Below are 56,635 nucleotides of genomic sequence, written 5' to 3' on the forward strand. Positions count from 1 at the left end.
TCCCTATGCCGAGGCGCACGCCAGTGGCGATGCGCAGGCCGCGCTGGAGTTGTTTGCCGATGCCGCACGTCGTGCACGGGCCGCCGGGCTGGGCGTCAACGCCGGCCATGACCTTTCGCAGGCCAACCTGCGTGATTTCCTCGATGCCGTGCCCGACGTGCTTGAGGTCTCGATCGGCCACGCCCTGATCGGTGAAGCCCTGTACGAAGGGCTGGATGCCACCGTGCGGCGTTACCTCGCCCTGGTTGCCTGAGCACTCTGCGCGGGAATTGCCTGATGACGCGAGGGCAGGGCGGCCCGTGCCACTGCGCGGGTTTGGCGGCTGCATCAAAGCCGCAACCTCCGGTGCCTGTCGTTCCTGCGAGCGCCGATATACGCCGGTAACCGTATCGGCTGATTGCCCATCGGCCTTGCCCCCACTCCCCAGCTGGTCTACCTGCTCGGAAATCGCGGAGTGGCGGGTGCGGCTGTGACATTGCCCGGCAGCGGACGCGATCAATTCAACCCATGCCTACGGGACCGGCCCCTGTGATGGCCGGCAACCCGGTCGCGACCACACCATCCGGGTACTGAAGCCGCGCAATCGAACCCGTGGAGCACACGGCTGTGCATGACGCCGGGGCACACGACATCCAGGCCCGGGCAAAAAAATGCCCCCGGGTCTCCGGGGGCATTTCCAGTCGCGTCATGACTGAGGTGTTGCGTATTACTGGATGAAACCGATCTTCTTCATCTGAGCATTCTTGGCGGCGGCCAGGATCTTGGCCATCACCTCGTACTCGGAATCCGGGTTTGCATCGATGCGCAGTTCCGGCTGGTTGGTCGGATCGCGCTGCACTTCCTCTTCCATCCGCTGCTGCAGCTCACCCACGGCGACCGGGCTGTTGTTCCAGAACACCTGGTTGCTGGAATCAACACGCAGTTCGATCGGCGGCGGCGGCTCCACCAGCTGCGGCGGCGGGTTGATCACCCGCTGCGGCAGGTCCACGGCGATCGGGTAGGTCATGATCGGCGCGGTCACGATGAAGATGATCAGCAGCACCAGCATCACGTCCACGAGGGGCGTGACGTTGATGTCGGCCATTGGGCCCTTGTTACCACCACTACTGAATGCCATGGCTTATTGCCCCTTTTCTTTGGTGGCAACGAAACCGACGTCCAGCATGCCCTGGCTCTGCGCGATCTTCGTGACTTCATTGATCACGCGCATCTTGGTGGTGCGGTCGCCGCGCAGGTTGAGCGGCGGCTGCGGGGTCTGCTGGGCCGCAGTGGCAAAGCGCGATTCCAGGGTTTCCTTGGAAACCGGCTCGTCGTTCCAGTAGAGCGACCCGTCTTCCTTGACTGCCACCGTGATCGGACCGGAACGCTTTTCGGCATCTTCCGGACTCTGCACCAGGTTGGCCTCGGGCAATTCCACCTGGACCTTGTGCGACATCAGGGGCGCCGTGATGATGAAGATGATCAGCAGCACCAGCATCACGTCCACGAGGGGCGTGACGTTGATGTCGGCCATGGGGCCGCCGCTGTTACCACTACTGAAAGCCATAACGGGCTCCGTCTAGATCGTTGCGAGGACTGCTTGGCTTTGCGGATCAGCGAACGCGCGAACCGGTGGCGAAGAAGTCGTGCAGATCGTGAGCGAACGTATCGAACTTGCTGATCGTGGCGCTGTTGATCTTGCTGAAGAAGTTGAAGGCGAACACGGCCGGGATAGCGACGAACAGACCAATGGCGGTCATGATCAGCGCTTCACCCACCGGGCCGGCAACGGCGTCGATCGAGGCCGAACCGGTGGCACCGATCTTGATCAGCGCGCCGTAGATGCCCCACACGGTACCCAGCAGACCGACGAACGGAGCGGTCGCGCCGACGGTAGCCAGCAGGGTCATGCCCGACTGCAGCCTGTTGCTTTCGCGGGTCACGGCCTGGCGCAGGGCGCGGTCGACGAACTCCGAACGGCTCAGGCTCTCACCGGCACCGCTGGCTTCAGCACGCTGGTGGTGGGCGGCAGCCTGGGCGGCGTCCAGGGCGATCTTGGAGAACGGCTCGGAAGCCGGCTGTTCTTCCATGGCGCGGATGGCGTCCTGGGCGTTCGGGGTGTCCCAGAACAGGGTGGTCACGCGGTCGGCCGCGCTCTTCAGGCGGGTGGCGCGGAAGATGTTGATGACGGTCCAGTACCAGGACAGGGCGGACATCACGACCAGGGTGATCAGCACGACCCAGGAAACGGCGAACTCGCCCGGCTGGCTGACCATTTCGGTGATGAGGTGTTCGAAGCCCATCTGCGAGAGGGCGTTGTTCGCGTTGCCCCCGGCAGCAGCGGCGATGAAGAGTTCCTGCAGCATGACGCTTACCTTTGTTGTGTGTGGTGATAAAGGGTGGAGCTAAGACAGAAGACTGTTCCGGGGGGCGACGACTCAGCCGCCCCGATGGATCAGTTCAGCGCGAAGTTGACCGGGACGCGGACTCGACCAGCGGCCTTCTGTCCATTCACGATCGACGGGTTGAAACGCCACTTGCGTGCCGCCTCCATCGCTGCGCGGTCGAGGTCACGGTTACGGCTGGACTTTTCGACCGACACATTGGTGACGTTGCCACTGGCATCGACATCAATGATCAGGATGACTTCGCCCTGGATACCGGCACGGAAAGCTGCCGGCGGGTAGCGGGGCGGATTCATGTTCTTGGACGAGATATCGACGCTGGCGCTGACGTCAGTCGGCGGCTGCGGCGGGGCCGGCGGCGACGGCGGCGTCACGATGTCGCTCGGACGCGGTTCCGGCACGTCGACCACTGGCGCTTCCGGCGGCGGCGGAACCGGCGACGGCTTCGGCGGCGCCAGGTTCTTCACCGGCGGCGGCGGAGTGTCCTGCGGCGGCGGCGGCGGCGGCGGCGGCGGCGGGGGCGGCGGAGCGTCCACCAGGGTCACCATGATGTTGCGTTCCTTTTCCGCGGCTGCCTTCGGGGCAACGGCCGGGATCAGGAGCATCATCAGGGCAGCAAGATGAAGTGCGATTACAAAGGCGATACCAATAATGCGCGGCCAGCTCAGGCCTTTGTCATCATTGCTGTCATACCTGTGGTGGAAGACCAATTGTTCCGTCATGCGCCAAGAACTCTGTAGTGGGGCCGGGTTCGCTGCTGGAAGCCTGCAAACCCTGATTCAGCGGTGCATGACACCGCAGGAACCTCCAAGCTTATACCAATCCTGAGTGCCTGCGCACCCTTGGCGCAGGCATTCAGGCGTTATTACCTGTTACTTCAGGTTGATGATTTTCTTGGCGTCATCGGCGCGCTTCACACCCTTGGCGAGCGCCTGACGGGCCGCTTCCTTCGCTTCGGGGATCCGGTCCTCGGAATGCAGCACCTTGGCCAGATTGAGGTAGGTCTCGCCATCCTTGGAGAGCGGGGCCGCCTTCTGCCAGGCTTCGATGGCCTGCGGAATCTGGTCGGAGTAGTAGTAGGACTGGGCCAGCGCCAGATAGGTCTGGTAATCCGGCTTGAGGATGCCCTTGGACAGGCCCTCGTTGATCACCGCGATGGTGTCCTTTTCCTTGTTCTCGGTGTTGGCGTAGATCGAGTAGAGCTGCTTGTACTCACGCTCCTCGGTCAGCTGGCCGGCGGCGCGCAGCTTGTCCATCACCGCAGCGGCCTTGGCCATGTCATCGGCCTGCATGTACATGCTGGCCAGATTTAGCTGGGCCTTCTTGTCCGCCGGGTTCTTGGCGGCCAGCGCCTCGGCTTCCTTCACCGCGTCGCCGGTCTGGCCGGCCTCGGCCAGGGCGGCCATCAGCAGCTGGTTCCAGCTGTCCTTCGGCTCGGCGGCGGCAGCGATGGCCTGGCGCAGCACCGGCACGGCCTCGGCATAGCGCTCGGTCTGGTACAGGGCCTGGCCCTTGATCACCATGTCCTCGGCCTTCTTGGAACCGGATTCGGCCAGGTACTTGTCCAGCGTAGCCAGGCCTTCGGCGTATTCCTCGTCCTGCAGCTGCAGCCGGGCCAGCATCAGCATGGCCTGGTAGTGGCCGTTGTTGTCCAGCGAGTTGAACTGCAGCGCCTGCTGCAGGTACTGCTTGGCAGCCGGCATGTCGTCCAGGTTGTAGGCAGCCTGCGAACCCAGCTGGGCGGCGACCGAACGGTCGTAATCGTTGGCGGCATCGGCAGCCAGGATCTCATCGGCCAGCGTACGCGTGGTCTCGAAGTCGTCCTTGTTGTAGGCGTTGAACAGCTTCTGCAGCTTGCCGCCGACCTTGGCCGAGGGCTTGCCCTTGGGTTCTTCGCGGGTGGCTTCCGGGAACAGCACTTCGGCCTTGGCCGCGCCACGGGACTTGCTCGAACGTTCGGACGAACGGGCCTGGGCCATGGCATCGGTGACCACGGCGCCGCCGAGCAGGGTGGCGACTAGGACGGAAAGCACCGCTTTTTTCGGGCTACGGATAAGCATGGTTCACCTCGATCGGACCGCTCTCGGCGGTGCTGTAGACAACGGCTGCACAAAACTGAGCCAGCAACCGTACCAGAAAGAAGTTATCCGTTGAAACCGTTTTCGATGCTGCGCCACAACAAACGGTCAGCCACAACGAGGCGCGCGGCCGGCCGCACGGGCCTGCTGGTAGACCGGGGCAAGGGCCGGCGCGTCGCGCTGCAGGTCGCGGATGCGGTTGGCGGGATCCGGGTGCGTCGACATCCATTGCGGGGCACGGCTGCCGCTGGCGGCCTGCATGTTCTGCCACAGGCTGATGGCCTGGGCCGGATCGAAACCGGCCTGCGCCATGAGCCGCTGGCCAACGATATCGGCCTCGCCTTCCTGCTCGCGCGAGTTGGGAAGCAGGAAACCGGTCTGGGCGAGGATGCTGCCGCCCTGGGTGACCAGCTGGCCATAGTCCCCGGCCAGAGCGCCCGCCACCTGCAGAACGCTGGAAGCCACCATCTGCCGGGTGAGGCGCTCCTCGTGATGGCGCGAGATGACATGGGAGATCTCGTGGCCGATGACCGCGGCGAGCTGGTCCTGGTTCTTGGCCACGGTGAAGATGCCGGTATGCACGCCAACCTTGCCCCCGGGCAGGGCAAAGGCGTTGGGTTCGTTGTCCACGAATACCGCCGTCTCCCACCGTACGCCCTCGTACTGGCTGGGCAGCTGGGCGACAAGTGCGTTGACCACGCACTGCACATAGGCGTTCTGCGTGGCATCGGTGCTGACCTTCTGCTTGCTCTTGGCCTCGGCGAACGCCTGGGCGCCAAGCTGGTCAAGCTCGGCCTGCGACACGCCGCCCACCACCTGGCGCCGCCCGGTGGGCGAGGTCGTGGTGGCGCAGGCTGCGGCCAGGACCGTAATGGCGACACCCAGGAGCAAGGCCTTCTTCATCTGCATTCCCTTCATTGGTCCTGCGCTGATTTGTACACAGGCGGGCTTAAGGGCCCGTCAAGCCGCCGGTTCAGGTCCCCAGGAACGCAAGTGCACCCAGGGCGATCGCGTTGTTCAATGCATGCGCTACGAACGGTGCCCACAGCGTGCCGGTGCGCCAGTACAGCCAGGCAAAGGCCGCACCCATGCCGCCGTAGACCAGCCACAGCTGGGCGATTTCCGCCGCCCCGTTTGGCGTGGTACCCGGGATCTCGTGCACCAGGGCAAAAGCCGCGCTGCTGAGCACGATGCCCAGCACCGGCCGGCCCGCCGCCCACAGGCGTCCGAACAGCACCCGGCGGAACAGCAGCTCCTCGTAGGCCGGCGCCAGCAGCACGGCAAAGATCACCAGGAACACGGGGAACTGGGCCAATGCCTGCTGCATCAGGGCCATGTTGGTGGGCACCGGCTCGATCCCGGCCTGGCCGGCAGCCCAGCTGATCAGGCTGCTGCCGGCGAACACGCCCGCTGCCACCAGCAGGGTCCAGCCCCAGGTGGAGGGCCGCAGCGCGGCGCGATGCGAAGCCTGGCGCTCGGTCTTGCTGGCCCGGCGCCGCCAGAAGTACAGCAGCAGTGCGGCCGAGCCGGTGGCCATGATCGCCATCAGCATCTGCGCCAGCGCACCGGGCTGGCCCATCTGGGCTGCGAGAGCACCCGGATCCGGGGCCGCTCCCGAACGGGCAGCTTCCATGCCCAGCACCACGCCGCGATACACGCCCCAGGCGATACCGCACGCCAGGCTGACTGTCAGCAGGGTTGCGACGGCAATGCCAACGTCGATCCAGAAACCCATCACCGGCGAACCCGGGCGGGGCACAGGGGGAACGGCGGTGGACGGGGACGAGGGCGAGGTAGCCGGCGGCGGGGTCGGGACGGACATTGCGATCCTTGCGATGGGTTGGGATACCGGGCGGCACCCTTCCTGCGGGTGCCGCGGTCCGGCGGACGACTCAGACGTCGAGGTTGGCGACCTTCAGCGCGTTGTCCTCGATGAAGTCGCGGCGCGGTTCAACCACGTCGCCCATCAGGGTGCTGAAGATCTGGTCGGCGGCCACGGCATCCTCGATGCGTACCTGCAGCAGGCGGCGGGTGTCCGGGTTGACCGTGGTATCCCACAGCTGTTCCGGGTTCATTTCACCCAGGCCCTTGAAGCGCTGGATCTGCCGGCCCTTCTTGGCCTCTTCCATCAACCAGGCCTGGACCTGGGCGAAGTTGCCGACCTCGATCGACTTCTGCCCGCGCACGGCACGGGCGCCGTCGCGGATCAGCCCGTGCAGCAGCAGCTGGGCCTCGCGGATGGCGCGCAGTTCGCCGCCTTCGAACGCTGCCAGCGGCAGCTCCTGGCGCTGCAGTTCACCCATGTGGCTGCGCTTGATGATGATCGCCGGCTTGCGATGCTCGTCGCCCTCGAACAACTCCAGGGCAAAACGCGGCGAACCCAGCGAGCCCTGGTTGAGCTGGCTGGCCAGCGCCTCCAGGCCTTCGCCCGGGCCGGCATTGCGCAGATGCTCCAGGTCCATCGGGGTGAACTCGAGCAGGGCCTCGAGCAGGTGGCGGTCGTAGCGGTGGGCGTTGCGCTCGATCGCCTCGCGTGCGCCGGCATAGGCCAGCAGCAGCTTCTCCAGCGCCACGCCCTCGATGCCGGGCTCGCCATCGGCCGGGATCAGCGAGGCGTTTTCCACCGCGTTGGACGCCAGGTAGGCATCCAGCGCCGGATCGTCCTTCAGGTACAGCTCGCTCTTGCCCTGCTTGATCTTGTACAGCGGCGGCAGGCCGATATAGACGTGGCCGCGCTCGATCAGCTCCGGCATCTGCCGGTAGAAGAACGTCAGCAGCAGGGTGCGGATGTGCGCGCCGTCCACGTCGGCGTCGGTCATGATGATGATCTTGTGGTAACGCAGCTTGTCCGGGTTGTACTCGTCCCGGCCGATGCCCGTGCCCAGCGCGGTGATCAGGGTGCCGACCTGGTCGGAGGACAGCATGCGGTCAAAGCGCGCGCGTTCCACGTTGAGGATCTTGCCGCGCAGCGGCAACACGGCCTGGTTCTTGCGGTTGCGGCCCTGCTTGGCCGAGCCACCTGCCGAGTCACCCTCGACGATGAACAGTTCCGACAGCGCCGGATCCTTTTCCTGGCAGTCGGCCAGCTTGCCGGGCAGGCCGGCGATGTCCAGCGCGCCCTTGCGACGGGTCAGGTCGCGGGCACGACGGGCGGCCTCGCGGGCACGCGCGGCGTCGACGATCTTGCCGGCAATGGCCTTGGCTTCGTTCGGATTCTCCTGCAGGAACTCCTCCAGGCGGGCGCCGAAGGCGTTTTCCACCGCCGGGCGGACTTCGGAGCTGACCAGCTTTTCCTTGGTCTGCGAGGAGAAGCTCGGGTCGGGCACCTTGACCGAGAGCACGGCGATCATGCCTTCGCGCATGTCATCGCCGGTCAGGCTGATCTTGGCCTGCTTGGCGATGCCGCTCTGCTCTATGTAGTTGTTGAGCACGCGGGTCAGCGCGCCACGGAAGCCGGCCAGGTGGGTACCACCATCCTTCTGCGGGATGTTGTTGGTGAAGCAGTACATCGTCTCCTGGTAGGAGTCGGTCCACTGCAGCGCCACTTCCACGGTGATGCCGTTGTGTTCGCCGGTGACGGCGATGACGTTGGGGTGCAGGGGGGTCTTCAGCTGGGCCAGATGCTCGACGAAGCTCTTGATGCCGCCTTCGTAATGGAAGTCATCCATGCGGCCATCGCCGCGCTCGTCGGCCAGGACGATCTTGACCCCGGAATTGAGGAAGGACAGCTCGCGCAGGCGGCGGGCCAGGATCTCGTAATGGAATTCCACGTTGTCGTGGAAGGCCACCGCCGAGGGCCAGAAGCGAACGGTGGTGCCGCGCTTGCTGGTGTCGCCGAGCTTCTGCAGCGGGCCAACCGCCGCGCCATTGCTGAATTCCTGCTGGTAGTGGAAGCCACCCTGGAACACGTCCAGCAGCAGCTTCTCCGACAGGGCATTGACCACCGACACGCCAACGCCGTGCAGGCCGCCGGAAACCTTGTAGCTGTTGTCGTCGAACTTGCCGCCGGCGTGCAGCACGGTCATCACCACCTCGGCGGCGGAGACCTCGCGGCCGAGCTTGGCGCTCATCTGCTCGTGCTTGCCGACCGGGATGCCGCGGCCGTTGTCCGACACCGACACCGACCCGTCGGCGTGGATGGTCACCGCGACATGGTCCGCATGGCCGGCGAGGGCTTCGTCGATGGAGTTGTCGACCACCTCGAACACCATGTGGTGCAGACCGGTGCCGTCGTGGACGTCACCGATGTACATGCCGGGGCGTTTGCGGACGGCCTCCAGACCCTCGAGGGCGGTGATGCTGTTGGCGTCGTAATTGCCGTTGCTCGGCGGGGTGTTCTGATGTTCGGTCATGCGCTTGCCATCGGCTCCGCAGGCGGGGGCAGGGCACCAGGAAGGCGCCTTGCACCGGAGATAGGGGAATACCGCGAAATTATACCAGCCGGGGTCAAGAGGGCCCCGGACGGTCAGCCCGCGTGGCGGATGGACCCGTGTTCCACGTGGAACCTGGTCAGATTGAACGGTGCATTGGACAGGGCGGTCGGGGTTTCGGTGGCGGTAATGAACACCTGGGCCGGACTGGCGCCCAATCGGGCCAGCACGCGTGCCTGGTGCGGCCGGTCTAGCTCGGAACCCAGGTCATCCAGGGCGATCACTGGAAAATCCGACCGCTCGGCAGCGTAATCCTCTGCCTGGCCCAGCAGACAGGCCAGCGCGGTGAGTTTTGCCTGGCCACGGGAGAGTCCCTCCCGGCCGGGGATGGCGTGGAACCGCGGGGTCCAGTCTGCCCGGTGGGGGCCGACGGAGGTATAGCCGGCCGTCCGGTCCCGCTCCCTGGATACCAGCAGGGCGTCTGCCAGCGACAGTTCGGCCCGCTTCCAGCCGGGCTGGAAACCAAGCTCCTGCAGACCCAGCGCAGGGGAAAGCTCTCCGGCCAGTTCCACGGCCCGGTCCTGCAGGCGTTCGAGATAAAGCTGGCGGCGGGAAGACAGCGGTTCCCCCGCCTCCGCCAGTTCCCGGTCCCAGGCATCAAGCACACTGGCCGAGCCTCCGGCCTTCAAAAGCGCATTCCGCTGTTTGAGTGCCCGGCTATAACGGCGCCACAGGGCAAGGAAATCAGGTTCCACGTGGAACAATCCCCAGTCCAGGAACCGCCGGCGTGACTCGCCGCCACCGTGGATCAGGGCGTGGCTACCCGGCTCGAAGGTCACCACGGCCAACGCCGCACACAGGGTGCCAAGCTGGTTCACGTCCTCCCCATCGAGCCGTCCTTTCCAGTCCTGCCCGGTATGTCGCAGTCCAGCCCGGCGAACCTTGGGGCCGACGGCGCCCGTTTCCTCCCACTCCACGAAGACTTCCAGCGCTTCGGCTCCCTGCCGCACCAGCCCGTCGCGGACGCGGCCACGGAAGCTTCGGCCATACGCCATCAGGTGCAGCGCTTCGAGCAGGGTGGACTTGCCCGCGCCGTTCTCCCCGGTGATCAGGTTGATTCCGGGGCGCGGTGAGAACTCGGCGGTTTCGAAGCGGCGGACGTGGTGCAGGGCGAGGCGATTGATGCGCATGGGGGTCCAGGAACGGGCGACCGGCCCTGGCAGGACCGGTGGTGCAGCTTAAATCATGCCGCCCGTCGTGCCGGGTGAGCGCTGGGGGCGCTCAGTGGGCAAGCTGTGGGTAAAAATTGGCCCTCTCCAACCGGTTGAAGTTACCCACAGGTTTTCCCAACGCTCACCCTCGGTTGTACCGGGGGTTTCATACCGATATTTCCCTTTAGAAACAGTGACATGAGCCATTTTTCCGCGAAATCTGGGCCTACCATCACCACATAGCTTTTGATTTATCCACTTTATAGAAGCTTGGGAAGGGATGAAAAAAGCAGGATCAAGGGCTCCGCCGGACTCTGGCATACCGTAGCCGGGAAGACCTGCAAGATCACCTGATTCCACGCGCCCTCTTCCCCTGTGGTGCATCCGTTCCTGATTCTTCCCGCGGCTTGGACCGCTGGGATACACGTCGGGGGAATTGCATGTCGGCGGAGCATAAAAAGCCTGGCGACCAAGCCGGGCTTTTTGTGTTCCACGTGGAACCTGTCAGAGTCGCAGCGGCATGACCACGTGGCGCGACTTCGCACCGGCAGCCTCACGCACCAGCGCGGACGAGTTCGAGTCACGCAGCTGGATGACCACGTGCTCGTCGCGCAGGGCGGACAGCGCGTCCAGCAGGTAGTTCACGTTGAAGCCGATGGCCAGGTCGGAAACCTGGGTCTGGGCCTCGATTTCCTCCTGCGCTTCTTCCTGCTCGGGGTTGTGCGCGGAGATCTTGAGTTGGCCCGGGGTGACCTCGACGCGGACGCCGCGGTACTTCTCGTTGGACAGGATCGCCGCACGCTGCAGGGCAGCGCGCAGGACTTCGCGATCCACCTGTACTTCGCGGTCGGCACCGATCGGAATAACGGCTTCGTAGTCGGGGAAGCGACCGTCGATCAGCTTTGAGGTAAAGGTCACATCGTCGCGCTTGACCCGCACGTGGCTGCGGCCAATTTCCAACTCGACCTCGCGATCGCCGCCTTCCAGCAGGCGCTGCAGCTCGGTCACGCCCTTGCGCGGCACGATGATCTGGCGTTTTGCGCCGGCAGCCGCTTCCAGCTCGGTTTCGCACAACGCCAGGCGATGGCCGTCGGTGGCCACGCAGCGCAGGGTCTTGTCGCGCAGGTCGAACAGCAGGCCGTTGAGGTAGTAGCGCACGTCCTGCTGGGCCATCGCGAACGCGGTGCGTTCGATCAGTTCCTTCAGGCCGGCTTCCGGCACGGCGACCCGTTCGGTGGCTTCAACCTCGTCGACCGACGGGAAATCGTTGGCGGGCAGGGTTGCCAGGGTGAAACGGCTACGCCCCGCCTGCACGGTGACCTTGTCGGCGGTCTGCGAGACGGTGATCCGGCTGCCATCGGGCAGGGCGCGGATGATCTCGAACAGCTTGCGCGCCGGAATCGTGGTTTCGCCGTTCTCGGCGTCTTCCACCGCGATGCGCGAGACCATTTCCACTTCCAGGTCGGTACCGGTCAGCGACAGCTGGCCGTCCTGTACCTGGACCAGGAAGTTGGCCAGGACCGGCAGGGTTTGGCGGCGCTCGACGACATTGACGACCTGGGCCAACGGCTTGAGGAAGGCTTCGCGCTGCAGTGTGAAACGCATGTGGTTTCGTGCCCCTATGCTTTTAAAAGATGTGGGTTAAATCAAAAGCTTGGTGGTGATGGTAGCGCCAGATTTGGTGCAAAACACATTCAACTCTTTGTTTCACAAGGGTTTTTGTGACTCGAAACCCTATGGAACAACTGCCCCCAAGCGGTGGGAAAAGCTGTGGATAGATTTTGCCGGCAAGCGCCGCTGGATCTTATCCACAGATTCTCCCGGATTTCTTCCGGAATGATGCACGGTTTTATCCGATGACGCCCGTGCAGCGCGCAGGCATCATTCGCTCAGCTTGCGGATCAGCTTGTCCCAGTCCTCTCGCAGCTTCCCATCGGCTTCCATCAACGTCCTGATCTGGCGGCAGGCGTGCAGGACCGTGGTGTGGTCGCGACCGGCAAAGGCATCGCCGATTTCCGGCAGGCTGTGCTCGGTCAGCTCCTTGGTCAGGGCCATGGCGACCTGGCGCGGGCGGGCCAGCGAACGGGTGCGGCGCTTGGACAACAGGTCCTTGATCTGCAGGCCGTAGTAGTCGGCAACGATCTTCTGGATGTTGGGAATGGAAATGGCTTGCTGCTGGGCACGCAACAGATCGCGCAGGGTTTCCTGGGCGAACTCGGTGGTGATCGCGCGGCCGGTGAAGTTGGCGCGGGCGGTCAGCGTATTCAGGGCGCCCTCGAGGTCGCGCACGTTGGAGCGCATCTTCTTGGCGATCAGGAAGGCCACGTCGTCCGGGATCTCGGCGCCGCGTTCGCGGGCCTTGGCCAGCACGATGGCGGCGCGGGTCTCGAAGTCCGGCGGGTCGATCGCCACCGACAGGCCCCAGGCCAGGCGCGACTTGAGGCGGGCTTCCAGGCCTTCGACCTCGCGCGGGTAGCGGTCGCAGGTCAGGATGATCTGCTGCTTGCCGTCGAACAGCGCATTGAAGGTGTGGAAGAACTCTTCCTGGGTGCGGTCCTTGCCGGCAAAGAACTGGATGTCATCGATCAGCAGCGCGTCCACCTGCTGGAACTGGCGCTTGAACTGGTCCATGGTCTTTTCCTGCAGCGCACGGATCATCGCGCTGAAGAACTGCTCCGAGCGCAGGTACAGCACCTTGGCGTTCGGATTGGCCTGGCGCATCGCATTGCCGGCGGCAAACATCAGGTGGGTCTTGCCCAGGCCGGTACCTCCGTACAGCAGCAACGGGTTGTGCGCACGGTCGCCCGGCTTCTGCGCCGCCTGGAACGCGGCGGCCAGGCCCAGCTGGTTGCTGCGGCCTTCGACGAAGTTGGCAAAGGTGTAGTGCGAGTCCATGTTGCCGTTGAACGGCACCACCGGGGCGGCCGGAGCCGCTGCGGCCATGCTCGGGGCGACCGGTTCCGGCGCGCGCGGGCGCGAACCGATCTCCAGCGACACCTCGGACGTACCGGCGAAATGCGCCAGCAGTTCGCCGATCCGCGGCAGGTAACGCTCGCGCACCTGGTCGACGATGAAGGCGTTGGGCGCGTACAGCACCAGGCTGTCGGCGCGTTGGTCGGCCTGCAGCGGTTTCAGCCAGGTATGTACGTCCTCGGGGGGGAATTCCGCCTCGAGGCGCTCAAGACAGCGGGGCCATGCATCCATCGTAGATATCATCAAAGGCTGGCGGCAGGGCGCACGAAACCGCCGGGCCGCAAGCCGGAAAGTGGAAAAAGTGGAGGCCCCAGCCTACCATCGCCGGCCGGGACCGGGAATGCTTTGTCCAGTATTTATTCACAGGATGATCCACAGGCCGGAGAGGCCATCCAGCAGGCCAAAGCACATTCAAGTTGACGAAGTGCCTGTCGCCTCTATAGAATTTCCGGTTCTTTCCGTCCAATTCATACAGGTGCCCCCATGGCCACCAAGCGCACGTTCCAGCCCAGCAACCTCAAGCGCAAGCGCGACCACGGCTTCCGCGCCCGTATGGCTACCGCCGACGGCCGCAAGATCCTGTCGCGTCGCCGCGCCAAGGGCCGCAAGACCCTGAGCGCTTGATTGCCGTGCCGCCCCTGGCGGCAACTGCAATCGCGATGGTGAACACGACCGACCCGCGCAAGCGATTTCCTCGCTCTGCGCGGGTTCGTACGCGTGCCGAATACAAAACGGTATTCGACGGCGCCCGCCGTGTGTCCGACCCCCTGATGACACTGCACTGGCTCAAGGGCGACAACCCCGCGAGGCTGGGTCTTGCCGTGTCCAGGAAAGTCGATGCGCGGGCGGTGGGTCGCAACCGTATCAAGCGTGTGCTGCGCAATGCAGTACGCCATGTCCGGCCGTGGATGGCTGGAGGCAACTATGTCGTCGTGGTGCGGGCCGCCGCCCGCACTGCCAGCAACGAGCAGATCCACCAGGCATTCGAACGCCTGCTGCGCCGCATGGGCGCATTGCTCCCGCCGGGTGCGGACGGCACAATGCCGCCGCCTGATGGCACCGCCTTATCCTCTTTGACCGAGCCGGCACCGCGTTCCGGCCCCGCCGAGCCTGCCTGCTGATGAACCAGACCCGCGTATTCCTTGTTTTCGCCTGGCTGATGGTGGCTGTGCTGCTGTGGATGGAGTGGAACCGCGAGAAGACCGCGCCGCCCGCCGCCGAAGTTGCCGCGCAGACCACCGTTCCGGCCGCCAATGACGCCGATCTGGTGCCCAACGCTGGCCAGGTGCCGCAGGCCAGCGCCCCGGGCCAGGCTGTGGCGGCCCCCGCGGAAGCCAGCAGCGGCACCGCCCAGCGCGTGACCGTCACCACCGACGTGCTGCGCCTGGTGCTTGATGGCCGCAGCGTGGTCCATGCCGAACTGCTGCAGTTCCCGCAGAGCAAGGACGCCGGCAGCCCGCCGGTGCAGCTGCTGACCGAGAACAGCGCCCATCCGTACAGCGCCACCACCGGCTGGGCCAGCAGCGCCGGTTCGGCCGTGCCGGGCGTTGGTGGTTTCCGCCTCGAACAGCCGGTCACCGAACTGGCCCTGGCCGAGGGCCAGGACGAGCTGCAGATTCCCTTCGTGTGGAACGGGCCCGATGGCGTGACCATCCGCCGCACCTTCGTGGTGAGCCGCGGCCGCTACGCCGTGCGCATCCGCGACGAGGTCAGCAACGCCGGCGCCGCGCCGTGGAACGGCTATGTGTTCCGCAAGCTGGACCGCGTGCCGCCGACGATCAAGCGCGGCATGACCAACCCCGATTCCTTCAGCTTCAACGGTGCCACCTGGTACAGCCCGGCCGAGGGTTACGAGCGTCGTGCGTTCGATGACTTCCTCGACGACGGCAACCTCAACCGCACCATCACCGGCGGCTGGCTGGCGATGCTGCAGCACCACTTCTTCACCGCGTGGATCCCGCAGGCCGACCAGGCCTCGCTGTACGTGCTGGCGCAGAACGGCCCGCGCAACGTCATCGAGGCGCGCGGCCCGGCCTTCACCGTGGCCCCGGGCCAGAGCGTGAGCACCGAAGCGCGCCTGTGGGTCGGCCCGAAGCTGGTCGACCAGATCGCCAAGGAAGACGTGAAGGGTCTGGACCGCGTCGTGGACTACAGCCGCTTCTCGTTGATGGCGGTGATTGGCCAGGGCCTGTTCTGGGTGCTGGACCAGGTGCACAAGGTCGTCAACAACTGGGGCTGGGCGATTGTCGGCCTGGTGATCCTGCTCAAGCTGGCGCTGTTCCCGCTGGCCAACGCGCAGTACAAGTCGCAGGCCAAGATGCGCAAGTTCCAGCCGCGCATCGCGCAGCTGAAGGAACGCTATGGCGATGACCGCCAGAAGTTCCAGGTCGCGATGATGGAGCTGTACAAGAAGGAGAAGATCAATCCGCTGGGTGGCTGCCTGCCGCTGCTGATCCAGATGCCGATCTTCTTTGCCCTGTACTGGGTGCTGGTGGAGTCGGTGGAACTGCGCCAGGCGCCGTGGTTTGGCTGGATCCAGGACCTGACCGCGCGCGACCCGTACTTCATCCTGCCGGTGATCAACGTGGCGGTGATGTGGGCCACGCAGAAGCTGACCCCGGCCGTGGGCATGGACCCGATGCAGCAGCGCATGATGCAGCTGATGCCGCTTGTGTTCGGCGTCATGATGGCCTTCATGCCCTCGGGTCTGGTGCTGTACTGGGTGGTCAACGGCGGCTTGAGCCTCCTCCAGCAGTGGTGGATGGTGCAGAAGCACGGCCAGGACCTCCCGGCCAAGGCCGACGCCAAGTAAGCCTCCAGGGCCCGCCGCAAGGCGGGCCTTTCCACATCCGGCGATAGACTTCCCCGGCTAACCTTGCCGCTGCGGTACGGTCATCGTCCCATCGCAGTGCCATTGCCTCCATGAGCATGTCCGCCGAGACCGACACCATCGTTGCCATCGCCACCGGCCCGGCTGCCGGCGGCGTGGGCATCCTGCGCATCTCCGGCCCGCAGGCGGCGGCCATCGCCGCTCGCCTGGGCTGCAGCGCGCTGGCGCCGCGGCATGCGCGCTATGCACGCTTCCGCGATGGCGCCGGCGAGGTCATCGACGACGGCATCGCGCTGTATTTCCCGGGACCGAACAGTTTCACCGGGCAGGACGTCGTCGAGCTGCAGGGCCACGGAAGTCCGGTGGTGCTGCGCCAGCTGCTGGCCCGGTGCATCGAGCTGGGCGCACGCCAGGCCCGGGCCGGCGAGTTCAGCGAACGGGCGTTCCTCAACGGCAAGCTCGACCTGGCCCAGGCCGAGGCGATCGCCGACCTGATTTCCGCCGGTGACGTGCGCGCCGCGCGCGCGGCGCGGCGCTCGCTGGACGGCGTGTTCTCGCGCCGGGTCGAGGACGTGGCCGAACAACTGGTGCGGTTGCGCATCCATGTCGAGGCCGCGATCGATTTTGCCGACGAACCGCTGGACACCTTGGGGGGCGAGCAGGTGCGTCAGGGCCTGGTGCAGGCGCGCACCGGCCTGGAGCAGTTGCGACGCGACGCCGAGCGCGGGCGCAAGCTGCGCGATGGCCTGCATGCGGTGCTGATCGGGCCGCCCAACGCCGGCAAGAGCTCGCTGCTCAATGCGCTGGCCGGCAGCGAGCGGGCCATCGTCACCGACGTGCCCGGCACCACCCGCGACACCCTGCGCGAGACCATCCGCATCGACGGGCTGGAACTGGAACTGGTCGACACTGCCGGCCTGCGCGAAGGGGGTGATGCGATCGAGCGCGAGGGCATGCGCCGCGCAAGGGCGGAAATGCAGCGCGCGGACCTGGCCATCGTCGTGGTTGACGCGCGCGATCCGCAGGCCGGGCGCGACGCGGTCGGCGATGCCGCGGCGATGGCCGGCCGCCAGCTGTGGATCCACAACAAGTGCGACCTGCTGCTGCAGTGGCCCACCTCACTTGGCGAGGATGCGGTCGCGCTCTCCGCCGCCAGTGGCCAGGGCATGGCCGAGCTGCATGCGCGCCTGCGCGCGATCGCAGGAGCGGGCCTGGGCGATGGCAACCAGGGTGAGTTCTCCGCACGCCTGCGCCATGTGCAGGCAATCGAGCTGGCCGCCGATCACCTGGCCGCTGCCGAGGACCAGCTGCGGCACGACCAGCTGGAACTGGCGGCCGAGGAACTGCGCCTGGCCCACGACGCGCTGGGCGGGATCACCGGACGCATGACCGCCGACGACCTGCTGGGCCGGATCTTCTCCAGCTTCTGTATCGGCAAGTAAGCCGGCGATCGTTTACTCCTCGCCGGGCATCCGCGGCGGGCGCAACTGCACCACCACCTGGCGGTGCTCCTGGCGCGGCTGCCACAGCACGGGCACTTCCCGCGGCGAGGGCGGCTCCAGCACGTCGTCGCCGCCGGCATCGACCAGCTCGTCCTCCTCGTCTTCCCAGCTGTAGCGCTTGCGCGGGGCCAGCGGGTCGGCGTTGCGGAACATCAGCGCGGCGATCACGCCCGCGGCGGCCCCGCCCATGTGCGACTGCCAGGATACCCCCGGCTCGTAGGGCAGGATTGTCAGCAGCATCGAGCCGTAGAACAGGAAGGCAATCATGCCCGCGGCAATGGCCGGGCGGTCACGCCGCAGCAGGCCGAGCACGAACACCAGGAACATCAGCCCATGGGTCAGCCCGCTGGCGCCGAGGTGGCGGCTGCCAGGCTCGCCCAGCAGCCACGCGCCCAGTCCCGAACCGATCCACAGCAGCGGCAGCGAGCGCAGCGTGGCTTTCGGATACACGCTGCCGGCCAGCGTGCCCAGGATCAGCAACGCGACCGCGTTGGCGGCCAGGTGCTGGACCGAGCCGTGCAGCAGCGGCGCGCCGGGCAGGCCCCACAGGCCGGCCGTTTCCAGCGGGGCCACTGCCCACGGTCGCCAGTCGAAACTGCCCTGGGCGGCAAACACGCCCACCAGCAGCAGCACGAAGCCCAGGCTCAGGTTGAAGGCACGCAGCACGCGGCGGCGGTCCTGATGTGCCGGGGCGGAAGCCTGCCCGGCGTCGGCGGGGGTCTGTCGGTCCATGAACCCTGGGATTGCGTCGGCGGACGCGTTTGCAAGGGCGGGATTACGGGAACCGTCGTGCCGCCAGCGGGACAATCCCGCCGGCGACGCCGGCTCAGTGTGGCTGGCGCGGCGGCAGCTTCAGGCTCAGCACCATGGTCACCGCCAGGATCAGCGCGACCACACCCAGCGACACCACCACCGGGATCTTGAAGATGTCCATCAGCAGCATCTTGGCGCCGATGAAGGCCAGCACCACCGCCAGGCCGTAGGGCAGCAGGTGGAAGCGATCGGCCATGCCGGCCAGCAGGAAGAACATCGCGCGCAGTCCCAGCACCGCAAACACATTGGAGGTCAGCACGATGAACGGGTCGGTGGTGATGGCGAAGATCGCCGGGATCGAGTCCACCGCGAAGATCACGTCGGTCACCGCGATCAGCACCAGCACCACGAACATCGGGGTGAACCAGCGCACGCCATCCTTCTCGGTCATCAGCCGGTTGCCGTTGTAGGCATGGGTGATGCGCAGGTGCCGGCGCATGAACTTCAGCGCCGGGTTGTCATCCAGCGAGGGCTCCTGGCCGGCGGCGAACCACATCTTCCAGCCGGTGAACAGCAGGAAGGCGCCGAACACGTACAGGATCCAGTGGAACTCATTGACCAGCGCGGCACCGGCAAAAATCATGATCGTGCGCAGGAAGATTGCGCCGATGATGCCGATGATCAGTACCCGCTGACGCTGGATTTCCGGCACCGAGAAATAGCTCATGATCAGCAGGAAGACAAAGATGTTGTCCACTGCCAGCGCTTTTTCAATCAGGTAACCGGTCAGGAACTCCAGGCCCAGGGTGTTGGCCGTGGCAATGTCGACAGTTTCCTTCAGGTAGAACCACAGGCCGGCATTGAAGGCCAGGGCCAGCGCGATCCAGCCCAGCGACCACCCCAGGGCTTCCTTGAAGGTGACCTTGTGCGGGCCACCGTGGCGCATCAGCACCAGGTCAACGAGCAAGGCGACGATGACGACGACTGCAAAGCCGCCCCAGAGCCATGGATTACCGATTGTATGCATGGGAAAATTCCGTTCGAAAATAGGGTCTTGGAGCCGCTCTGGCCAAGAACTGGACACGGAATCGAAGGAGACCGGGAACAGAGCTTCGCCACAACGGCGAAGGTCTCGCTCACAGTTTCGCCGCAGCGAAACTGCCGTTGCACCGGAGCCGGCTGGCTCGAATTGACGGCGACAACGTCTGGGAGCTACTCCCCTTCTGGGCGATGATTTTGCCACAGTTGCGTGCAAGATCAATGAACACCTGACGCACGGGCTGCGGTGGCAGGGGCGTGGCGCCGTTACAATGGCCCGATGAATACCGCCTACCCCATCGTACGCCTCAAGAACGCGTGGCGCTCCAGCCACCCGTGGATCTTCCAGAAACTGGTCGAGAAGCCGACCGTGCGCCCCAAGCCGGGCAGCATCGTCGACGTGGTCGGCGTGGACGGCGAATGGATCGGCCGCGGTTTCTACAATGGCCATTCGCGCATTGCGCTGCGCATTCTGGAAACCCGCCAGGACGTGGACGTGGACCAGGCCTGGTTCGCACGCAAGATTGCCCAGGCGGTCGAACTGCGCCGCGACGTGCTCAAGCTCGATGCGGTGTCCAACGCCTGGCGCGTGGTGCACAGCGAAGGCGACGGCATCTCCGGGCTGGTGGTGGACCGCTATGACGACCTGATCGTGGTCGAGTTCTTCTCCGCCGGTGCGTTCCGCCACCGCGAGTGGATCTACGAGGCGCTGCGCGCCCAGTTCCCGGGCTGCCGTTTCCACAGCTTCGCCGACGAGCACGTGCAGAAGCAGGAAAGCTTCGACTTCCACGGCAACACCACCACCGAGCCGGCGATCATCACCGAGTACGGGGTGAAGTTCCGTGCCGACCCGGCCAGCGCACACAAGACCGGTTTCTTCGCCGACCAGCGCGAGAACCGCCAGTGGCTGAGCCAGCAGGTCGAAGGCAAGACCGTGCTCGACCTGTGCTGCAACACCGGTGGCTTTGCGGTGTATGCCGCAGCGCGCGGTGCGGCCGAGGTGATCGGCGTGGACATCGACCAGGACGTGATCCAGATCGCCAAGGGCAATGCGCGCCTGAACAACGTCAAGCCCAGGTTCGTGCAGGCCGACATCTTCCCGTGGCTGCGCGATGCCGCCAACCGCGGCGACCAGTACGACGTGGTGATCCTGGACCCGGCCAAGATGACCCGCGATCGCGAGCAGGTGATCAATGCGCTGAAGAAGTACCTGGACATGAACAAGCTGGCGCTGGGCGTGGTCAAGCCGGGCGGCCTGTTCGCCACGTTCTCGTGCACCGGTCTGGTGGCCGAGGACCAGTTCCTGGACATGCTGCGTCGCGCGGCCTACTTCTCCGGCCGCACCATCCAGGTGCTGAAGGTGGCCGGCGCCGGCGCCGACCATCCGTTCATGGCGCACGTGCAGGAATCGCGTTACCTCAAGGCCGTGTTCTGCCGCGTGGTCGACTGACCACCGCGCCAGCACTGGCTGCAACGGCCGCCGCAACGCGGCCGTTGTCGTTCTGGCGCCTACCCCGCGCATGTCTTCTGGCAGTGCGCGGCGCTGGAGCGGCGCGGCATACTCGGGCCTTCGTCACCCGACGTCTTTCCCTGCCGGAGATCCCATGGTCGTTCGCCGCCTGCCCCTGCTGCTCAGCCTCGCCCTTGCCCTGCCCACGGCCCACGCTGCTGATTTCAGCGCCAGGGAACTGGAGGCCGCGCGCGCGCTGCAGGCCCGGCTGGTCACGCTGGACAGCCACCTGGATACGCCGGCCAATTTCCCGCGCCCGGACTTCGACATCACCCGCAACCACGCCGGCAACGGTCTGTCGCAGGTGGACCTGCCGCGCATGCGCGAAGGCCTGCTCGACGGTGGCTTCTTCGCCATCTACACCGGCCAGGGTGACCGCCAGCCGGCCACGCTGATTGCCGACCGCGATGCCGGCCTGGTCCGCCTGCTGGATATCCACCAGAGGCTCGCCGCCCACCGCGACCAGTTCGAACTGGCGACCACCGCCGCCGATGCGGCGCGGATCAAGGCCGCCGGCAAGCGCGTGGCCTACATCTCGATGGAGAACTCCAGCCCGCTGGAACACGACCCGAGCCTGCTTTCCTATTACCACCAGGCCGGCCTGCGGATGCTCTCGGTCACCCATACCAGGAACAACGGCTTTGGTGATTCCAGCACCGCCGCGCCCGAATGGAAGGGACTGAGCCCGACCGGCCGAAAGCTGGTCGACGAGGCGGTGCGGCTGGGCATCGTGCTCGACCAGTCGCACGCTTCGGATGAACTGTTCGATGACCTGGTCCAGGTGCTGCCTGTGCCGTTCGTGCTCTCGCACTCCTCGTCCAAGGCGGTGTTCGACCATCCGCGCAACATCGACGATGCGCGCCTGCGCAAGCTTGCCGCCAAGGGCGGGGTGATCCAGGTCAACGCCTATGGCGGCTACCTGATCGACACCGCGGCCAGCGACGAGCGCAAGGCGGCCGAGGAAGCGGTGGAGCGCAAGTTCAGTGGCTGGGACCAGATGACCATCGCCGAGGGTGCCGAACTGACGAAGGCCATGGCCGAACTCGATGCCAGGTACCCGGTGCGCAAGGCTACCGAGGACGACTACTTCGCCCACCTCGAGCACATCCTCAAGGTCGTCGGCCCTGAGCATGTCGGTATCGGCATGGACTGGGACGGCGGCGGTGGCGTGGTCGGCATCAACGACGTGGCCGCGCTGCCGCGCATCACCGCTTGGCTGCTGCGCAAGGGCTACAGCGAGCAGCAGATCGCCGGCATCTGGGGTGGCAACCTGCTGCGGGTGATGGAGCAGGTGCAGGCCCACGCCGCGACCGCGGCGAAGAAGTAATCGGGCAGGCCCGCGGCCGTGCCCGGCCTAGGTGTGTAAACCCAGGACGTTGTTCAGTGGAAGCTGGATGCGGCTGATCGGGGGTTGGTAGCCAAGGCTGGCGTGCGGCCGGTGCCAGTTGTACTGGTGCAGCCAGCGAGGAAGAGCGTGCCGACGCTGCTCCGAGCTGTCGTAGGAGCGGGCATAGGCCCATTCGCGCAAAGCGGTCTGGACCAGGCGTTCGGCCTTGCCGTTGGTACGCGGGGTGTAGGGTCGCGTGCGCAGATGGCGCAGGCCCAAGCGGCGCAGGAGCCGGCGGAAGCGCCGGGACTTGTAGCAGGCACCGTTGTCGGTCATCACCCGGGTGAAGGTGACGCCCAGGCCGCGGTAGTAGCGCAGGGCTTGAAGCAGTGCGCGGCAGGCGCTGGATCCGCGCTCATCATCTTCGATGGTGCCGAAGGCGACTCGTGAGTGATCGTCGATGGCGAGGTGGACGAACTCCCAGCCTGCGCCATCGGAGGCGCCCTGGCGATCGCCCGTGACCCGATGGCCAGGGCGCCAGAAGCGACCCAGCATCTTGATATCAAGATGCAGCAGGTCCCCGGCCTGGTGATACTCGTAGCGATTGTCCGGGGGCGCAGGATCCAGCTCGGCCAACCGGTGCAGCCCGGCACGGCGCATCAGTCGGGCAATGGTGCTCAGGCCGACCGGCAGGGCCAATGCGATCTGGCGGTAGGTCTGGCGTTGACGGCGCAGCGCGGTCACCTCGGCGGCCACCGATGGTGGGGTGGCATGCGGACAGCGGTGCGGGCGCGATGACCGGTCATCCAGGCCTGCCCAGCCTTCCTCGCGAAAGCGGCGCAGCCACTTGTAAGCGGTTCTGACGCTCACGCCCGCGGCATGCGCTGCCTCCTCGACCCGCAGGCCATGGTTGATCACTCGCTCCACAAGCAAGGCTCGACCGCGAGGCGTAAGACGGGCATGTTTATGCAGGTTCATCCGGGGCTCCTGGAGGGGTGGCTGATTCGCACCTCCAGTCTTCCGGGATCACCCCGGATGAACAACCTACTGAGAGATCACACCTAGGTCGGCAGCTGAGTCCCCGCAGCCGGCTTCATTCACTCGTCATTTAACGAAAATTTGACACACGGAAGTGAAACCCGGAACGTGCGCCCCGCCCATCCGGGCACTCTTTTACGGATGAATGAATGAACAAGACCCTGATCCTGGCTGGCACCCTTGCGCTGGCGGCGTTCTCTTCCCAGGCCATGGCGGGCCAGGCCTTCGTGCGTGCCGAGGCGGGCTTCAGCGACATCGATGTCAGCTATGGCGGCTACCGCGAGAGCGAAGACGATTCCTCCGGCGTGATCGGCGGCGGCTACTGGTTCAACCCGAACTTCGCCGTCGAGGGCCACGTCGGCTCGCTGTACAACAAGTACCTCGGCTATGACGAGGAGCTGGACCTGGTGACCGTGGGCGTTGGCGTGGTCGGCAAGAAGCACTTCGGCAACGGCTCCACCGGCTTGTTCGTCGGTGGCCGCGCTGGCATTGCGCGGCTGACCGCGCAGGTCCGCGAGGACACCTTCGACGTGGTCGAGGACGAAACCTCGGTCAAGCCGTACTACGGCGTGTTCGGCGGCTACGACTTCAACCGCAACTGGGGCCTGAGCCTGAACTACGACCGTCGCAAGGCCAACTTCGACGGCATCGACGTCAAGGTCGACACCTTCAGCGTCGGCGGCGAATACCGCTTCTGATCTTCTGATCCGCTGGTCGATGGTTCGAATCCATCACGGCCCACCAGTACAATCAGTGACTTGCGTGTAGTCTCGGGATTCGAGAAACGCCATCGGTGCAGTTTCGGTACACCACCGAGGCGCGGCGACCGATGGCGACCATCCGCAAGACCCCTTCCGGCACCTGGAAAGCGCTCATCCGCAAGAAGGGTTGGCCGGCCAGCGCCAAGACCTTCCGCACCAAGCGTGACGCCGAGGACTGGGCGCGCCGCGCCGAGGACGAGATGGTCCGCGGCGTGTACATCGACCGCTCGCGCTCGGAGCGCATGAGCCTCGCCGATGCGCTCGACCGCTACCTGCGGGAAGTCCTGCCGACCAAGAAGCCAAGCACGCAGCGGTCGGAGGCGCCCCGCGCCGAGCGGCTGCGCGAATTCTTCGGCGCCTACTCGCTGGCGGCGATCACGCCCGACCTGGTGGCGCGCTACCGTGACGAGCGTCTGGCCACGCCCGGGCAGCGCGTGCACCGGCTGGCCGGCAAAGTGACGCCGTTGAGCCCCAGTACCGTGCGGCTGGAGCTGGCGCTGTTGAGCCACCTGTTCAACACCGCCATCCGCGAATGGCGGCTCGGGCTGGTCCACAACCCCGTGGTCGGTATTCGCAAGCCGCCGCCCGGAGAGGGGCGGTCCCGGCGCCTGCTGCCGGGCGAGGAAGCCCGGCTGCAGGCAGCCGTCAGCGCGCACTCCAATCCCATGCTGGGCTGGATTTTCAACGTGGCGCTGGAAACCGGCATGCGTTCGGGCGAAATCCTCGGCCTGCGGCTGCATCAGGTGGACCTGGCGCGGCGTGTGGTGCGGCTGTCCGTCACCAAGAACGACAGCGCCCGGACCGTTCCGCTGACGCAGCGCGCAACGCAGGTGCTCTGCGAGGCGCTGGCCAATCCGACGCGGCCGAAGGAGTGCGACCTGGTGTTCTTCGGCGAGCCGGGGAAGGACGGCAAGCGGGGACCCTATGCATTCACCAAGGTCTGGAACGACACCAAGCTGGCCTTGGGTATGGCCGACCTGCGCTTCCACGACCTGAGGCACGAGGCGGTCAGCCGGCTGGTGGAGGCTGGTTTCAGCGACCAGGAGGTCTCGGCGATCAGCGGCCACAAGTCCATGCAGATGCTCAAGCGCTATACGCACCTACGCGCGGAGGACCTGGTAGGCCGCCTGGACCGCGTGCAGCGGAAGCTGCCGGGCGGAGGTGGCAGCGACCACCTCCTCCAGCTCGGGCCACAGGTCCACGCTGGCGAAGTCGAAGCTGATCGCGCCGGGGCGCATCCGGACATGGGCCCAGAGGTCGGGAATGTCGAGCAGCAAGCGGTCCGCAGGCGCGTCAGTACGGTTGCCCGTAGTGACCTGCGCGGCAAGCGCCACGCCGGCCTGCAGCCAGGGCGCGCCCGGCGCGGCGGGGCCTGACCAGTCCTCGCCCTGCGAACTGCGCAGCGCGATGCGGTCCTGGTCGATGTCCACGGCAAGCAGCGACTCGGGGCGGGTGACTGCCACCGCGGGCACGCACAGGCATTCCAGCAGCGACAACCGTGCTGGCGTGGTGGCTTTGATGGCCTCGCTTCGTCGGCGGCCATACATCCTTGCGACGCTTTGGCTGGTCGCCAGCGCCTTCGCCCGCTCGAACCCCTGCGGCTGGCGCAGCTCGGGATACTTGATCGACAGGGCCCGCAAAAGAGCATCCCGGCCCGCTGCCTGGCGGCGGCGGAGCTGCTGCAGCGTCGCGTAATCGTTCTGCTTGCGGTTGCGGCTGACGTGCGCTTTGCAGAACCGCTGGCTGGCTCCCTCCACACGGATGCGAAGCCCGTCCTGCAGTGGCCAGTGGTGCAGAAGGGCACGCAGGCCGACCAGATCGACGCTCAGCACCTGCGCCGCAAAAGCTTCCGTGAATTCTCCGCAGAGCTTGCAGTACAGGCGATTGAAGTCCGGCCCGACATGGCAGCCGGGCGCGACGCCTTCTTCGTCCGGGCCGCTGCGCCGCGAGGTGGGGCAGGTGAACTTCGCCAATCGCGTGATGGTGGAACTGACCACGCTCACCACCAGGAACCTGTTCCAGCGGCTGCCATCGCCCACCGAGGAATCACGCGCGGCCGGCAACGGCTTCTACAATGCGCTGATTGCCAGCGTCGAGAAGGTGCTGGTCCAGGACCGGCCGCTGCTCGACAAGCTGGCCGCATCGATGATCGGCGGTGACGCCGAATTTGACGCGGTCGATGACGCGCACGGGTCGGCTTCCGATCCACAGGCGTGACCAGGTTTCGGCAGCGATCGAGGGCATGAAAATAGCCGCGCTGGCGGTATCCGGACGGCCGGGATAGGGTCATGCAGGTGGCTGCGATTCGGTTGCGCGCGCGGCACGACTGCCGACCGGAAATGCGAGGGGGCGACGATGCAGACCGAAGCCGAAGAACTGTACCTGCTGGCGCGCGTCCATTCCGTTCTCTCCGGCAGTCGTTCGGTAGAGCCCCTGACCTGGCCCGAGCGCGGCTTCCTGTTCGACCGGATGGCCGCGGCCTGTGAGACAGTACAGGCCATGACCCCGGCGGAGCGCCAGGCCTGTTCGCTGGCCTTTCGCCAACGCTTCACCCCGGCTGGCGATTCGGTCCCCGGTACGGTAGGCTACCGTACAAGGAGGCCCGATATGACCGCCATTGCCGACCGCCTCGACCTGCGCCTGAGCGTCGAGGACAAGAACCGCCTGCGTCGCGCCGCCGAGCTGCACGGCCTGCCGGTGGCCACCTTCGTGCGTGAAGCCGCGCTGCGCGAGGCCGAGACCACCATCGCCCATCCGCCCAGGGCCCGCCGCGGCAGCCTGGCCGCCCGCCTGCGCGGCCGCGCGACGGCGCGGATGGGGACCGACGAGATCATGCAGCTGACCCGTGGCGCCTGATGTGCCCGAGGCGAAGCCGGCCGCAGGCAAGCGCGTCCTGGTGGACGCCAACGTTCTGCTGGACGTGCTGACGGACGATCCGGACTGGTACGAGTGGTCGGCGGCGCAACTGGATGCCTGCGCCGACAGGGCCGAGCTGTGCATCAACCCCATCATCTACGCCGAGGTTTCGGTCGGGTTCCAGCGCATCGAGGAGCTGGACGTCGCCCTGCCGGCCGATGCCTTCACCCGGCTGGAGCTGTCGTGGGAGGCCGGCTTCCTCGCCGGCAAGGCCTTCCTGCAATACCGCCGCGCCAAGGGCGCCCGCACCTCGCCGCTGCCGGACTTCTACATCGGCGCCCATGCCGCCATCGACGGCATGGCGCTGCTGACGCGGGATGCGAAGCGATATCGCACCTACTATCCCAAGCTTCAACTGATCTGCCCATAAGGACAGGGGACGATGGCACTTCATCCGCAATTTCCACGGTCGCCGTATGCGACGCCGGATCCGGAGCACCGATGGTTTCCGGCCGACGAGGCCTTGCGCGGCACGGCGTACGAGAAGCTGCTGCCGCCGCTGGTCGCCAAGATCCGGGAAGAGGTCAGCCAATGGCGCAAGGCCGGCTACCCCGGTACGTCCGCCACATCACTGGCCCTGCTGCGCTGGTGGTTCCAGACCCAGCACATGGTCGAACAGGCAGACCACAGCCAGTCCGAGTTCCGCTACTACTTCGCCCAGCGCGAGGCGGTGGAAACCGTCATCTGGCTGCACGACGTACGTCGCGCGCGCGACAAGTTTGACCTGATGCGCTTCGACGCCTCTGGCGCAGTCTCGGCGGGCATGTTCGACGAAGACTGGCCGCGCTACGTCTCCAAGATGGCCACCGGGGCCGGCAAGACCAAGGTGCTCTCGCTGCTGATCGCCTGGAGCTACTTCCACAAGCTCTACGAGCCCGACTCGACGCTGGCGCGCAACATGCTGCTGATCGCGCCCAACATCATCGTGCTCGACCGCCTGCGTACCGACTTCGATGGCCTGAAGATCTTCTTCAACGATCCCGTCCTGCCCGACAACGGTTTCGACGGCCACAACTGGCGCGACGACTTCCAGCTCACCCTGCACATCCAGGACGACGTGCGCATCGTGCGTCCGGTGGGCAACCTGTTCCTGACCAACATCCATCGCGTCTATCTCGGCGACGTGCCCGACCCATCCCTGGAAGACGACGACCTGCGCGACTACTTCCTGAGCCCCTTTGGTCCTAAACCTGTCGGCAAGACCACCGACAGCCAGACGGACCTGGGGGAGATCGTGCGCGAGATTGACGAGCTGGCCGTGTTCAACGACGAGGCACACCACGTCCACGATCCACGCATGGCGTGGTTCAAGTCCATCCAGGACATCCACCACCGGATGCTGCAGAAGGACGGCCGGCTCTCGTTGCAGATCGACGTCACCGCCACGCCAAAACACAACAACGGCGCGATTTTCGTGCAGACCGTTTCCGATTACCCGCTGGTGGAGGCCATCTACCAGAACGTGGTCAAGCATCCGACGTTGCCGGACGAGGCCAGCCTTGCGCGCCTGCAGGAACACAAGAGCGCGATCTTCGAGGAACACTACGCCGACTACCTCAACCTCGGCATCGAGGAATGGCGCAAGAGCTACGCCGAGCACGAGGCCACCGGCAAGAAGGCGGTGCTGTTCGTGATGGTGGATGACACCAAGAACTGCGACCAGGTTGGCGCGTATCTGGAAAAGACTGCCCCGGAGCTGGAAGGCCGGGTGCTCGTCATCCATACGAAGAAAAACGGCGAGATTTCCGAGTCGGCAAGCAACAAGGCGGCGAAGGACGAGTTGGACGTTCTGCGCAAGGCCTCAAACGACATCGACAGCTGGGACAGCCCCTATCGCGCCATCGTCTCGGTGCTGATGCTCAAGGAAGGCTGGGACGTGCGCAACGTCACCACCATCGTCGGTCTGCGCGCCTACAGCTCGAAAAGCAACATCCTGCCCGAGCAGACCCTGGGGCGCGGCCTGCGCCGCATGTACTTCGGCAGCGACCAGCCTGAGTACGTCTCGGTGATGGGGACCCAGGCCTTCATGGACTTCGTGCAGACCATCCAGACTGAAGGCGTGGAGTTCGAGCGCAAGCCGATGGGCAAGGGCGCCGGTCGCCAGCAGTCCTTGGTGGTGGAGGTGGATGCAGAGAACCCGGACAAGGACCTCGACGCGCTTGATATCGCCATCCCCAAGCTGAGCCGCCGCTTCAACCGGGAGTTCAAGGACCTGGCCGACCTCGACCCGGCCACGTTCGGTCAAACGCCGATTCCGCTCAGGCCGTTCACCCCGGAACAAACCCGCGAGATCGTGTTCAAGACAATGCTCGAAGGGGAGGTCCACCATACCGTCCACCTCGACGGGCTGGGGCCGGCGGACCATCGCTCCGTTGTGGGCTTCTTCGCCCGGCAACTCCTGAAGGAGCTGCGGCTGGTCGGCGGCTACGAGCTGCTGTATCCCAAGGTGCGCGGATTCCTCCGCGACCACCTGTTCCAGGCATCGCCCGTCGATCTCGACGACCCCTTGGTGCTGCGCAACCTGGCCGAACCAGACGCCGGCAAGATCGTCTTCGACCGCTTCAAGGCCGCGATCAACGCGCTGACAGTCAAGGACAGCGGCAGCTCGCGCATCGAGGACACCATCCGTCTGCGCAACACCCGGCCATTCCGCATGGAGAACCGCGAGTACCTGCCGGCGAAGAAGTCCATCTTCAACAGGATGGTGCCGGAGGCCACCGGCGGCGGCTTCGAGCTCAAGTTCGGCAAGTTCCTCGACGGCGCACCGGACGTGGCGAGCTTTGCCAAGAACTACCTCGCCGTGGGCTTCAAGATCGACTACGTGCGCGCCAATGGCGAGCTGTCCAACTACGTGCCGGACTTCCTGGTCAAGACGCCCGACGGCAAGGTCTGGGTCATCGAGACCAAGGGCCGCGAGGAGCTTGACCTGCCACAGAAGATGGCGCGCTTGCGCCAGTGGTGCGGGGAGGCCACCGAAGCCAGCCAGGCCGAAGGCGGGCCGGCATATCGCTTCGTGTACGTGGATCAGGGCGGCTTTGAGCGCCACCCGCCCACCTCATTTGCCGCGCTGGTCGCCGGCTTTACCGAATATCAGGAGTCTTGAGCATGGCGCGCCCGCAGAAGGAAGCCTATGACCTGTCCGACGCCGAAAAGCGCGATCTGATCCAGCTGATCCAGGCCGGCAAGCCCCTGCCGGAGAAATACCGCTTCCTGCTATTCGCCGACAAGCGCGAGGTGGAGCTGGTGTGGAACGGCAAGAGTGCCGACGTATGCACGGCTGTGTTGCCGTTCCAGACGCTGGAGCATGTGGACGAACCCCGCGAGGAGACCAGGGCACAGGCCGAACTGTTCGACGCCCGCGGCCGGCAGACGCAGGGCTGGACCAACAAGCTGATCTGGGGCGACAACAAGCTGATCCTCTCAAGCCTCAAGGCCGGCGCGCTGCGCCGGCAAATCGAGGACGCGGGTGGGCTGAAGCTGATCTACATCGACCCGCCGTTCGACGTGGGCGCCGACTTCAGCATGGACATCGAGATCGGCGGTGAGACCTTCCACAAGGAAGCGAATCTGCTGGAGCAAATTGCCTACCGGGATACTTGGGGGCGCGGGGCGGACAGCTTTATCAGCATGATCTATGAGCGGTTGATCCTGATGCGGGATTTGATGCATCCGGAAGGAAGCATTTACGTCCACTGCGACTGGCGAGTAAACGCCTTTATTCGCCAAGTGCTAGACGAGGTCTTTGGTTCTGACCATTTCATAAATGATCTCGTCTGGAACTACTTTGCATTCAAGCGAAAGACGGCGAAGAAGTTTCCACAAAAACACGATTCAATCATTTCGTTCCGGAAGGGTGAGCGCCATGTCTGGCGAACCCAGTTCAAGCCTCATTCTCCCGAGTACCTGAAGCGATGGAAGACGGACGCCGATGGGCGCCTTTATCGAGACGACGTGAATCCAACGGCTGGTGGTGCCCGAGTGATTTATTTGGATGAACTCGAGGGAGACATCGTAGATTCCGTATGGGATGACATTCCGCCAGTGAACCCGGCGGGCGCAGAAAGAGTGGACTATCCAACGCAGAAGCCCGAAGCACTGTTGGAACGCATTATCAAGGCGAGCAGCAACGAAGGTGACCTGGTCGCCGACTTCTTCACTGGCTCTGGCACGACTGCTGCGGTCGCGGAAAAACTCGGCCGCAAGTGGATCGCCACCGACCTCGGCAAATTCGCCATCCACACCACCCGCAAGCGCCTGATCGGCGTGCAGCGCGAGCTGAAGGCCGCCAACAAGCCGTTTCGCGCCTTCGAGCTTCTCAACCTTGGCCGCTACGAGCGCCAGGCCTACCTCAACGTCGGCGGCCGGCTGTCGGCCGAGCAGCGCGAACAGGCGCTGCTGCGGAAGGAAACCGAATTCCGCGAGCTGATCCTGCGCGCCTACAAGGGCGAGCCGCTGGCCAACGACGGCTTCTTCCACGGCAAGTACGCTGGCCGGCTGGTGGTGATCGGTCCGATCAACCTGCCGGTGGGGCGGCTGTTCGTGGAGGAGGTCATCACCGAATGCCGCAAGCGCGGCGCCACCCGCGTGGACGTGTTGGCGTTCGAGTTCGAGATGGGCCTGTTCCCGGCGGTGCTGGAGGAAGCCAAAGGCAAGGGCATCGACCTCACACCCAAGTACATCCCGGCCGAGGTGTTCGACAAGCGCGCTGTGGACCGTGGGCAGGTGATGTTCCATGACATTTCCTTCGTCGAGGCGACGCCGCGTTATGCCAAGGGCCGGACTGCCCGCGACAAGCTGACGGTGCAGATCGAACTGACCGACTTCTCCGTCTACTACACGCAGGGCGCCGCCGAGGCGGCCATCGCCGCGCTCAAGGATGGCAAGTCCGACGTGATCTGCGACCAGGGCCAACTGGTCAAGATCAGCAAGAGCAAGGAGGGCGCGGTGAAGCGCGAAGTCCTCACCAAGCACTGGACCGACTGGGTGGACTACTGGGCAGTGGACTTCGACTACCAGAACCGCAAGGAAATCATCCGCGTGCCGGTCGGCGCCGGCCCCGGTGGCGTGCTGCCCGGTTTCGAGCACGGCCAGCAGGACATGCCGCTGGAATTCGAGGACCGCTGGACCGGAGGCTACATCTTTGAGAACGAGTGGCAGAGCTTCCGCACCCGCAAGCAGCGCGAGCTGGAACTCATTACCGCCGAGCACACCTACGACCGCCCCGGCCGCTACACCGTGGCGGTGAAAGTGGTGGACATCTTTGGCAACGACACCATGACCCTGGTGCCGGTCAGTGTCGGATGAGCCTAGCGACGCGTGCGAGGTACACCAGCGGTACACCGCGCAGTTTTTGTGCGCTGCAATAAGCTAACGCAAATTATTGATCTTCAAGTAAAACCGGCTAACAAGAGCTAACGCCAACTTCCCTTATGGATCAGTAAGTTACTGATTCATAAGGCAACTTCTGATCCGCTGTACTGGAAAACGGCCGCCTTGCGCGGCCGTTTTCCTTTGCGCGCTCAGCCGCGCTCGAGCTGCGACAGCGGCAGCGCGCGGAATTCCTTGACCGTGCGCAGCACGAAGCTGGAATTGACGTCGGCCACCCCCGAGGCATTGAGCAGCTTGTCCAGCAGGAACGCCGAGAAATGGTCCAGGTCGCGCACGTAGACGTGCAGCAGGTAGTCCATGTCGCCGGTCAGCGCCTGGCAAGCCACCACCTCGTCCCACTCCTGTACACCTTCGGTGAAACGGCCGATCGCCGACTGGTCGTGCTTTTCCAGCTGCACGCGCACGAAGGCCTGCAGGCCCAGGCCGATCCGGCGCGGTTCCAGCCGTGCCCCATAGCCGGCAATCACGCCTTCGGCTTCCAGCCGCTGCATGCGGCGCAGGCACGCCGACGGCGACAGGTTCACCCGGGTGGCGAGTTCGGCGTTGGTGGCGCGACCGTCGCGCTGGATCTCGACGAGCAGCCGCAGATCCGTGCGATCAAACGTGGAATTCGCTGTCATTGTTGCCCTGCAACATGGTTCGTACGCAAACATATTGCGCGTATCGCCTTGTTGCGCGCAATTTTGCAATCCTGTTGCGCGGCCCGTTCCCTACCATCATGGGTCCCTCGTTCCTGGAGTTTCCCGTCATGGAAGCCACCGCGCGCCGCGTCGAACACCAGCAGACCGACAAGGGCTACGTGCCGGTCTACACCACGGCCGTGATCGAGCAGCCCTGGGACACCTACAGCGCCGACGACCACGCCACCTGGAGCACGCTGTACCAGCGCCAGCGGGAACTGCTGGTGGGCCGCGCCTGCCAGGAATTCCTGGATGCCCAGGACGAGATGGGCATGAGCGAGCACCAGATCCCGCGCTTTGACCAGCTCAATGAAGTGCTGGGCGCAGCCACCGGCTGGACCCTGGTCGGCGTGGAAGGCCTGCTGCCGGAGCTGGATTTCTTCGACCACCTGGCCAACCGCCGCTTCCCGGTGACGTGGTGGATCCGCCGTCCGGACCAGATCGACTACATCGCCGAGCCCGACTTGTTCCACGACCTGTTCGGCCACGTGCCGCTGCTGATGAACCCGGTGTTCGCCGATTATTTGGAAGCGTACGGCCGCGGCGGGGTCAAGGCGCACGCGATCGGCCCGGACGCGCTGCAGAACCTGGCCCGGCTGTACTGGTACACGGTGGAATTCGGCCTGATCAATACCGCCGAAGGCCTGCGCATCTACGGCGCCGGCATCGTCTCGTCCAAGGGCGAATCGCTGTACTCGCTGGAATCGGTCGCGCCCAACCGGATCGGGTTCGACCTGGAGCGGATCATGCGCACCCGCTACCGCATCGACACCTTCCAGAAGACCTACTTCGTGATCGACAGCTTCGAACAGCTGATGCAGGCGACCTCACCGGACTTCACCCCGATCTACGCCGCCCTGGCCGAACAGCCGCACCTGCCAGCCGGCGAGGTGCAGGCCGGCGACCATGTGTTCCAGCGCGGCACCGGCGAGGGCTGGAGCAGCGACGGCGACGTCTAACCGCGCTCTGCTGCCCCGTTATGCTCGCGCTTCCCGTAACGACGTGGGGACAGGGATGTCTGAGTGGCTGAAGGTCGTGTTTGTGGTGTTGCTGCTGGCGGCTCTGCTGCTGGCTGTGCTGGGTACCAGGGTCAGCTGGCGCCGTGCGTCCATGCCACCGGAAGAGTCGCTGGACCATCCGAAGCGTTCAACCCGCTACTACTACCGGTTCTGGTCGTGGGCGGTTGCCTATGGCCTGGCGATGATGATCTCCGTCGCCTACAGCAAGCCGTTGATGGAGCTCCTGTTCACCGGCAAGCCGCCCGTGCTGGGCGGTGGATTGCTGTTTTTTACCGCTCCACTCCCGGTCGCGGTGTTGTTTTTCCGGTTGGATCGCACCCTCGCCCGTTGGAGTGGCGCGCGGATACGCGCTGGGCGACGGCGGCTGGGGTTGCGTGGCTACCGGGTGCCGGTGGAACTGGAAGCGCCGCCAATTCCCGTGGCGTTCGCTACTGAAGCCACCCAGGCACAGGCGCCTGTCCGCACCATCAGCGGGCCGGATATGCCGGACCTGGAACTGGTGCGCGAGGTGGCACAGAAGCATTGGGATGCGATCAACTTCGCCCTGGCGTCAGGTGGCGATGTGGCAGCCGCACAGTTGCGCCAGCAACGCTTCCTCGACGACGCCGAACGCGAATTGCCCGCTGGGTCGATGGCACAGCTACGCGAGGTGTACGCCACGGAGAGCGCAACGCATGCTGCGCGCATGGCAGGCATCGCGCGGCGGCAGGTCGAAGTACGGGAGCAACAGGAGTTCCTGCGTGCCCGCGCCCGGACGAACGCCGTCATCATCGGCGCCATTGTTGCGGCCCTGCTGGTCTTCGGCGGCTGCGCGAAGCTGTTGGGCTGAAGCGCTACGGCTGCTGCACGGGATACGCCAGCAACACCACCAGGTCTTCCTCGCCGGTCTGTTGCAGGGCATGGGTGCTGCCGGTGCGGGTCAGCAGGGCATGGCCGGGACCGACCTCGTACTGGCGGCCGTCGAGCACGTACAGGCCGCGGCCGCTGACGATGTAGTAGATCTCGTCCTTGTGCTGTGGGTGCAGGCCGATGCCCGCGCCCCTGTGCAGCACGCGCTTGCGCAGCACGAACGGCAGGTCGAGCACATCGGCGAACAACGAGTGCGCGGTGGTCGGGCCGGCGCCACCGTGCGGGCCGGGCTGCTGCTTCGCCACGTCGTTCTCGTGCACCACCTGCGAGCCATTGCGCGGTTCGCCGGTAGCGGCGCGTGGCGCGGCCGGGACCGCGGCTGCCGAGCTGGGCGTGTTCGGCGGCGCCTTGGCCACCTCGGCCGCGCTGCTGGCGCAGTCGATGTCGCGCTGCATCTGCGGCTTGAGCTCGGGCTGCAGCTGCACCCAGCCGCGCATCACCTGGCAGGCCACGGCGGCGGCGCCGGCGGTGCTGAAGTGGGTGCCGTCGGCCTTGTCCTGTTCCGGCACGAACATGAAGTACGGCTTGGCGCCCTGCTCGCCCAGCGCGCGGATCCACGCCATCGAGCTGGCGTTGAGGTCGATCAGGCCGACCTTCTGCTCCTCCGCTACGCGCTTGACCGCCTCGGTGTACAGGCCATGGGTGTCGACCAGCGAACCGAAGTCGTACAGCAACCGTGCCACCGGGGTGATGAGGATCGGGGTGGCGCCCTTGCCGCGCGCAACCTCGATGTAGCGGGCCAGCAACCGCGGGTAGTCGGTCTTCGGATCGGTGTAGCGGCTCGGATCCTCGAACTTGGCGTCGTTGTGGCCGAACTGGATCAGCAGCACGTCGCCCTTGCCGATCTGCGCTGCGATGGCATCAAGCCGGCCCTCGTCGATGAAGCTGCGCGTGCTGCGTCCGCCAATGGCGTGGTTGCGCACTTCCCACCGGTCCGGATCCAGCCAGCCCTGCAGCATCTGCCCCCAGCCGGCCTGCGGTGCGCGCTCGGGGCCATAGCTGGCCGCGGTGGAATCGGCGGCGATGAACACGCGCTGCGGTTCGGCCAGCGCATGGCCGGCGGACAGGCACAACAGCAGCAACCACGGGATCGAACGCTTCATGCGGGCTCCGGCATCAGCAACGGGGACGGACAGTGGGGACACAAACAACATGGGCGCCCCGCGGGCGCCCGTGTGTGCCCGATCGGGCGTACAGCGGTGTGCGGCTTACTTGCCGAGCACGCCCTTGACGTAGGCAACGATGGCCTCGTCCTTGGCGTTGTCGAAGAACGCCTTCTGGAAACGCTCGCCGCCGACGGCCTGCTTGACCAGTTCCTGGTCGATGGACTTCAGGCCTTCGACGAAGTCCTTGGAAGCAGCAGCCTTGACCTGGGCCAGGATGCCGGCGTTGGTCATCTGCGATTCCTTGCGCTCGGCCGGGTAACCCTGGCCACGCTCGCCGGCGAAGGCCTTCTCGAAGATGTAGCGGATGTTGATTTCCGCGCCCCAGCCGTAGCCCTTGGCGAACGGCAGCGCCAGTGCGTTGCCGTTGTTGACCTGGGCGAACAGGAAGGCGTCGGTCGGCTCGATGCAGTAGCCGCAGTACACGCCCGGCCAGGCATTGAGCGACATCATCGCGCCCTGGCCGGTGCCGCAGCCGGCGACGACGAAGTCCACGGCCTTGGCATTGAGCAGCAGCGCGGCGCAGATGCCCAGGTGGATGTAGGTCAGGCGGTGGTCGTTGTCACCGTCCATACCGACGTTGAACACTTCGTGGCCCTGGGTGGCGGCCACGTCGTTGAGCTGCTGCAGGACCACCGGGTTCTTCGCGGCCTGGCTGAATTCCTGCATCAAGGCGATCTTCATTGCGACATTCTCTTGCTTAGGGGGAGAGGGTTGCGCGTGCGGGACCAGCCGCACGCGCGACAGGGAGTTGGATCAGCGTGCCAGCCAGCCGCCGTCGACCGGGATGATCGCGCCGTTGACGTAGTCCGAGGCACTGGAAGCCAGGAACACGGCGGCGCCGCCCAGGTCTTCCGGCTTGCCCCAGCGACCGGCCGGGATGCGGTCCAGGATCGACTTGTTGCGCTCCTCGTCGGCACGCAGCTGGGCGGTGTTGTCGGTGGCCATGTAGCCCGGGGCGATGGCATTGATGCACACGCCCTTGCCGGCCCACTCGTTGGCCAGCAGGCGGGTGATGCCGGCAATGCCGCTCTTGGAGGCGGTGTAGGACGGCACGCGGATGCCGCCCTGGAAGGACAGCATCGAGGCGATGTTGATGATCTTGCCGCTGCCCTGGGCGATGAAGTGCCTGCCGGCGGCCTGCGACATGAAGAAGGCGGACTTGATGTTGACGTTCATGACGTCGTCCCAGTCCTTCTCGGAGAACTCCACCGCATCGGCACGACGGATCAGGCCGGCGTTGTTGACCAGGATGTCCAGCCCGCCCAGGCCCTCGACGGTCTCGCGTACGACGCGCTCGACCGGCTCGATGGTGACCAGGTTCGCCTCGATGGCGAGGAAGCGGCGACCCAGCGCACGCACCTTGGCGGCAGTCTCGTCCGGCGGGGCGATGCCGGCGCCGGCAATGTCGGCACCGGCGGCGGCCAGCGCCAGCGCGATGCCCTGGCCCAGACCGGTATTGGCACCGGTTACCAGGGCGACCTTGCCTTCGAGACTGAATGGATTCGTCATGTGTTCCTCTCCAGGGGTGGTTCGGTACGTAATGGATGCCGGCCCGCGCCGGCGCGTTCACTTGAGCTGGCAGATGTCCAGCACGTGCATGTCGGTGTAGTCGAGGTTCTCGCCGCCCATCGCCCAGATGAAGGCGTAGTTGCTGGTGCCGGCGCCCATGTGGATCGACCAGGGCGGCGAGACCACGGCCTCGTTGTTGCGCATCACGATGTGGCGCTGCGCCTCGGGCTGGCCCATCAAGTGGTAGACGCGGTCGTTGTCGCCCAGGTCGAAGTAGAAATAGACCTCGCTGCGGCGGTCGTGCAGGTGCGGCGGCATGGTGTTCCACACGCTGCCCGGCTTGAGCACGGTCAGGCCCAGCAGCAGCTGCGAGGACTGGCAGGTGGCCGGCACGATGTACTGGTAGATCGTGCGCTCGTTGCTGGTCTCCAGCGCGCCGCGCTCCAGCGCCACCGCGTCCTTGATCGAGAGCTGCCTGGTCTCGAAGCGCGCATGCGCCGGGGTCGAGACCAGGTAGAACTGCGCCGGGTTGCCGGCATCGGTCGAGGCGAACTGCACGTCCTCGCTGCCCATCGCCACGTACAGGCCGTCCTTGGGCCCGAGCACGTGGTCGGTGCCGTCCACGGTCACCGTGCCTTGCCCGGCGCCCACGTTGATGACGCCCAGCTCGCGGCGTTCCAGGAACGGATGGCCGGCGGCCGAGGCCGGCTCGGTCTGCCGCGGCAGCGCCAGCGGCTGGGCGAGTGGTGCGGCGCCACCGACCACGAATCGCTCGTAGTGGGTGTAACTCAGCCGCAGCTCGCCGGGGACGAACAGGCCGTCCAGCAGGTACAGATCGCGCAGCTCATCGTTGCTGGCGCCGTGCACCACGCCGGGATGGGTTGCGTAATAGGTCTTCTGGTACATGGGTCGTCCTCCATCGCGCCGCGCGCGGCCAGGGATTGGGTCCATTCTAGCCGGGCTGGAAACCGGTGTCATTTTGCGGCGCAAGAAGCCGCGGACCGACCGCCATCGCGGCCGGCAAGGGCAGTGGATCAATCCTCCGGGGGCTGGCAGGAGTCGCGCACGATCAGGTGCGGGCGCACGCTGGCCATGGGCAGGGTCTGGCTGCCGTCGGGCTGGATCAGCATCGCCGCGGCAGTGCGGCCGGTGTCGCGGGTGTGCCGGCGCACCGAGGTCAGCGACGGCCACAGGCGCGAGGCCAGCGGGCTGTCGTCGTAGCCGACGATGGACAGCTGGCGCGGAATGTTGATGCCGGCGCGCATGGCGACCTTGTAGACGCCGGCGGCCATTTCGTCGTTTCCGGTGAAGATCGCGGTCGGCCGCTGCTTGCCCAGCAGCAGCTTCTCGGCCGCGGCCACGCCGGATTCGAAGGTGTAGCCGGCCTCGATGATCCGTTCCGGCGGCAGCTCGATGCCGCGCTTGGTCAGCGCGTCGATGAAGCCGGCGGTGCGCTCGTGCGCCGAGCGGTAGGCCGTGGGGCCGGTGATCAGGGCAATGTCGCGGTGGCCCAGCGACAGCAGGTAGTCGGCGGCTTCGGCGGCGCCGTCGCGGTCGTGGGTGATCACCATCTGCGAGGAGTCATCCAAAGGCAGCGAGGCGATCCGGGTATAGCGGCAGCCGATCTCGGCCAGCATGTCGGCCAGGGCCTGGTCCTCGGAGGCACGCGGCACCAGGATCACCCCGTGCAGCTTCTGCTGCTGCACGAAGCGGCGCACGCCCTCGATGTAGCCGGGGCTGCGGCTGTCGCACGGGTGCACCACCAGCTCGAAGCTGGAGCCGCGCAGCGCATCCAGCGCGCCGTACTGCATGTCCACGATGTACTGCGCGGTGGGGTTGTCGTAGACCATGCCGATCAGGAACGAGCGCCGGAACGCCAGGCCGCGGGCCAGCGGGTCCGGCGCGTAGCCGACCTCGCGCATCAGCGCCTCGACCTTCTCGCGGGTGTCCTTACGCACCAGCGGCGAGTTGTTGATGATCCGCGAGACCGTCTTCTTGGAGACTCCGGACAGGCGCGCGATGTCGTTGATGGTGGCGGCCTTGCCCCCGGTCCTGGGGGCGCTTTCGAGGTCGGTCTTGCTACGCAGGGACATGGTCTTCAACCGTCAATACAGGGGTTCAACGGCCGCGCGCCATCCGGCGCGCGGTGCGAAGTGGCGGAGTGGCCTGTCCACCGCCGGCCAGCGGGCCAGGGGCAGGAATGTCCCGCGACATCGCGATGGTAGCCCGAGACACCGCCCGGTAACGGAACTCCGTACCGACCGGCCCGGGCCGGTGGCGAACATGGTGCGGCTGGCGGCGGCGGGCCGCCGGCCAGCCCGCCGGCCTCAGCTGCGCAGTAACTGCGGCAGCCACAGCGACAGCTGCGGGAAGAACGCCACCACCAGCAGCACGCCCAGCCCGACCAACCAGAACGGCCAGATGGTGCGCATGCTCTCGCCGACGCTGATCTTGCCGATCGCCGTGCCGATGAACAGCACCGAGCCCACCGGCGGCGTCACCAGGCCCAGGCCACCGGTCAGCACCAGCACCAGGCCGAAGTGGATCGGGTCGATGCCATAAGCCCTGGCCACCGGCAGGAAGATCGGCGTGCAGATCAGGATCATCGGCGCCAGGTCCATGAAGGTCCCCAGCAGCAACAGCATGACCACGATCATCAGCAGCACCATGTACTTGCTGTGGGCGAAGGACTGCAGGAATTCCACCGCCGCGGTCGGCACCTGCAGGTAGGCCAGCAGCCAGCCGAACACCGCCGCGGTGGCGATCACGAACAGGATCACGCCGGTGCTGCGCGCCGCGTGTACCACGGTTTCGAGGAATTCCTTCAACCGCAGCTGGCGGTACATCACGGTGGTCACCAGCAGCGCGTAGACCACGGCAATGGCCGCCGACTCGACCGCTGTGAAGATGCCGGCGCGGATGCCGACGAAGATCAGCGCCACCAGGCCCAGGCCCGGCAGGGCCGAGAGCAGGCGCAGCATTACCGCGCGCATGCCCGGGAAGGCTTCAACGCCGTAGCCGCGGCGACGCGCGACCACATAGCCAGTGACCATCAGTGCGACGGTCATCAGCAGCGCGGGCACGATGCCGGCGGCGAACAGGTCGGCGATCGACAACCCGCCACCGGCCGCGGCCGAAAACAGGATCAGGTTGTGCGAGGGCGGCACCAGCAGCGCCACCAGTGCGGCGGTGATGCTGACGTTGACCGCGAAGTCACGGTCGTAACCGCGCTTGACCATCTGCGGGATCATCGTGCCGCCCACCGCCGAGACGTCGGCGATCGCCGAGCCGGACACGCCGCCGAAGAACAGCGACGACAGCACCGACACCTGGCCCAGACCGCCACGCAGGCGGCCGACCAGCGAGGAGGCCAGCGCGATCAGGCGTTCGGAGATGCCGCCGCGCATCATGATTTCGCCGGCGAAGATGAACAGCGGAATGGCGATCAGCGAGGCCGAACCGGTGCCGGCCGAGATCTGCTGCACCAGCACGATCGAGGGGATGTCCAGGTACAGCAGGGTGGCCAGCGCCGCGGCGGCCAGTGCATAGGCCACCGGCACGCCGATCACCAGCAGGATCGCAAAGACAAGGAACAGGATGGCGATACCCATGGCTCAGCTGCCTCCTTCGAGGGTGGCCGGGCGCAGCGACAGCACCAGGCGGTTGAGCGCGAACACCACCATCAGCGCACCGCCCATGCTCAGCGGCAGATAATTGATGCTCTGCGGCATCGATGCGCCGGCGGCCTTGATCGACAGGCCATCGAACAACAGCACGCCGGCCCACCAGGCGATGAAGCCGCCGATGGTGGCGATCACCAGCGGCACGATCACGTCGATCAGCCGGCGCACGCCCGGGCGCACGTGGTCCTGCAGCAGGAAGAAGCCGAAATGTCGGTTGGTGTGCACGCCACCGGCCGCGCCCAGGCTCATCGCCGTGGCCAGCAGCAACAGGGTGACCGGTTCGGTCCAGCTGGGCGAATCGTTGATCACATAGCGGGCGAAGACCTGCCAGCCCTGCACCACCACCAGCCCGAGCAGGGCCACGACGGCGGTATGGATGGCAAGGTCGGCGAGCCGGGCCAGCACGCGCTGGGCACCGGTGGGAACGGGAATCTGGGTCGTGTCGGACATTCGCGGTGGGCCTCAGGCGAAGTCGCGGATGCGACGGTGCAGGGAAGCGATTTCGGGCTGGCCGAGGTAGCGCTGCAGCAGCGGCTGCGCGGCCTGGCGGAACGCGGCCATGTCGACCTCGTTGGCCTGGATGCCGGCGTCGAGCACGGCCTGGCGGGCCGTGCTTTCCGAGGCATCCCAGCGCTCGCGCATCACCTTGACCGAGGCGCGGGCGGTTTCCAGCAGCAACTGGCGATCGGCCGGGGCCAGCGTCTCGAAGCTGCGCCGCGACATCAGCAGCACGTCCGGCGCGTAGGAGTGCTCGCTCTGCGACCAGTAACGCGCGGCCTCGAAATGGCGGCTGGAATGGAAGCTGCGCATGTTGTTCTCGGCGCCGTCGATCATGTGCGTCTCCATGCCGGAGAACGTGTCGCCCAGCGACATCGGCGTCGGGTTGGCCCCGAGCAGGCGCATCAGCTGGATGAAGATGTCCGAGCTGGCCACGCGCAGCTTCAGGCCGTGCAGGTCGGCCGGGGTCACGATCGGGTGCTTGGTGTTGTAGAAGCAGCGCGCGCCCGAGTCGTAGATCGCAAGGCCCACCAGGTCGCGGTTCTCGAACCCGGCCAGCACCGCATCGGCGATGCCGCCATCGAGCGCGGCGCGCATGTGCGCGACCGAATCGAACACGTACGGCAGGCACAGCGCCTGGGTCAGCGGGAAGGCGTTGTTGAGCGCGCCCGAATACACGCGGGTGATGTCGATGGCGCCGAAGCGGGCCATGTCGATCGCCTCGGCCTCGCGGCCGAGCTGGCCGGAGTGGTACTGGCGCAGCTTCAGCCGGCCACCGGTCTCGCGCTCCAGCGTCTCGCCGATCCACTTCACCGCGGTGACTGTGGGGTAGTCGGCCACGTGTACGTCGGTGGCGGTCAACAACTGGGTGCCGGTGGCCGCCACGTCCTTGCCGCCAGCGCCGCAGGCACCCAGCAGCGGCGCGGCCATCGCGCCCAGGCTGGTGGTCAGGAAACCTCTGCGAGTAATCATTGCGCCCTCCCGCGCCTTCGCCGTCGTTTACCGGGCTTACCCGGCGGCGACGGCCCTGCAAGAAATGCCGCCGTGGCCCACGAACTCGATCATGGCCTGTTGGCCGATGGCGATGTCGTGGATGCCGGTGGCGTTGCCGGTGGCGATGAGATCGCCCTTCTTCAGCGGACGCCCGCGCCTGGCCGAGCGGGCCAGCGCGAAGGCAAAGGCGCCGCGCAGGCCACCGGGCAGCCGGCAGGCACCGCCGGTGCCGACCACCTCGCCCTCGATCCGGGTCTCGGCAACCAGCCCGGCCTCGTCCAGCGCGGTCCAGTTGGCGATCTCGCCCCCCAGCACCAGCCCGTTGTTGTTGCCGAAGTCGGACACCACCACGATCGGACCGAGCTGGTTGATGGTCGCCAGCGGGCTGCTGGCCACTTCCACGCCGATGTGCAGGGTGGAGGGCAGCTGCGCGGCTTCTTCCGGGCTCCAGTGGAGCTTGTCGGCCGGCGCGTCGGCGTCCAGCCGCAGCACGTACTCGGCCTCGACCGCGCCGAAACCGCCTGCAAATACCGGGATATCCACGATGGCACCGGTAGCATTCCAGAGCTTGCGGGAAAAGATCGGGCCCAGCAGGCGTTCGTCACCGGACTGGTCGCGGCGCTCCGGGGCGATGAAGCCGACCTTCCAACCAACCACCGCATCGCCCCACTGGGCGATGGCCTGGTCCTGGAGTTGGTACGCCGCTTCCAGGTCCGCCGGAATCGAGCCCGGGAAGGCGGGCAAGGCCTGCCCGCGGCGACGTGCGTCGAGGAACTGCCGGACGATTCCGGTCGCCTCGGCTTCGGGGTTTTCCTGTTTGCCTTGATCGCTGCTCAAGTGCGTCTCCTGGGGGTCGTGTTGCACTGCCAATCGACAGTCGTCAGGTTGGCTGTATATGGTAAACCGGTGTCATCTGGCAATCCGCGCCGCAACAACGGCCGGCCCTGCCGGGGGCCGATTGCCCTTCCGGAGCCTGCGATGTTCCCCGTGATCCGCCGCTGCTGCCTGCTTGTCGCCCTGGCCTTCCCGGTCGCCATGGCCGTGGTACCGGCTCAGGCCGCCGATGGCCCGTGCCTGCCGCTGTGGCCCGGCGGACTGGCACCATTGGACACGCCGCTGGCCCAGCCGGAGCGGATGGTCGAGCGCAGCGATGACCCCGCCCTGCCCGACCGTTATGTCGACCACATTTCCACCCCCTGCATGACCGTCCACCGCCCGGCGCGGCCCAATGGCGTCGGCGTGCTGGTCCTGCCCGGCGGCGGCTACCAGCGCGTGGTGCTGGACAAGGAGGGCAGCGCGCTGCTGCCCGACTTCGTCGAGCGCGGCGGGCTGACCCTGTTCGTGCTGCGTTACCGCCTGCCGGGCGAGGGCCGCACCGACGTGCAGGCCGCGCTGGCCGACGCGCAGCGCGCGCTGCGGCTGATCCGGGCCGGTGCGGGCGACTGGGGCCTGGACCCCGGCCGCATCGGGGTGATGGGCTTTTCCGCCGGTGGCCACCTGGCGGCGCGGCTGGGCACCGGTTTCGCCACCGGGACCTATCCGGCGGTAGACAAGGCCGATTCCCTTCCCGCGCGCCCGGACTTCCAGCTGCTCATCTACCCGGTGATCGACATGGAGGGGCCGGACACCCATGCCGGCTCGCGCCAGCGCCTGCTCGGCAATGCGCCTGATGCCGCGGCACTGCACCGCTTCTCGATGCAGCACCAGGCCAGCGCGGACACGCCGCCGACCTTCCTGCTGCACGCCCAGGACGACGAGGCGGTGCCGGTCGGCAACAGCCTGCTGTTCCACCGGGCCCTGCTGCAGGCCGGCGTGCCGACGCAGATGCACATCTTCCCGCGTGGCGGCCATGGCTTTGGCGTGCGCGGCACCGTGGGGCTGACCGTGGCGGCGTGGCCCCGGCTGGCCCTGGACTGGATCCACGCACTGCCCGAGGACTGAGCAATGGCCGACGACACCCCGATTTCCCCGCCCGGCATGGCGCTGGATCGCCGCGACTTCCTGCGCGGCAGCGCCCTGCTCGGCGCGGGCCTGGCGCTGGCAGGCTCGCCGCTGGCCCATGCCGCACCACCAGCCAGCTCCTTGGCGCGGACCCGCAGCGGCCACATCGCCGGCCAGCGCGAAGGCGGTATCCATGTGTTCCGGGGCATTCCCTATGGCGCCGACACCGCGCCGCGCAGGTTCCAGCCGGCGCTGCGCGAGGCCCGCTGGCGCGGCGTGCGCGAGGCTCTGGACTTTGGCAACGCCGCGCCGCAGGGCGGTGGCGAAGGCCCGGGCAGCGAGGACTGCCTGTACCTCAACGTGTGGACGCCGGGCCTGCGCGATGGCGGCAAGCGCCCGGTGCTGGTCTACATCCACGGCGGTGGATACAACAACGGCTCCGGCTCCAGCCCGCTGTACGACGGGGGTAACCTCGCCCGCCATGGCGACGTGGTGGTCATCACCGTCAACCATCGGCTCAACCTGTTCGGCTACCTCTACCTGGCCCAGCTCGGCGGGCCGGCGTTTGCCGATTCGGGCAACGTCGGCCAGCTGGACCTGGTGCAGGCGCTGCAGTGGGTACGCGAGCACGCGGGCGAGTTCGGCGGCGATGCCGGCAACGTCACCGTGTTCGGGCAGTCCGGCGGCGGCGCCAAGATCGCCACGCTGATGGCGATGCCGGCTGCGCGCGGGCTGTTCCATCGCGCCTGGACCATGAGCGGCCAGCAGGTCACCGCCGCCGGCCCGCGTGCGGCCACCCAGCGCGCGCAGCTGGTGCTGGAGCACTTCGGCGCGCGCGACGCGCAGGCACTGGCCACGATGCCGATGGAAAAACTCCTGGAAGCCACCAGGCTGCGCGATCCCTCGCGCGTGGAGGACACCTCGCTGTACCTGGGCCCGGTGCTGGATGCGCGCGCGCTGCCGGCGCATCCCTTCTGGCCGCAGGCGCCCGTGCAGTCGGCCGGCATCCCGATGGTGATCGGCAATACCCACGACGAGACCCGCGCCTTCCTCGGCAATGACCCGCGCAACTTCGAGCTGGGCTGGGACGAGCTCCCCGCCAGGCTGGAAACCCAGCAGTACGTGGACCTGTTGCCGTCGGTGGTGATCGACGAGTACCGCCGCCTGTATCCGCAGTACACGCCGTCGGAGGTGTTCTTCGCCGCGACCACCGCCGGGCGCTCGTGGCGCGGCGCGGTGGAGGAACTGGAAGCGCGCGCGCGGCAACCGGCCGGTGCGGCGCCGACCTGGGCCTACCAGCTGGACTGGTACGCACGCGGCGGCGAGGCGGAGAAGCTGCGCGCCTTCCACACCCTGGACATCCCGCTGGTGTTCGACAACCTCGACCTGCCGGAATCACGCACCGGCACCAGTGACGACGCTCGTGCCATGGCCGCGGCGATGCGCGACGCGCTGCTGGCATTCGCCCGCCACGGCGATCCCAACCACGCCGGCCTGCCGCGCTGGGAACCGTACGACCTGGCGCGACGACAGACGATGGTGTTCGACTCGCCCAGCCGGCAGGTCGACGACCCGCGCGGCGGCGAGCGCCGGCTCTACCAGCAGGCACCCTTCATCCAGCGCGGCACGTTCTGAGCAATGAGGTGATATCCAGTGAAACGGGGGCGAACCCCCGGCAACATGCCGTGATAAGCCGGAATCGGCGCGAGCGTGGCACCGCGGCGAACACTTGATTAACTGCGCTCCACTAGACTGTCGCCCATGACAGCCGACTTTCTTCTTCCGCAGTGCCGCGGCGGCACGCGCCTGATCGAACAACTGGACCGCGCCGTGCAGGCCGGCAATGCCGGAGAGGTAGCCGCAGCCGTGGAGCGCGTGCTGCTCGACGCCATTGCCGATCCGGGCATCGAACTGCCGTCGGTGATCCGCGAGCCGGTGGAGGGCCATTACGCACGCCGCGAGATCTACCGCAGCGCCGCGCATGGCTACAGCGTGATCGCGATGACCTGGGCCCCGCACCAGGGCACGCCGCTGCACGACCATGACGGGCTGTGGTGCGTGGATGGCGTGTGGCAGGGCGACCTGCAGGTCACCCAGTACGAGCTGCTGGAAGAGCAGCCGCAGCGCGCGCGCTTCCGCGTCGTGGGCACGATTCCGGCCGGGCCCGGCAGCGCCGGAAAGCTGGTGCCGCCGCATGAATACCACGTGCTGCAGAACCCCAGCGACGACACCGTGGCGGTGTCGGTGCACGTGTACCAGGCGCCGATGGAACACTGCACGGTGTTCCTGCCCGAGGGCGGGGACGGCTGGTTCCGCCGCGAGGAAAAACTGCTGCTGGTCGACGACGCCTGCTGAGACAGGCGTCGCCGCAGCGAGGGGTCAGCGCTTGCCGCCGACCTCGATGAACTGCAGGAACTCGGCGCGGGTGCGCGCGTCGTCGCGGAACGTGCCCAGCATCTTCGACGTGACCATCGACACGCCGCGCTTGTGGATGCCGCGCGTGGTCATGCACTCGTGCGCACCTTCCACCACGACGCCCACGCCCAGCGGCTGCAGCACGTCCTGGATGCACTGCGCGATCTGCGCAGTCATCTTCTCCTGCACCTGGAAACGGCGCGCATAGGCTTCGACCACCCGCGCCAGCTTGGAGATGCCCACCACCTTGCCGGCCGGCAGGTAGCCCACGTGTACGCGGCCGATGATCGGCGCCATGTGGTGTTCGCAGTGGCTTTCGTACTCGATGTCGCGCAGCACGATCAGTTCGTCGTAGCCGGCCACTTCCTCGAAGGTGCGTTCCATGTAGGCGCGCGGGTCCTCGCGGTAACCACTGAACCAGTCGCCATAGGCCTCGGCCACGCGTCGCGGGGTATCCAGCAGGCCTTCGCGCGCGGGGTCTTCGCCGGCCCAGCGCAGCAGGGTGCGCACGGCGTCCTCGGCCTGGGCCTGGGTGACGGGCGGATTCTTGGGGTCGGCCATGGGACGGTGCCTGCAATGCCTGTAATACGGGGGCGACATGCTACCAGCCGGGCCCTGCCCGAGCATGACCGGCAGCGCTGCCTGCCCGCACGCGGCCCGCAGCAGGCACAATCGCCGCTGGCTCTTCCACTGGACTCCTGCATGCGTCATTACCCTGCCTGTACCGCCCTTGCACTGGCCCTGGCCCTGTCGCTGGGCGCCTGCTCCCGCGATGCCGCCCAGCCGCAGCCGCAGAACCCGGTCGCCAGCGCCGAGGCCATCCAGGCCGAAACCGAACGACTCAATGCCTGGTTCGAGACCAAGTACGAGGAGCTGCTGCAGTTCAGCCCGATGGGATTGTCGGTGCTGGGCCGCAAGGACAAGTACGACCAGGTCGATGACCTGTCCGAGGAAGGCATGCGCAGGCAGCTGGCCTGGCGCGAGGCCACGGTCAAGGAGATGGAGGACCAGTTCGACTACACCAGGCTGGATCCGGAGGCGCAGCTGTCCTGGGACCTGTGGAAGAAGCAGTACGAGAACGAGCGCGACGGCCTGGCCTTCCTGCTCAACGACTACCCGTTCGACCAGATGAACGGCATGCAGAACTTCGTGCCGACCTTCCTGATCAACTACCACAAGGTCGACGAGGAGCAGGACTACCTCGCCTATATCAGCCGCATCAACAAGCTCGGCACCGCGTTCGACCAGGCGCTGGATCGCGCGCGCGCCGCGGCCGGAAAGGGCATTCGCCCGCCGCGTTTTGCCTGGCAGGGCGTCATCGACCAGTCCAGGAAGGTGATCAGCGGCGCGCCGTTCGATGGCGGCGCCGACAGCGCGCTGTGGGCCGACGCCCAGGCCAAGGCCGACAAGCTGGCCAGCGACGGAAAGATCACTGCCGAGCGCGCGGCCGAGCTCAAGCAGCAGGCGCGTACCGCGCTGGTGGAGCAGTTCAAGCCGGCCTACGAGCGCGTGATCGCATTCGGCCAGGAACAACTGCCGCTGTCGCTCGAGAACCCTGCCGGTATCGGCACCACCCAGCCCAATGGCGCGGAGTACTACACCCAGCTGCTCCGCATGCACACCTCCACTGACATGGATGCCGAGCAGATCCACCAGCTTGGCCTGTCGGAAGTGGCCCGCCTGCGCGGCGAGCTGGAAAAGGTGCAGAAGACCATCGGCGTGGAAGGCGACCTGCAGGCGTTCTTCAAGCATGTGCAGGACGATCCGGCACAGCGCTTCCCCAACACCGATGCCGGCCGCCAGGCCTACATCGACGAGGCCAAGGCCAAGATCGAGAACATCCGCCAGCACTTGCCCGAGTACTTCGGCCTGATGCCCAAGGCCGCGCTGGAAGTGCGCCGCGTGGAAGCCTTCCGCGAGCAGGACGGCGCGGCCCAGCACTACCACCCGGGTACGCCGGATGGTTCGCGTCCGGGCGTGTACTACGCGCACCTGTCGGACATGAACGCGATGCCGAAGACCGAGCTGGAGGTGATCGCCTACCACGAGGGCCTGCCGGGCCATCACATGCAGATCGCCATCGCCCAGGAACTGACCGGCGTGCCGACCTTCCGCACGCAGTCGTTCTCCACCGCCTACATCGAGGGCTGGGGGCTGTACTCGGAGAGCCTGGCCAAGGAAATCCCGGGCACCTACGAGAACCCGTATTCGGAATACGGCCGGCTGATGTCGGAGATGTGGCGTGCGATCCGCCTGGTGGTGGACACCGGCATTCATGCCAAGGGCTGGACCGAGCAGCAGGCGTTTGACTACTTCCGCGCCAACAGCTCGGTGCCCGATGCGGCGATCCGTTCGGAAATCCAGCGTTACCTGATCATGCCCGGCCAGGCCACGGCCTATAAGGTCGGCATGATCCGCATGCAGGAACTGCGCAGGAAGGCCGAGAAGGAACTGGGCGACAAGTTCGACATCCGCGGTTTCCACGACACCGTGCTCGGCGGCGGCAGCCTGCCGCTGGACCTGCTGGAGCGCCGCGTCGATCGCTGGATCGCGCAGAAGAAGGCCGCCTGATCCGGTCGTTCCTTCGCTGACGAAAGGGCCGGCATCATGCCGGCCCTTTTTTGTTTCTATGCCGCCAGCGGCTCGCCGCGGCCGGTGACGCCCAGCCGCTGCAGCAGCCGTCCCAGCGCCTGCGGATCGGTCACCGCATGCACCCGCGTGCTGCCCAGCGCCTCGTCCAGGTAGCGCGCATTGGCTCCGCCCACCCACACCGGGATCGCCGGATCCAGCGTCGCGTCCAGCCCCTGCAGTTCGGACAGCGCCAGTGGCGCCTGCCCGGGGTCGATCGAGCTGACCGCAATGGCCGCCGGCTGCAGCCGCTCGGCCACGCGCACCAGTTCGGCCGCCGGCAGTTCGCTGCCCAGGTACAGCACCGGCGCCCCGGCCTCGTGTGCATGCAGCGCCGCGCCCAGCAGGCCCAGCTCGTGCGGCTCGCCGGGCAAGGTGGCGAACAGGATGCGCGGCCGCCGCTCTCGCGGGTGCTGGTTGAGTACCGACAGCAGGCGCGCGCGCAGCAGGCTGCTGACCAGCCGCTCCTGGGCGATCGCCAGGCGGCCGTCGGCCCAGCGCAGGCCGACCTCGCGCAGCAGCGGCATCAGTACCCGCTCCAGCAGCACCTGGATCGGGAGCGTGGCGATGGCCAGTGACAACTCGCGATCGAACAGGTCCACCCGGTACTCGGCCACCGCATCGAGCATCCGTCCGGGCAGCACTTCCAGCCCGCCGTAACCGGTGCTGCGGCTTTCCTCCAGCAGCGCGTCCAGCGCGGCATCGTCCAGACCGGCCAGGTCACGGATCGGATGGCCGCGGTCGGTCAGGCGGTGCAGGCGGCTGAGCCGCTCGATCATCGCCGCGTCGTAGAGGCGGCGTCCGGAGGCATCACGGTGCGGCACCACCGCGCCATGGCGGCGCTCCCAGGCGCGCAGGGTTTCAGGGCTGAGCCCGCTGAGTTCGGAGGCGGCTTTGACCGGATACATGCGCGGGAATGTACAACCTTCGTACAAGCTCTGGGTCGACGCGTGTGTAACGCTGCGGACGGAAGACTGGCCCCGTACCCCCCCCCGGAGTTCCGCCATGTCCCGCCTCACCCGCTCTACCCGCACTCTCGTCGCTGCGCTGGCCCTGGGCCTGGCCGCGCCGATGGCCTGGGCCGCCCCAGCCACCACCACCGCCCCGGCCGCGCGTGCCCAGGCCGACATCGTCGACACCGCCGTGGCGGCCGGCCAGTTCAACACCCTGGCTGCCGCGCTGAAGGCTGCCGGCCTGGTCGACACCCTGAAGGGTGCCGGCCCGTTCACCGTCTTCGCCCCGACCGACGCCGCCTTCGCCGCGCTGCCGGCCGGCACCGTCGAGAACCTGCTCAAGCCGGAGAACAAGGCCAAGCTGGCCTCGATCCTGACCTACCACGTGGTCCCGGGCAGCTACCCGGCCGCGCGCGTGACCACGCTGGACAAGGCCACCACCGTGCAGGGCGGCCAGATCGACATCACCGTCGCTGGCTCTGGCGTCAAGGTCGATGACGCCAATGTCGTCACCGCCGACGTCACCGCCAGCAACGGCGTCATCCACGTCATCGACAAGGTCCTGATGCCGGGCGGCTGAGCCCACCTTCCAAGGAGATAGCCATGAAAGCACTCAACATCATCACCCTGGTCCTCGTGATCATCGGTGGCATCAACTGGGGCCTGGTGGGACTGGCCCAATTCGATCTGGTCGCCGCGATCTTCGGTGGCCAGGATGCGGCGCTGGCCCGCCTGGTCTACACCCTGGTCGGTGTATCGGCCCTGTGGCAGCTGGTTCCGTTGTTCCGCGCCGGCAACACCGGCGAGGTGCGCGCTCAAGCGCACCGCTGAAGTGCTGTAGAACTCCCTGTGTAAGACCCTGTGTGACTGGTTGTGTGCCGCCGCCCACCGCAAGGTGGGCGGTTTTTGCGTGTGTTGCTAGTTCAGCGCGCGGGAGTCGGCGCGTGCAGTGACTTGTCGAACATGCCCGAACGGTCGAAGCAGCACGCCCGCCGCTGGCCCTTGCCCAGCTTGTCGCAGGCCACGCCGATGCGTTTTGCACGGGTCTCGGCCTTCCTGCCGGAGGTGACCCAGGCGATCCAGTCGCGCCTTGCCACCGCGGTGATGTCGCGCCAGGTCGCCAGCGCTGCGGGATGCCCGGCCAGTGCCGTGGCCAGGTCGTCGGGCACTTCCGGTTCCGGCTCGACCGCGGCGCGTGAGACCTGCAGCTGCACCCGGTCGCCCGCGGCGACGCCCGCTGCCTCGCATAGCGCTTTTTCCACCTTCAACCAGTGCCCGCCTTCGCCATCCGGTTGCAGCGTGGCGAGCAGCGGCTGCCTGGCGAAGCTGCCCTCCACGCTGACCATGCTGCGCGTGCCCAACTGCGCGCTGGCATCTGCGGGCACGCGCAGGAACAGCCAGTCCGCATCGGCTGGCTCGGCCGGCCGATGCAGTGGCGTCTGGAAACGCAGGATGTCGGCGGTCTTGGCCATCGCCGCGGACGATAGCACCGGGGCCCGACCACACCTGCAGCGCTGCCGCGCCCGCGTGCAGGCAAACGACGACGACGCCAGGCCGCCGCCGTCGGGGTGGTGCTGCGTCAGATCGCCTGGCCGCCGGACACCTCGATCCGCTGCGCGTTAACCCAGCGGTTGGCCGGGCCCAGCAGGCTGGCGACCATTGAGCCGATGTCGTCCGGCACGCCGACCCGCCCCAGCGCGGTGATGCTGGCCAGCTGCTGGTTGATCTGCGGGTTGTCGCGCACCGCGCCGCCGCCGAAGTCGGTTGCGATCGCGCCCGGCGCCACCGTGTTGGCGGTGATGCCGCGGCTGCCCAGTTCCTTGGCCAGGTACACCGTCAGCACTTCCACCGCGGCCTTGGCGGCGGCGTAGGCAGCGTAACCGGGATAGGCGAAGCGGGTCAGCCCGGTGGAGAAGTTGAGGATGCGGCCACCGTCGGCCAGCAGCGGCAGCAGCGCCTGGGTCAGGAAGAACACGCCCTTCAGGTGCACGGTGAGCAGGCGGTCGAACTGCGCCTCGGTGGTGTCGGCGAACGGCGCCACGTCGCCATGGCCGGCGTTGTTGACCAGGTAGTCGAAGCGCTCGCGCTGCCAGGTGTCGGCCAGCGCGGCGCGCACCTGTCCGACGAAGGCCGGGAAGCCGGCGAGCTCGCCGGTATCGAGCTGCAGCGCCACTGCCTTGCGGCCCAGCGCCTGGATCTGGGCGACCACGGCCTGCGCCTCGGCGGCGTTGCTGCGGTAGGTCAGCAGCACGTCGCCGCCCCGGCGGGCCACGTGCAGCGCGGTGTTGCGGCCCAGGCCGCGGCTGCCGCCGGTGATGAGGGTGATGGTGGTGGCCATGTCGGGCTCCTTGGGGTGGTGGGAAGGTGGACACAGCGTCCTCCCGCGAGCGCAGCCCGGGTTGCCGGAACCTCGCAAGCTCTTGCCTGATCCTCCAGACCGCCACCACCGGCCCCGTGCAAGCGCTAGGCTGGCCGCATGAACACCTTGCTCGATGCTGTCCGTCGCCACGCCGATGCCCATTCCAACGGCGACGGCGTCGTGTCCACGGCCATTCCCGGCCTGCTGATCGTACGTGCCACCGCGCCCAGTGAGCTGATGCACGACGTGCAGCGCCCACTGGCCTGCCTGGTGCTGCAGGGTGCAAAGCACGTGTCGGTGGGTTCGCGCGCGTTCGACTTTGCCGCCGGCGATTCGCTGCTGGTCAGCGCCGACGTGCCCACGGTCAGCCAGATCACCCATGCAAGCATCGCCCAGCCCTATTACTCGCTGGTGCTGGAGCTGGATCCGGCGGTGATCACCGACCTGGTCGCGCAGATGCCGGCGCAGTCGGCCGGCGACCCCGCTCCGGTGCGGGTGGACCCGACCGAGGAGGAAACCCTGGACGCCGCGCTGCGGTTGATGAAGCTGCTCGAACGTCCCGCCTCGCTACCGGTACTGCAGGCGCAGGGGGTGCGCGAGATGCACTACTGGCTGCTGGCCGGCCGCCATGGCGATGCGATCCGCAAGCTCGGCTGGCCCGATGGCCACGTGCAGCGCGTGGCGCGGGCGGTGAAGCTGCTGCGCCGCCAGTACGCGCAGCCGATCGCGGTGGAAACGCTGGCCGCCGAGGCCGGCATGAGCCCCTCGGCCTTCCACCAGCACTTCAAGGCGGTCACTTCGTTGTCGCCGCTGCAGTTCCAGAAACAGCTGCGGCTGATCGAGGCGCGACGGCTGATGCAGTCGCAGGGCAGCAACGCCAGCACGGCCGCCTACGCGGTGGGCTACGAGAGCGTGCCGCAGTTCACCCGCGAATACGGACGCCTGTTCGGCCGCCCTCCGGTGGCCGACATGCGCGCCGCGCTGCAGCGAACAGTGGGCTAATTACGCGAGGCAGGGCCATACGAGCCGTCCGGCCCTGTCGCCTCACCCAGCTTCGACTGCCGTTGGCTGCGCCTGCAGTCGCAGGCGGCGCAGCCGCCACCAGATCCCGCCGGTGTGCAACAGCGAATACACCACCAGCGCCGCGGCGATGCCGAAGGTCAGCGGGCTGGCCTGGAAGCCGGAAGCACCGTCGCCGGTTGCGAGGGCGCCACTGCCCATCCGCCACGCCAGCCGGCCCAGCAACACCACCGTCAGCGCCGCGCCGATCCACGGATTGGTGGTCGACCAGCCCTGCCCGTCGCTCCATTCGGTATGGGTATGACGCAACGCCAGCACGCCCAGGCCGATGCCGACCACCGCGCCGGTCACGATGCCCGGCAGCACCCCCGGCAGGAAGACGGCAGCCGATACCAGCGCCGCGCCCAGCAGCGCCATCACGCCCTGCCGGATCCCCGAGCGCACCGGCTTCCACGGCTGCCGGCCGAACGTGCGGCGGATACGCCGGTAATAGAGGAAGGCGATGGCCGCCATCGACAGGTAAGGCGTCAGCGGCGCAAGGGCAATGGCGGCCATGCGGGAATCCCACAAGATGGCAAGTGTCACCTTGCGCAGCTGACAGCAACTGTCCGTTGCTTCCACGCATACGGCGATGCGCCAACCCATCTGGCTCGATCAGCCGCGCAAGCAGCACCGTGGGCGAGGTGTCATGAAGCCATCGCTTCATCGGCCAGTGGGGCTGCCGATGCCCACCACGGCCGGTCGGCAGCATGGCTTGACCCCGTATGCTCTCGATGGAGAGCATCGCGTCCGGCATCAGGACCACTAGGCTCGCATGCCGCTACAGACAACCCGCCAAGCAAATGCGTTGCGCCACGTGCTGGTATCAGCGGCAGCTGGATTCGCGCTATCGGCAGCAACTGCTCGATACCACACTGATCTGGACAGCCCCGCTGCTGCAGGCGGCTGGCACCAGCTCGAATCCTTCAGCGATACAGATGCCCTTGAATGGCAATAAATGCATTTCGGATGTCACTAACGGAGCCCAGCAGGCGCTTGGCATCGTTGGCGCCGCCATAGCGGATGCGCAACATATCGCCGAGTTTGGCCGGAGCCAGTTCGTCCACCCCGTGCCGTTCATACGCACTCAGCACGTAATTTAGGAACTCGCGCATCTGTGGCTCGTATCCGGCCAGACCACTTTCACGAGCCGCTTCCACCCGTTCGGTTCGCGCCAAAGGCGCCAGAGCAAACCGTACATACCCCAGTACGTCAAAGATGTCGCTGTTTCCCGCATCAATTAGCCGCCGCATGTCATCCAGTCGCTCTCGGCCGTAGCCCATGTCCACGAGACGTTGCAGAAAAACCTCTCGTCTGTCCGGATCACTCCATGTGGTGCGTAGCTGGTCCTCATCAGGGACCAAGGCATTCAGGTCGCCAAACAGTTGCTGCATGAACTCCTGTGCGGTGATCATCCGCCCATCGTTTGACCAATACGTAGTCGCGGCCAGATAACGGATTGTGCGATCACGACCATCGGCCAGCTTCACCACGATTTTGGCCTCAGGCTCCTTCACACCTCCCGGCGGGCTACTTGGCCCAACCGGATAAGGCTCCCGGCCACCACCGGGCCCTACCGGCCCCGGCTTCCCTACCGGTTCGGGCGGCAACGGCTCACCGTCCCACTCCGGGTCGTTGAAGTGCTCGTAGGCCCCCACGAAATCGTAGATGGTGAAGAAATCCTTGCCATCAAAGGTGCGCGTGCCACGGCCGATGATCTGCTTGAACTCGATCATCGACTTGACCGGCCGCAGCAGCACGATGTTGCGCACGTTGCGTGCGTCCACGCCAGTGGACAGCTTCTGCGAGGTCGTCAGGATCGTCGGCAGGGTCTTTTCGTTGTCCTGGAACTCGCGCAGGTGGCGCTCACCCAGTTCGCCATCATCGGCGGTCACCCGCTCGCAGTAGTGCGGGTCCGGGTTGTCCTTGATCTGGTTGATGAAGTTGCGCACACGTGCGGCATGGTCCTGGGTAGCGCAGAACACCAGCGTCTTCTGCCGCTGGTCGATCTGGTCCATGAACTCCTGCACGCGGCTGATCTCCCGCTCGTCGATCTGCAGCCGGGTATTGAAGTCAGCCTCGCTGTATTCCTTGTCCGGGTCGATCTCGCCCGCCAGCACCACGTCGCCGTCGCTGAAACGGTAAGTGTCCAGCGTCGAGACCATCTGCCGCACCTTGAACGGAGTGAGGAAGCCATCGCCGATGCCTTCCTTCAGCGCATAGGTGTACACCGGCTCGCCGAAATAGGCGTAGGTGTCGGCATTGGTATCGCGCTTGGGAGTGGCGGTCAGGCCCAGCTGCACCGCAGGCTTGAAGTACTCCAAAATGCCACGCCAGGTGCTTTCGTCCCGGGCACCGCCACGGTGGCATTCGTCGATGATGATGAAATCGAAGAAGTCTGGCTCGTAGCCTTCAAAGGTGAACTGCGGCTCCTGCGTTCCCCCGCCATCGGTCATGAAGGTCTGGAAGATGGTGAAGAACACACTGGCGTTGCGCGGCAGCTTGCCCTGCTTGCGGATCTGCTCGGGGCTGATGCGGCACAGCGCATCCGGCGGGAAAGCACTGAAAGCGTTGTAGGCCTGGTCGGCCAGGATGTTGCGGTCGGCCAGGAACAGGATGCGCGGGCGGCGCACCGGGTCGCGGCTCAGGTTCCAGCGCGATTCGAACAGCTTCCACGCAATCTGGAAGGCAATGGACGTCTTGCCGGTGCCGGTAGCCAGGGTCAGCAGGATACGGTCACGCTG

At 66.5% G+C, this 56,635-nt stretch carries 52 protein-coding genes and 1 pseudogene (2 of these 53 cut by a window edge); 23 read left to right on the plus strand and 30 right to left on the minus strand.

The features are described 5' to 3' along the window. Nucleotides 1-253: the final stretch of a pyridoxine 5'-phosphate synthase gene (locus LG380_RS12625; protein WP_225765558.1), read on the plus strand. 491 nt of this gene lie to the left of the window's left edge; 253 of the gene's 744 nt are visible here — the last part of the coding sequence; the start codon falls outside the window, past its left edge; it ends in the stop codon at nt 251-253. Nucleotides 254-706: 453 nt separating this feature from the next. Here LG380_RS12625 and LG380_RS12630 read toward each other — a convergent pair whose 3' ends face one another. The 11 genes from LG380_RS12630 to dnaA form a co-directional block, all read right to left on the minus strand. Continuing rightward, a complete protein-coding gene (locus LG380_RS12630; RefSeq protein WP_225765559.1) occupies nt 707-1,117 on the minus strand; it encodes a biopolymer transporter ExbD in 411 nt (136 codons plus the stop codon). Nucleotides 1,118-1,120: 3 nt separating this feature from the next. Continuing rightward, complete coding sequence (locus LG380_RS12635; protein WP_225765560.1) at nt 1,121-1,546, minus strand: biopolymer transporter ExbD; 426 nt, start codon at nt 1,544-1,546, stop codon at nt 1,121-1,123. 46 nt (nt 1,547-1,592) lie between these two features. After that, entirely contained in the window at nt 1,593-2,345 is a 753-nt protein-coding gene (gene exbB, locus LG380_RS12640) for a TonB-system energizer ExbB (RefSeq protein ID WP_225765561.1), read from the minus strand. Nucleotides 2,346-2,434: 89 nt separating this feature from the next. After that, nucleotides 2,435-2,992 carry an energy transducer TonB gene (locus LG380_RS12645; protein WP_225766607.1) on the minus strand — a complete coding sequence of 186 codons (558 nt, stop codon included), beginning with the start codon at nt 2,990-2,992 and terminating at the stop codon, nt 2,435-2,437. 264 nt (nt 2,993-3,256) lie between these two features. After that, nucleotides 3,257-4,444, minus strand: a complete 1,188-nt coding sequence (locus tag LG380_RS12650; protein ID WP_225765562.1) for a tetratricopeptide repeat protein — start codon at nt 4,442-4,444, stop codon at nt 3,257-3,259. A 126-nt stretch (nt 4,445-4,570) separates the two neighbouring features. Further along, nucleotides 4,571-5,365, minus strand: coding sequence for a M48 family metallopeptidase (locus LG380_RS12655; protein WP_225765563.1), 795 nt, complete (start codon nt 5,363-5,365; stop codon nt 4,571-4,573). Nucleotides 5,366-5,435: 70 nt separating this feature from the next. After that, nucleotides 5,436-6,284 carry a CPBP family intramembrane glutamic endopeptidase gene (locus LG380_RS12660; protein WP_225765564.1) on the minus strand — a complete coding sequence of 283 codons (849 nt, stop codon included), beginning with the start codon at nt 6,282-6,284 and terminating at the stop codon, nt 5,436-5,438. Nucleotides 6,285-6,354: 70 nt separating this feature from the next. After that, entirely contained in the window at nt 6,355-8,814 is a 2,460-nt protein-coding gene (gyrB, locus tag LG380_RS12665; RefSeq protein ID WP_225765565.1) for a DNA topoisomerase (ATP-hydrolyzing) subunit B, read from the minus strand. 113 nt (nt 8,815-8,927) lie between these two features. Further along, the gene (gene recF, locus LG380_RS12670) at nt 8,928-10,022 is read right to left on the minus strand and encodes a DNA replication/repair protein RecF (protein ID WP_225765566.1); all 1,095 of its coding nucleotides are present in this window, start codon (nt 10,020-10,022) and stop codon (nt 8,928-8,930) included. 525 nt (nt 10,023-10,547) lie between these two features. Beyond that, nucleotides 10,548-11,648 (minus strand): DNA polymerase III subunit beta, encoded by a 1,101-nt coding sequence (gene dnaN, locus LG380_RS12675; protein ID WP_225765568.1) that lies wholly within the window; start codon nt 11,646-11,648, stop codon nt 10,548-10,550. A 276-nt stretch (nt 11,649-11,924) separates the two neighbouring features. Next, on the minus strand, nt 11,925-13,247 hold the full coding sequence (gene dnaA, locus LG380_RS12680; protein ID WP_225765569.1) for a chromosomal replication initiator protein DnaA: 1,323 nt from the start codon (nt 13,245-13,247) through the stop codon (nt 11,925-11,927). A gap of 252 nt (nt 13,248-13,499) precedes the next feature. On the opposite strand from dnaA, the gene rpmH reads away from it, so the two are divergent. The 4 genes from rpmH to mnmE all read left to right on the plus strand — a co-directional run bounded on the left by rpmH (nt 13,500) and on the right by mnmE (nt 17,288). Continuing rightward, nucleotides 13,500-13,640, plus strand: coding sequence for a 50S ribosomal protein L34 (rpmH, locus tag LG380_RS12685; protein ID WP_225765570.1), 141 nt, complete (start codon nt 13,500-13,502; stop codon nt 13,638-13,640). A gap of 38 nt (nt 13,641-13,678) precedes the next feature. Further along, on the plus strand, nt 13,679-14,137 hold the full coding sequence (gene rnpA / locus LG380_RS12690) for a ribonuclease P protein component (protein WP_225766609.1): 459 nt from the start codon (nt 13,679-13,681) through the stop codon (nt 14,135-14,137). Further along, nucleotides 14,137-15,828: a membrane protein insertase YidC gene (yidC, locus tag LG380_RS12695; protein ID WP_225765571.1), complete on the plus strand. Its 1,692-nt coding sequence runs from the start codon at nt 14,137-14,139 to the stop codon at nt 15,826-15,828. Before rnpA ends, yidC begins: the two co-directional genes overlap by 1 nt. Nucleotides 15,829-15,944: 116 nt before the next feature. Beyond that, a complete protein-coding gene (mnmE, locus tag LG380_RS12700; protein ID WP_225766611.1) occupies nt 15,945-17,288 on the plus strand; it encodes a tRNA uridine-5-carboxymethylaminomethyl(34) synthesis GTPase MnmE in 1,344 nt (447 codons plus the stop codon). 12 nt (nt 17,289-17,300) lie between these two features. Here the strand turns inward: mnmE and LG380_RS12705 are convergent, their stop codons facing one another. After that, nucleotides 17,301-18,080, minus strand: coding sequence for a rhomboid family intramembrane serine protease (locus LG380_RS12705; protein ID WP_225765572.1), 780 nt, complete (start codon nt 18,078-18,080; stop codon nt 17,301-17,303). 94 nt (nt 18,081-18,174) lie between these two features. Then, nucleotides 18,175-19,128, minus strand: coding sequence for a TerC family protein (locus LG380_RS12710; protein ID WP_225765573.1), 954 nt, complete (start codon nt 19,126-19,128; stop codon nt 18,175-18,177). A gap of 291 nt (nt 19,129-19,419) precedes the next feature. Here LG380_RS12710 and LG380_RS12715 point away from each other — a divergent pair, with 291 nt between their 5' ends. Further along, on the plus strand, nt 19,420-20,589 hold the full coding sequence (locus LG380_RS12715) for a class I SAM-dependent rRNA methyltransferase (RefSeq protein ID WP_225765574.1): 1,170 nt from the start codon (nt 19,420-19,422) through the stop codon (nt 20,587-20,589). A 154-nt stretch (nt 20,590-20,743) separates the two neighbouring features. Further along, nucleotides 20,744-21,976, plus strand: a complete 1,233-nt coding sequence (locus LG380_RS12720) for a dipeptidase (protein WP_225765575.1) — start codon at nt 20,744-20,746, stop codon at nt 21,974-21,976. A 27-nt stretch (nt 21,977-22,003) separates the two neighbouring features. On the opposite strand, the gene LG380_RS12725 is transcribed toward LG380_RS12720, so the two are convergent. Further along, nucleotides 22,004-22,954 (minus strand): IS481 family transposase, encoded by a 951-nt coding sequence (locus tag LG380_RS12725; protein ID WP_225765576.1) that lies wholly within the window; start codon nt 22,952-22,954, stop codon nt 22,004-22,006. Nucleotides 22,955-23,163: 209 nt separating this feature from the next. Here LG380_RS12725 and LG380_RS12730 point away from each other — a divergent pair, with 209 nt between their 5' ends. From LG380_RS12730 to LG380_RS12760, 7 genes and pseudogenes are all read left to right on the plus strand, one after another. Next, a complete protein-coding gene (locus tag LG380_RS12730) occupies nt 23,164-23,712 on the plus strand; it encodes a porin family protein (protein ID WP_225765577.1) in 549 nt (182 codons plus the stop codon). Between the two features lie 131 nt (nt 23,713-23,843). Next, on the plus strand, nt 23,844-25,151 hold the full coding sequence (locus LG380_RS12735; protein ID WP_225765579.1) for a site-specific integrase: 1,308 nt from the start codon (nt 23,844-23,846) through the stop codon (nt 25,149-25,151). Nucleotides 25,152-25,713: 562 nt separating this feature from the next. Then, nucleotides 25,714-25,992 (plus strand): annotated as a pseudogene (locus tag LG380_RS12740) (hypothetical protein); the annotation flags it as partial. 138 nt (nt 25,993-26,130) lie between these two features. Next, nucleotides 26,131-26,631, plus strand: a complete 501-nt coding sequence (locus LG380_RS12745; RefSeq protein ID WP_225765582.1) for a DUF1778 domain-containing protein — start codon at nt 26,131-26,133, stop codon at nt 26,629-26,631. Between the two features lie 40 nt (nt 26,632-26,671). Beyond that, on the plus strand, nt 26,672-27,061 hold the full coding sequence (locus LG380_RS12750; RefSeq protein ID WP_225765584.1) for a type II toxin-antitoxin system VapC family toxin: 390 nt from the start codon (nt 26,672-26,674) through the stop codon (nt 27,059-27,061). A gap of 12 nt (nt 27,062-27,073) precedes the next feature. Then, nucleotides 27,074-29,794: a DEAD/DEAH box helicase family protein gene (locus LG380_RS12755; protein ID WP_225765586.1), complete on the plus strand. Its 2,721-nt coding sequence runs from the start codon at nt 27,074-27,076 to the stop codon at nt 29,792-29,794. A gap of 2 nt (nt 29,795-29,796) precedes the next feature. After that, the gene (locus LG380_RS12760; protein ID WP_225765588.1) at nt 29,797-31,995 is read left to right on the plus strand and encodes a DNA methyltransferase; all 2,199 of its coding nucleotides are present in this window, start codon (nt 29,797-29,799) and stop codon (nt 31,993-31,995) included. A gap of 215 nt (nt 31,996-32,210) precedes the next feature. Here the strand turns inward: LG380_RS12760 and LG380_RS12765 are convergent, their stop codons facing one another. Beyond that, on the minus strand, nt 32,211-32,699 hold the full coding sequence (locus LG380_RS12765) for an Lrp/AsnC family transcriptional regulator (protein ID WP_225765590.1): 489 nt from the start codon (nt 32,697-32,699) through the stop codon (nt 32,211-32,213). Between the two features lie 128 nt (nt 32,700-32,827). Between LG380_RS12765 and phhA the strand changes: the two genes are divergently transcribed. Together phhA and LG380_RS12775 are read left to right on the plus strand one after the other, a co-directional pair. Continuing rightward, a complete protein-coding gene (gene phhA, locus LG380_RS12770; protein WP_225766613.1) occupies nt 32,828-33,718 on the plus strand; it encodes a phenylalanine 4-monooxygenase in 891 nt (296 codons plus the stop codon). A gap of 55 nt (nt 33,719-33,773) precedes the next feature. Then, a complete protein-coding gene (locus LG380_RS12775) occupies nt 33,774-34,607 on the plus strand; it encodes a hypothetical protein (protein WP_225765593.1) in 834 nt (277 codons plus the stop codon). Nucleotides 34,608-34,611: 4 nt separating this feature from the next. On the opposite strand, the gene LG380_RS12780 is transcribed toward LG380_RS12775, so the two are convergent. The 9 genes from LG380_RS12780 to LG380_RS12820 all read right to left on the minus strand — a co-directional run bounded on the left by LG380_RS12780 (nt 34,612) and on the right by LG380_RS12820 (nt 43,373). Next, on the minus strand, nt 34,612-35,790 hold the full coding sequence (locus LG380_RS12780; protein WP_225765594.1) for a GDSL-type esterase/lipase family protein: 1,179 nt from the start codon (nt 35,788-35,790) through the stop codon (nt 34,612-34,614). A gap of 105 nt (nt 35,791-35,895) precedes the next feature. After that, nucleotides 35,896-36,534, minus strand: a complete 639-nt coding sequence (locus LG380_RS12785) for an RpiB/LacA/LacB family sugar-phosphate isomerase (RefSeq protein ID WP_225765595.1) — start codon at nt 36,532-36,534, stop codon at nt 35,896-35,898. 72 nt (nt 36,535-36,606) lie between these two features. Further along, nucleotides 36,607-37,362 carry a 2-dehydro-3-deoxy-D-gluconate 5-dehydrogenase KduD gene (gene kduD, locus LG380_RS12790; RefSeq protein WP_225765596.1) on the minus strand — a complete coding sequence of 252 codons (756 nt, stop codon included), beginning with the start codon at nt 37,360-37,362 and terminating at the stop codon, nt 36,607-36,609. Nucleotides 37,363-37,419: 57 nt separating this feature from the next. Next, entirely contained in the window at nt 37,420-38,268 is an 849-nt protein-coding gene (kduI, locus tag LG380_RS12795; protein WP_225765597.1) for a 5-dehydro-4-deoxy-D-glucuronate isomerase, read from the minus strand. A 128-nt stretch (nt 38,269-38,396) separates the two neighbouring features. Then, nucleotides 38,397-39,455, minus strand: a complete 1,059-nt coding sequence (locus LG380_RS12800) for a LacI family DNA-binding transcriptional regulator (protein ID WP_225765598.1) — start codon at nt 39,453-39,455, stop codon at nt 38,397-38,399. Between the two features lie 234 nt (nt 39,456-39,689). After that, a complete protein-coding gene (locus LG380_RS12805) occupies nt 39,690-40,973 on the minus strand; it encodes a TRAP transporter large permease (RefSeq protein ID WP_225765599.1) in 1,284 nt (427 codons plus the stop codon). A gap of 3 nt (nt 40,974-40,976) precedes the next feature. Next, nucleotides 40,977-41,495 (minus strand): TRAP transporter small permease, encoded by a 519-nt coding sequence (locus LG380_RS12810; RefSeq protein WP_225765600.1) that lies wholly within the window; start codon nt 41,493-41,495, stop codon nt 40,977-40,979. 12 nt (nt 41,496-41,507) lie between these two features. After that, nucleotides 41,508-42,515: a TRAP transporter substrate-binding protein gene (locus LG380_RS12815; RefSeq protein ID WP_225765601.1), complete on the minus strand. Its 1,008-nt coding sequence runs from the start codon at nt 42,513-42,515 to the stop codon at nt 41,508-41,510. 36 nt (nt 42,516-42,551) lie between these two features. After that, nucleotides 42,552-43,373, minus strand: a complete 822-nt coding sequence (locus LG380_RS12820) for a 2-keto-4-pentenoate hydratase (RefSeq protein ID WP_225765602.1) — start codon at nt 43,371-43,373, stop codon at nt 42,552-42,554. Between the two features lie 198 nt (nt 43,374-43,571). Between LG380_RS12820 and LG380_RS12825 the strand changes: the two genes are divergently transcribed. From LG380_RS12825 to LG380_RS12835, 3 genes are all read left to right on the plus strand, one after another. Next, nucleotides 43,572-44,477 (plus strand): alpha/beta hydrolase, encoded by a 906-nt coding sequence (locus tag LG380_RS12825; protein WP_225766615.1) that lies wholly within the window; start codon nt 43,572-43,574, stop codon nt 44,475-44,477. A gap of 3 nt (nt 44,478-44,480) precedes the next feature. Then, nucleotides 44,481-46,112, plus strand: a complete 1,632-nt coding sequence (locus LG380_RS12830) for a carboxylesterase family protein (RefSeq protein ID WP_225765604.1) — start codon at nt 44,481-44,483, stop codon at nt 46,110-46,112. 126 nt (nt 46,113-46,238) lie between these two features. Continuing rightward, nucleotides 46,239-46,832, plus strand: a complete 594-nt coding sequence (locus LG380_RS12835; protein WP_225765606.1) for a cysteine dioxygenase family protein — start codon at nt 46,239-46,241, stop codon at nt 46,830-46,832. A gap of 24 nt (nt 46,833-46,856) precedes the next feature. On the opposite strand, the gene folE is transcribed toward LG380_RS12835, so the two are convergent. Continuing rightward, nucleotides 46,857-47,453 (minus strand): GTP cyclohydrolase I FolE, encoded by a 597-nt coding sequence (folE, locus tag LG380_RS12840; RefSeq protein WP_225765608.1) that lies wholly within the window; start codon nt 47,451-47,453, stop codon nt 46,857-46,859. Nucleotides 47,454-47,594: 141 nt separating this feature from the next. Between folE and LG380_RS12845 the strand changes: the two genes are divergently transcribed. Further along, entirely contained in the window at nt 47,595-49,463 is a 1,869-nt protein-coding gene (locus LG380_RS12845; protein ID WP_225765610.1) for a DUF885 domain-containing protein, read from the plus strand. A gap of 56 nt (nt 49,464-49,519) precedes the next feature. Here the strand turns inward: LG380_RS12845 and LG380_RS12850 are convergent, their stop codons facing one another. Then, the gene (locus tag LG380_RS12850; RefSeq protein WP_225765612.1) at nt 49,520-50,428 is read right to left on the minus strand and encodes a cobalamin B12-binding domain-containing protein; all 909 of its coding nucleotides are present in this window, start codon (nt 50,426-50,428) and stop codon (nt 49,520-49,522) included. Between the two features lie 97 nt (nt 50,429-50,525). On the opposite strand from LG380_RS12850, the gene LG380_RS12855 reads away from it, so the two are divergent. Continuing rightward, nucleotides 50,526-51,053 (plus strand): fasciclin domain-containing protein, encoded by a 528-nt coding sequence (locus LG380_RS12855; protein WP_225765614.1) that lies wholly within the window; start codon nt 50,526-50,528, stop codon nt 51,051-51,053. A gap of 23 nt (nt 51,054-51,076) precedes the next feature. Continuing rightward, complete coding sequence (locus LG380_RS12860) at nt 51,077-51,304, plus strand: DUF378 domain-containing protein (RefSeq protein WP_225765616.1); 228 nt, start codon at nt 51,077-51,079, stop codon at nt 51,302-51,304. 92 nt (nt 51,305-51,396) lie between these two features. On the opposite strand, the gene LG380_RS12865 is transcribed toward LG380_RS12860, so the two are convergent. Together LG380_RS12865 and LG380_RS12870 are read right to left on the minus strand one after the other, a co-directional pair. Then, nucleotides 51,397-51,945, minus strand: a complete 549-nt coding sequence (locus LG380_RS12865) for a YdeI/OmpD-associated family protein (RefSeq protein WP_225765618.1) — start codon at nt 51,943-51,945, stop codon at nt 51,397-51,399. Nucleotides 51,946-52,052: 107 nt separating this feature from the next. Beyond that, the gene (locus LG380_RS12870) at nt 52,053-52,811 is read right to left on the minus strand and encodes an SDR family oxidoreductase (protein WP_225765620.1); all 759 of its coding nucleotides are present in this window, start codon (nt 52,809-52,811) and stop codon (nt 52,053-52,055) included. A 138-nt stretch (nt 52,812-52,949) separates the two neighbouring features. Between LG380_RS12870 and LG380_RS12875 the strand changes: the two genes are divergently transcribed. Next, nucleotides 52,950-53,834: an AraC family transcriptional regulator gene (locus tag LG380_RS12875; RefSeq protein WP_225765622.1), complete on the plus strand. Its 885-nt coding sequence runs from the start codon at nt 52,950-52,952 to the stop codon at nt 53,832-53,834. Nucleotides 53,835-53,876: 42 nt separating this feature from the next. On the opposite strand, the gene LG380_RS12880 is transcribed toward LG380_RS12875, so the two are convergent. Both LG380_RS12880 and LG380_RS12885 read right to left on the minus strand, forming a co-directional pair. Continuing rightward, nucleotides 53,877-54,407, minus strand: a complete 531-nt coding sequence (locus tag LG380_RS12880) for a hypothetical protein (protein WP_225765624.1) — start codon at nt 54,405-54,407, stop codon at nt 53,877-53,879. 410 nt (nt 54,408-54,817) lie between these two features. Further along, a protein-coding gene (locus LG380_RS12885; RefSeq protein ID WP_225765626.1) for a type I restriction endonuclease subunit R crosses the window boundary here: on the minus strand, nt 54,818-56,635 show its 3' portion. 585 nt of this gene lie beyond the right edge of the window; 1,818 of the gene's 2,403 nt are visible here — the last part of the coding sequence; its start codon lies beyond the right edge, outside the window; its stop codon occupies nt 54,818-54,820.

Origin of the sequence: Stenotrophomonas sp. Marseille-Q4652 (genome assembly GCF_916618915.1) — a bacterium.
Lineage (GTDB): Bacteria > Pseudomonadota > Gammaproteobacteria > Xanthomonadales > Xanthomonadaceae > Stenotrophomonas.

Excerpts from the sequence above, each read along its gene's own strand:
- LG380_RS12785 (WP_225765595.1), bottom strand. The coding sequence starts at position 36,534 with ATGAAGATCGCCTTGATGCAGGAATTCAGCCAGGCCGCGAAGAACCCG.
- LG380_RS12810 (WP_225765600.1), bottom strand. The coding sequence starts at position 41,495 with ATGTCCGACACGACCCAGATTCCCGTTCCCACCGGTGCCCAGCGCGTG.
- LG380_RS12650 (WP_225765562.1), bottom strand. The coding sequence starts at position 4,444 with ATGCTTATCCGTAGCCCGAAAAAAGCGGTGCTTTCCGTCCTAGTCGCC.
- exbB (WP_225765561.1), bottom strand. The coding sequence starts at position 2,345 with ATGCTGCAGGAACTCTTCATCGCCGCTGCTGCCGGGGGCAACGCGAAC.
- LG380_RS12730 (WP_225765577.1), top strand. The coding sequence starts at position 23,164 with ATGAACAAGACCCTGATCCTGGCTGGCACCCTTGCGCTGGCGGCGTTC.
- LG380_RS12830 (WP_225765604.1), top strand. The coding sequence starts at position 44,481 with ATGGCCGACGACACCCCGATTTCCCCGCCCGGCATGGCGCTGGATCGC.
- LG380_RS12725 (WP_225765576.1), bottom strand. The coding sequence starts at position 22,954 with ATGAACCTGCATAAACATGCCCGTCTTACGCCTCGCGGTCGAGCCTTG.
- LG380_RS12660 (WP_225765564.1), bottom strand. The coding sequence starts at position 6,284 with ATGTCCGTCCCGACCCCGCCGCCGGCTACCTCGCCCTCGTCCCCGTCC.
- LG380_RS12800 (WP_225765598.1), bottom strand. The coding sequence starts at position 39,455 with ATGTCCCTGCGTAGCAAGACCGACCTCGAAAGCGCCCCCAGGACCGGG.
- LG380_RS12765 (WP_225765590.1), bottom strand. The coding sequence starts at position 32,699 with ATGACAGCGAATTCCACGTTTGATCGCACGGATCTGCGGCTGCTCGTC.
- LG380_RS12865 (WP_225765618.1), bottom strand. The coding sequence starts at position 51,945 with ATGGCCAAGACCGCCGACATCCTGCGTTTCCAGACGCCACTGCATCGG.
- phhA (WP_225766613.1), top strand. The coding sequence starts at position 32,828 with ATGGAAGCCACCGCGCGCCGCGTCGAACACCAGCAGACCGACAAGGGC.
- kduD (WP_225765596.1), bottom strand. The coding sequence starts at position 37,362 with ATGACGAATCCATTCAGTCTCGAAGGCAAGGTCGCCCTGGTAACCGGT.
- mnmE (WP_225766611.1), top strand. The coding sequence starts at position 15,945 with ATGTCCGCCGAGACCGACACCATCGTTGCCATCGCCACCGGCCCGGCT.
- LG380_RS12710 (WP_225765573.1), bottom strand. The coding sequence starts at position 19,128 with ATGCATACAATCGGTAATCCATGGCTCTGGGGCGGCTTTGCAGTCGTC.
- LG380_RS12880 (WP_225765624.1), bottom strand. The coding sequence starts at position 54,407 with ATGGCCGCCATTGCCCTTGCGCCGCTGACGCCTTACCTGTCGATGGCG.
- LG380_RS12845 (WP_225765610.1), top strand. The coding sequence starts at position 47,595 with ATGCGTCATTACCCTGCCTGTACCGCCCTTGCACTGGCCCTGGCCCTG.
- gyrB (WP_225765565.1), bottom strand. The coding sequence starts at position 8,814 with ATGACCGAACATCAGAACACCCCGCCGAGCAACGGCAATTACGACGCC.
- LG380_RS12655 (WP_225765563.1), bottom strand. The coding sequence starts at position 5,365 with ATGAAGAAGGCCTTGCTCCTGGGTGTCGCCATTACGGTCCTGGCCGCA.
- LG380_RS12875 (WP_225765622.1), top strand. The coding sequence starts at position 52,950 with ATGAACACCTTGCTCGATGCTGTCCGTCGCCACGCCGATGCCCATTCC.
- LG380_RS12805 (WP_225765599.1), bottom strand. The coding sequence starts at position 40,973 with ATGGGTATCGCCATCCTGTTCCTTGTCTTTGCGATCCTGCTGGTGATC.
- LG380_RS12835 (WP_225765606.1), top strand. The coding sequence starts at position 46,239 with ATGACAGCCGACTTTCTTCTTCCGCAGTGCCGCGGCGGCACGCGCCTG.
- LG380_RS12850 (WP_225765612.1), bottom strand. The coding sequence starts at position 50,428 with ATGTATCCGGTCAAAGCCGCCTCCGAACTCAGCGGGCTCAGCCCTGAA.
- LG380_RS12705 (WP_225765572.1), bottom strand. The coding sequence starts at position 18,080 with ATGGACCGACAGACCCCCGCCGACGCCGGGCAGGCTTCCGCCCCGGCA.
- folE (WP_225765608.1), bottom strand. The coding sequence starts at position 47,453 with ATGGCCGACCCCAAGAATCCGCCCGTCACCCAGGCCCAGGCCGAGGAC.
- rpmH (WP_225765570.1), top strand. The coding sequence starts at position 13,500 with ATGGCCACCAAGCGCACGTTCCAGCCCAGCAACCTCAAGCGCAAGCGC.
- LG380_RS12755 (WP_225765586.1), top strand. The coding sequence starts at position 27,074 with ATGGCACTTCATCCGCAATTTCCACGGTCGCCGTATGCGACGCCGGAT.
- LG380_RS12735 (WP_225765579.1), top strand. The coding sequence starts at position 23,844 with ATGGCGACCATCCGCAAGACCCCTTCCGGCACCTGGAAAGCGCTCATC.
- LG380_RS12815 (WP_225765601.1), bottom strand. The coding sequence starts at position 42,515 with ATGATTACTCGCAGAGGTTTCCTGACCACCAGCCTGGGCGCGATGGCC.
- LG380_RS12780 (WP_225765594.1), bottom strand. The coding sequence starts at position 35,790 with ATGAAGCGTTCGATCCCGTGGTTGCTGCTGTTGTGCCTGTCCGCCGGC.
- dnaA (WP_225765569.1), bottom strand. The coding sequence starts at position 13,247 with ATGGATGCATGGCCCCGCTGTCTTGAGCGCCTCGAGGCGGAATTCCCC.
- LG380_RS12870 (WP_225765620.1), bottom strand. The coding sequence starts at position 52,811 with ATGGCCACCACCATCACCCTCATCACCGGCGGCAGCCGCGGCCTGGGC.
- LG380_RS12715 (WP_225765574.1), top strand. The coding sequence starts at position 19,420 with ATGAATACCGCCTACCCCATCGTACGCCTCAAGAACGCGTGGCGCTCC.
- LG380_RS12825 (WP_225766615.1), top strand. The coding sequence starts at position 43,572 with ATGGCCGTGGTACCGGCTCAGGCCGCCGATGGCCCGTGCCTGCCGCTG.
- LG380_RS12630 (WP_225765559.1), bottom strand. The coding sequence starts at position 1,117 with ATGGCATTCAGTAGTGGTGGTAACAAGGGCCCAATGGCCGACATCAAC.
- LG380_RS12855 (WP_225765614.1), top strand. The coding sequence starts at position 50,526 with ATGTCCCGCCTCACCCGCTCTACCCGCACTCTCGTCGCTGCGCTGGCC.
- recF (WP_225765566.1), bottom strand. The coding sequence starts at position 10,022 with ATGCGCATCAATCGCCTCGCCCTGCACCACGTCCGCCGCTTCGAAACC.
- dnaN (WP_225765568.1), bottom strand. The coding sequence starts at position 11,648 with ATGCGTTTCACACTGCAGCGCGAAGCCTTCCTCAAGCCGTTGGCCCAG.
- LG380_RS12720 (WP_225765575.1), top strand. The coding sequence starts at position 20,744 with ATGGTCGTTCGCCGCCTGCCCCTGCTGCTCAGCCTCGCCCTTGCCCTG.
- LG380_RS12760 (WP_225765588.1), top strand. The coding sequence starts at position 29,797 with ATGGCGCGCCCGCAGAAGGAAGCCTATGACCTGTCCGACGCCGAAAAG.
- LG380_RS12775 (WP_225765593.1), top strand. The coding sequence starts at position 33,774 with ATGTCTGAGTGGCTGAAGGTCGTGTTTGTGGTGTTGCTGCTGGCGGCT.
- LG380_RS12645 (WP_225766607.1), bottom strand. The coding sequence starts at position 2,992 with ATGATGCTCCTGATCCCGGCCGTTGCCCCGAAGGCAGCCGCGGAAAAG.
- yidC (WP_225765571.1), top strand. The coding sequence starts at position 14,137 with ATGAACCAGACCCGCGTATTCCTTGTTTTCGCCTGGCTGATGGTGGCT.
- kduI (WP_225765597.1), bottom strand. The coding sequence starts at position 38,268 with ATGTACCAGAAGACCTATTACGCAACCCATCCCGGCGTGGTGCACGGC.
- LG380_RS12745 (WP_225765582.1), top strand. The coding sequence starts at position 26,131 with ATGCAGACCGAAGCCGAAGAACTGTACCTGCTGGCGCGCGTCCATTCC.
- LG380_RS12635 (WP_225765560.1), bottom strand. The coding sequence starts at position 1,546 with ATGGCTTTCAGTAGTGGTAACAGCGGCGGCCCCATGGCCGACATCAAC.
- LG380_RS12860 (WP_225765616.1), top strand. The coding sequence starts at position 51,077 with ATGAAAGCACTCAACATCATCACCCTGGTCCTCGTGATCATCGGTGGC.